Annotated in this window: 54 protein-coding genes, 5 tRNA genes and 1 pseudogene (2 of these 60 cut by a window edge); 14 read left to right on the top strand and 46 right to left on the bottom strand. The window is 55.4% G+C overall.

Annotated features, from left to right (window positions below; all coding sequences use genetic code 11):
* The 4 genes from hutU to hutI all read right to left on the bottom strand — a co-directional run.
* On the bottom strand, positions 1–570 hold the beginning of the coding sequence (hutU, locus tag V1603_RS09985) for a urocanate hydratase (RefSeq protein WP_395313853.1). The gene continues 1,119 nt to the left of window position 1, outside the view; 570 of the gene's 1,689 nt are visible here — the first part of the coding sequence; it begins with the start codon at positions 568–570; its stop codon lies beyond the left edge, outside the window.
* Between the two features lie 127 nt (positions 571–697).
* Complete coding sequence (locus V1603_RS09980; protein WP_116343358.1) at positions 698–1,432, bottom strand: histidine utilization repressor; 735 nt, start codon at positions 1,430–1,432, stop codon at positions 698–700.
* A gap of 19 nt (positions 1,433–1,451) precedes the next feature.
* Complete coding sequence (gene hutG, locus V1603_RS09975) at positions 1,452–2,390, bottom strand: formimidoylglutamase (RefSeq protein WP_395313852.1); 939 nt, start codon at positions 2,388–2,390, stop codon at positions 1,452–1,454.
* Complete coding sequence (gene hutI / locus V1603_RS09970; RefSeq protein ID WP_163330759.1) at positions 2,387–3,607, bottom strand: imidazolonepropionase; 1,221 nt, start codon at positions 3,605–3,607, stop codon at positions 2,387–2,389. Before hutI ends, hutG begins: the two co-directional genes overlap by 4 nt.
* A gap of 224 nt (positions 3,608–3,831) precedes the next feature.
* On the opposite strand from hutI, the gene V1603_RS09965 reads away from it, so the two are divergent.
* Positions 3,832–5,115, top strand: a complete 1,284-nt coding sequence (locus tag V1603_RS09965; RefSeq protein ID WP_116343355.1) for a putative acyl-CoA thioester hydrolase — start codon at positions 3,832–3,834, stop codon at positions 5,113–5,115.
* 52 nt (positions 5,116–5,167) lie between these two features.
* Here the strand turns inward: V1603_RS09965 and tisB are convergent, their stop codons facing one another.
* On the bottom strand, positions 5,168–5,257 hold the full coding sequence (tisB, locus tag V1603_RS09960; RefSeq protein ID WP_023332440.1) for a type I toxin-antitoxin system toxin TisB: 90 nt from the start codon (positions 5,255–5,257) through the stop codon (positions 5,168–5,170).
* Between the two features lie 442 nt (positions 5,258–5,699).
* Positions 5,700–6,695 (bottom strand): 6-phosphogluconolactonase, encoded by a 996-nt coding sequence (pgl, locus tag V1603_RS09955; protein WP_116343354.1) that lies wholly within the window; start codon positions 6,693–6,695, stop codon positions 5,700–5,702.
* 140 nt (positions 6,696–6,835) lie between these two features.
* On the opposite strand from pgl, the gene V1603_RS09950 reads away from it, so the two are divergent.
* On the top strand, positions 6,836–7,654 hold the full coding sequence (locus V1603_RS09950) for a pyridoxal phosphatase (RefSeq protein WP_232935967.1): 819 nt from the start codon (positions 6,836–6,838) through the stop codon (positions 7,652–7,654).
* Here V1603_RS09950 and modC read toward each other — a convergent pair whose 3' ends face one another.
* From modC to V1603_RS09930, 4 genes are all read right to left on the bottom strand, one after another.
* Positions 7,655–8,713: a molybdenum ABC transporter ATP-binding protein ModC gene (gene modC / locus V1603_RS09945; RefSeq protein ID WP_116343352.1), complete on the bottom strand. Its 1,059-nt coding sequence runs from the start codon at positions 8,711–8,713 to the stop codon at positions 7,655–7,657. It abuts the gene before it with no gap.
* Positions 8,714–8,715: 2 nt separating this feature from the next.
* Positions 8,716–9,405, bottom strand: coding sequence for a molybdate ABC transporter permease subunit (gene modB, locus V1603_RS09940; RefSeq protein ID WP_116343351.1), 690 nt, complete (start codon positions 9,403–9,405; stop codon positions 8,716–8,718).
* Positions 9,405–10,178 carry a molybdate ABC transporter substrate-binding protein gene (gene modA / locus V1603_RS09935; protein WP_116343350.1) on the bottom strand — a complete coding sequence of 258 codons (774 nt, stop codon included), beginning with the start codon at positions 10,176–10,178 and terminating at the stop codon, positions 9,405–9,407. Before modA ends, modB begins: the two co-directional genes overlap by 1 nt.
* Positions 10,179–10,355: 177 nt before the next feature.
* Positions 10,356–10,505, bottom strand: a complete 150-nt coding sequence (locus V1603_RS09930) for an AcrZ family multidrug efflux pump-associated protein (RefSeq protein WP_013097516.1) — start codon at positions 10,503–10,505, stop codon at positions 10,356–10,358.
* A gap of 127 nt (positions 10,506–10,632) precedes the next feature.
* Here V1603_RS09930 and modE point away from each other — a divergent pair, with 127 nt between their 5' ends.
* From modE to gpmA, 7 genes are all read left to right on the top strand, one after another.
* A complete protein-coding gene (gene modE, locus V1603_RS09925; protein ID WP_232935965.1) occupies positions 10,633–11,421 on the top strand; it encodes a molybdenum-dependent transcriptional regulator in 789 nt (262 codons plus the stop codon).
* 67 nt (positions 11,422–11,488) lie between these two features.
* Positions 11,489–12,961, top strand: coding sequence for a molybdate ABC transporter ATP-binding protein ModF (gene modF / locus V1603_RS09920; protein WP_395313851.1), 1,473 nt, complete (start codon positions 11,489–11,491; stop codon positions 12,959–12,961).
* A gap of 200 nt (positions 12,962–13,161) precedes the next feature.
* Positions 13,162–14,178, top strand: a complete 1,017-nt coding sequence (galE, locus tag V1603_RS09915) for a UDP-glucose 4-epimerase GalE (protein ID WP_041910754.1) — start codon at positions 13,162–13,164, stop codon at positions 14,176–14,178.
* Positions 14,179–14,187: 9 nt separating this feature from the next.
* Positions 14,188–15,234 carry a galactose-1-phosphate uridylyltransferase gene (gene galT, locus V1603_RS09910; RefSeq protein ID WP_163330754.1) on the top strand — a complete coding sequence of 349 codons (1,047 nt, stop codon included), beginning with the start codon at positions 14,188–14,190 and terminating at the stop codon, positions 15,232–15,234.
* A 3-nt stretch (positions 15,235–15,237) separates the two neighbouring features.
* Positions 15,238–16,386 (top strand): galactokinase, encoded by a 1,149-nt coding sequence (gene galK / locus V1603_RS09905; RefSeq protein ID WP_116343346.1) that lies wholly within the window; start codon positions 15,238–15,240, stop codon positions 16,384–16,386.
* Complete coding sequence (gene galM, locus V1603_RS09900) at positions 16,380–17,420, top strand: galactose-1-epimerase (RefSeq protein WP_395313850.1); 1,041 nt, start codon at positions 16,380–16,382, stop codon at positions 17,418–17,420. Before galK ends, galM begins: the two co-directional genes overlap by 7 nt.
* 206 nt (positions 17,421–17,626) lie before the next feature.
* Positions 17,627–18,379, top strand: coding sequence for a 2,3-diphosphoglycerate-dependent phosphoglycerate mutase (gene gpmA / locus V1603_RS09895; RefSeq protein ID WP_008501111.1), 753 nt, complete (start codon positions 17,627–17,629; stop codon positions 18,377–18,379).
* 61 nt (positions 18,380–18,440) lie between these two features.
* On the opposite strand, the gene aroG is transcribed toward gpmA, so the two are convergent.
* Complete coding sequence (gene aroG, locus V1603_RS09890; protein WP_116343344.1) at positions 18,441–19,493, bottom strand: 3-deoxy-7-phosphoheptulonate synthase AroG; 1,053 nt, start codon at positions 19,491–19,493, stop codon at positions 18,441–18,443.
* Between the two features lie 303 nt (positions 19,494–19,796).
* Here aroG and V1603_RS09885 point away from each other — a divergent pair, with 303 nt between their 5' ends.
* Positions 19,797–20,177: a protein YbgS gene (locus V1603_RS09885; protein ID WP_116343343.1), complete on the top strand. Its 381-nt coding sequence runs from the start codon at positions 19,797–19,799 to the stop codon at positions 20,175–20,177.
* Between the two features lie 105 nt (positions 20,178–20,282).
* The gene (zitB, locus tag V1603_RS09880) at positions 20,283–21,221 is read left to right on the top strand and encodes a CDF family zinc transporter ZitB (protein WP_163330750.1); all 939 of its coding nucleotides are present in this window, start codon (positions 20,283–20,285) and stop codon (positions 21,219–21,221) included.
* On the opposite strand, the gene pnuC is transcribed toward zitB, so the two are convergent.
* The 18 genes from pnuC to cydA form a co-directional block, all read right to left on the bottom strand.
* The gene (gene pnuC / locus V1603_RS09875) at positions 21,218–21,937 is read right to left on the bottom strand and encodes a nicotinamide riboside transporter PnuC (protein WP_116343341.1); all 720 of its coding nucleotides are present in this window, start codon (positions 21,935–21,937) and stop codon (positions 21,218–21,220) included. The genes zitB and pnuC overlap by 4 nt on opposite strands.
* Positions 21,938–21,960: 23 nt before the next feature.
* Positions 21,961–23,004 carry a quinolinate synthase NadA gene (nadA, locus tag V1603_RS09870; protein ID WP_395313849.1) on the bottom strand — a complete coding sequence of 348 codons (1,044 nt, stop codon included), beginning with the start codon at positions 23,002–23,004 and terminating at the stop codon, positions 21,961–21,963.
* Positions 23,005–23,195: 191 nt separating this feature from the next.
* Positions 23,196–23,271: transfer RNA gene (locus V1603_RS09865), tRNA-Lys, on the bottom strand.
* A 31-nt stretch (positions 23,272–23,302) separates the two neighbouring features.
* A tRNA-Lys gene (locus V1603_RS09860) sits at positions 23,303–23,378 on the bottom strand.
* A 41-nt stretch (positions 23,379–23,419) separates the two neighbouring features.
* Positions 23,420–23,495: transfer RNA gene (locus V1603_RS09855), tRNA-Lys, on the bottom strand.
* Between the two features lie 3 nt (positions 23,496–23,498).
* Positions 23,499–23,574, bottom strand: a tRNA-Val gene (locus V1603_RS09850).
* A 127-nt stretch (positions 23,575–23,701) separates the two neighbouring features.
* A tRNA-Lys gene (locus V1603_RS09845) sits at positions 23,702–23,777 on the bottom strand.
* A 161-nt stretch (positions 23,778–23,938) separates the two neighbouring features.
* Complete coding sequence (gene cpoB / locus V1603_RS09840) at positions 23,939–24,733, bottom strand: cell division protein CpoB (protein WP_116343917.1); 795 nt, start codon at positions 24,731–24,733, stop codon at positions 23,939–23,941.
* 9 nt (positions 24,734–24,742) lie between these two features.
* Positions 24,743–25,264: a peptidoglycan-associated lipoprotein Pal gene (gene pal, locus V1603_RS09835; protein ID WP_003858578.1), complete on the bottom strand. Its 522-nt coding sequence runs from the start codon at positions 25,262–25,264 to the stop codon at positions 24,743–24,745.
* Between the two features lie 35 nt (positions 25,265–25,299).
* A complete protein-coding gene (gene tolB / locus V1603_RS09830) occupies positions 25,300–26,592 on the bottom strand; it encodes a Tol-Pal system beta propeller repeat protein TolB (RefSeq protein WP_116343916.1) in 1,293 nt (430 codons plus the stop codon).
* A gap of 134 nt (positions 26,593–26,726) precedes the next feature.
* Positions 26,727–27,980: a cell envelope integrity protein TolA gene (gene tolA / locus V1603_RS09825; RefSeq protein WP_116343915.1), complete on the bottom strand. Its 1,254-nt coding sequence runs from the start codon at positions 27,978–27,980 to the stop codon at positions 26,727–26,729.
* Positions 27,981–28,008: 28 nt separating this feature from the next.
* Positions 28,009–28,437: a colicin uptake protein TolR gene (gene tolR, locus V1603_RS09820; protein ID WP_003858589.1), complete on the bottom strand. Its 429-nt coding sequence runs from the start codon at positions 28,435–28,437 to the stop codon at positions 28,009–28,011.
* Between the two features lie 3 nt (positions 28,438–28,440).
* Positions 28,441–29,133, bottom strand: coding sequence for a Tol-Pal system protein TolQ (gene tolQ, locus V1603_RS09815; RefSeq protein WP_008501101.1), 693 nt, complete (start codon positions 29,131–29,133; stop codon positions 28,441–28,443).
* The gene (ybgC, locus tag V1603_RS09810; protein ID WP_003858593.1) at positions 29,130–29,534 is read right to left on the bottom strand and encodes a tol-pal system-associated acyl-CoA thioesterase; all 405 of its coding nucleotides are present in this window, start codon (positions 29,532–29,534) and stop codon (positions 29,130–29,132) included. Before ybgC ends, tolQ begins: the two co-directional genes overlap by 4 nt.
* Before the next feature lie 148 nt (positions 29,535–29,682).
* Positions 29,683–29,973, bottom strand: a complete 291-nt coding sequence (ybgE, locus tag V1603_RS09805; protein ID WP_008501100.1) for a cyd operon protein YbgE — start codon at positions 29,971–29,973, stop codon at positions 29,683–29,685.
* Positions 29,973–30,086 (bottom strand): cytochrome bd-I oxidase subunit CydX, encoded by a 114-nt coding sequence (gene cydX / locus V1603_RS09800; protein WP_003858598.1) that lies wholly within the window; start codon positions 30,084–30,086, stop codon positions 29,973–29,975. The genes ybgE and cydX overlap by 1 nt, the downstream gene beginning before the upstream one ends.
* A 14-nt stretch (positions 30,087–30,100) precedes the next feature.
* Positions 30,101–31,240, bottom strand: a complete 1,140-nt coding sequence (cydB, locus tag V1603_RS09795; protein WP_028012386.1) for a cytochrome d ubiquinol oxidase subunit II — start codon at positions 31,238–31,240, stop codon at positions 30,101–30,103.
* A gap of 15 nt (positions 31,241–31,255) precedes the next feature.
* Positions 31,256–32,824 (bottom strand): cytochrome ubiquinol oxidase subunit I, encoded by a 1,569-nt coding sequence (cydA, locus tag V1603_RS09790; RefSeq protein WP_116343914.1) that lies wholly within the window; start codon positions 32,822–32,824, stop codon positions 31,256–31,258.
* 977 nt (positions 32,825–33,801) lie between these two features.
* Between cydA and V1603_RS09785 the strand changes: the two genes are divergently transcribed.
* A complete protein-coding gene (locus tag V1603_RS09785) occupies positions 33,802–34,818 on the top strand; it encodes a phosphatidylinositol-specific phospholipase C (RefSeq protein WP_395313848.1) in 1,017 nt (338 codons plus the stop codon).
* A 29-nt stretch (positions 34,819–34,847) separates the two neighbouring features.
* On the opposite strand, the pseudogene V1603_RS09780 reads toward V1603_RS09785, so the two are convergent.
* The 3 genes and pseudogenes from V1603_RS09780 to mngA all read right to left on the bottom strand — a co-directional run.
* Positions 34,848–35,055: pseudogene (locus tag V1603_RS09780) on the bottom strand (succinate--CoA ligase subunit alpha); the annotation flags it as partial.
* Between the two features lie 252 nt (positions 35,056–35,307).
* Entirely contained in the window at positions 35,308–37,938 is a 2,631-nt protein-coding gene (gene mngB / locus V1603_RS09775) for a mannosylglycerate hydrolase (protein ID WP_395313847.1), read from the bottom strand.
* Between the two features lie 24 nt (positions 37,939–37,962).
* Positions 37,963–39,879 carry a PTS 2-O-a-mannosyl-D-glycerate transporter subunit IIABC gene (gene mngA / locus V1603_RS09770; protein ID WP_395313846.1) on the bottom strand — a complete coding sequence of 639 codons (1,917 nt, stop codon included), beginning with the start codon at positions 39,877–39,879 and terminating at the stop codon, positions 37,963–37,965.
* 171 nt (positions 39,880–40,050) lie between these two features.
* Between mngA and V1603_RS09765 the strand changes: the two genes are divergently transcribed.
* The gene (locus V1603_RS09765; RefSeq protein ID WP_395313845.1) at positions 40,051–40,767 is read left to right on the top strand and encodes a GntR family transcriptional regulator; all 717 of its coding nucleotides are present in this window, start codon (positions 40,051–40,053) and stop codon (positions 40,765–40,767) included.
* An 83-nt stretch (positions 40,768–40,850) separates the two neighbouring features.
* Here V1603_RS09765 and sucD read toward each other — a convergent pair whose 3' ends face one another.
* The 8 genes from sucD to sdhC form a co-directional block, all read right to left on the bottom strand.
* The gene (gene sucD, locus V1603_RS09760; protein WP_008501094.1) at positions 40,851–41,720 is read right to left on the bottom strand and encodes a succinate--CoA ligase subunit alpha; all 870 of its coding nucleotides are present in this window, start codon (positions 41,718–41,720) and stop codon (positions 40,851–40,853) included.
* Positions 41,720–42,886, bottom strand: a complete 1,167-nt coding sequence (gene sucC / locus V1603_RS09755) for an ADP-forming succinate--CoA ligase subunit beta (protein ID WP_006809579.1) — start codon at positions 42,884–42,886, stop codon at positions 41,720–41,722. The genes sucD and sucC overlap by 1 nt, the downstream gene beginning before the upstream one ends.
* An 83-nt stretch (positions 42,887–42,969) precedes the next feature.
* A complete protein-coding gene (odhB, locus tag V1603_RS09750; RefSeq protein WP_008501093.1) occupies positions 42,970–44,190 on the bottom strand; it encodes a 2-oxoglutarate dehydrogenase complex dihydrolipoyllysine-residue succinyltransferase in 1,221 nt (406 codons plus the stop codon).
* 14 nt (positions 44,191–44,204) lie between these two features.
* Entirely contained in the window at positions 44,205–47,012 is a 2,808-nt protein-coding gene (gene sucA, locus V1603_RS09745; RefSeq protein WP_116343910.1) for a 2-oxoglutarate dehydrogenase E1 component, read from the bottom strand.
* Between the two features lie 224 nt (positions 47,013–47,236).
* Complete coding sequence (gene sdhB, locus V1603_RS09740; RefSeq protein ID WP_395313844.1) at positions 47,237–47,953, bottom strand: succinate dehydrogenase iron-sulfur subunit SdhB; 717 nt, start codon at positions 47,951–47,953, stop codon at positions 47,237–47,239.
* Between the two features lie 15 nt (positions 47,954–47,968).
* Positions 47,969–49,735 (bottom strand): succinate dehydrogenase flavoprotein subunit, encoded by a 1,767-nt coding sequence (sdhA, locus tag V1603_RS09735; protein WP_024908800.1) that lies wholly within the window; start codon positions 49,733–49,735, stop codon positions 47,969–47,971.
* Positions 49,735–50,082, bottom strand: coding sequence for a succinate dehydrogenase membrane anchor subunit (gene sdhD, locus V1603_RS09730; protein WP_008501088.1), 348 nt, complete (start codon positions 50,080–50,082; stop codon positions 49,735–49,737). Before sdhD ends, sdhA begins: the two co-directional genes overlap by 1 nt.
* On the bottom strand, positions 50,076–50,480 hold the full coding sequence (sdhC, locus tag V1603_RS09725; RefSeq protein ID WP_020684965.1) for a succinate dehydrogenase cytochrome b556 subunit: 405 nt from the start codon (positions 50,478–50,480) through the stop codon (positions 50,076–50,078). Before sdhC ends, sdhD begins: the two co-directional genes overlap by 7 nt.
* Positions 50,481–51,118: 638 nt before the next feature.
* Here sdhC and V1603_RS09720 point away from each other — a divergent pair.
* Entirely contained in the window at positions 51,119–52,402 is a 1,284-nt protein-coding gene (locus V1603_RS09720; protein WP_047347070.1) for a citrate synthase, read from the top strand.
* Between the two features lie 84 nt (positions 52,403–52,486).
* Here the strand turns inward: V1603_RS09720 and nei are convergent, their stop codons facing one another.
* The 6 genes in view from nei to phrB are tightly spaced (at most 19 nt apart) and all read right to left on the bottom strand, a layout consistent with a single transcriptional unit that may run on beyond the window.
* A complete protein-coding gene (gene nei, locus V1603_RS09715; RefSeq protein ID WP_320720478.1) occupies positions 52,487–53,278 on the bottom strand; it encodes an endonuclease VIII in 792 nt (263 codons plus the stop codon).
* A 19-nt stretch (positions 53,279–53,297) separates the two neighbouring features.
* Positions 53,298–54,038, bottom strand: a complete 741-nt coding sequence (gene pxpA, locus V1603_RS09710) for a 5-oxoprolinase subunit PxpA (protein WP_395313843.1) — start codon at positions 54,036–54,038, stop codon at positions 53,298–53,300.
* Positions 54,025–54,957, bottom strand: coding sequence for a 5-oxoprolinase subunit PxpC (gene pxpC, locus V1603_RS09705; protein ID WP_395313842.1), 933 nt, complete (start codon positions 54,955–54,957; stop codon positions 54,025–54,027). Before pxpC ends, pxpA begins: the two co-directional genes overlap by 14 nt.
* Positions 54,951–55,607: a 5-oxoprolinase subunit PxpB gene (gene pxpB / locus V1603_RS09700; protein ID WP_395313841.1), complete on the bottom strand. Its 657-nt coding sequence runs from the start codon at positions 55,605–55,607 to the stop codon at positions 54,951–54,953. The genes pxpC and pxpB overlap by 7 nt, the downstream gene beginning before the upstream one ends.
* Positions 55,608–55,621: 14 nt before the next feature.
* A complete protein-coding gene (locus V1603_RS09695) occupies positions 55,622–56,365 on the bottom strand; it encodes a type 2 GTP cyclohydrolase I (protein WP_395313975.1) in 744 nt (247 codons plus the stop codon).
* Positions 56,366–56,375: 10 nt separating this feature from the next.
* A protein-coding gene (gene phrB / locus V1603_RS09690; RefSeq protein WP_395313840.1) for a deoxyribodipyrimidine photo-lyase crosses the window boundary here: on the bottom strand, positions 56,376–57,554 show its 3' portion. The gene runs 234 nt beyond the window's last position; only the last 1,179 of its 1,413 coding nucleotides appear in the window; the start codon falls outside the window, past its right edge; the stop codon is at positions 56,376–56,378.

Genomic DNA, 57,554 nt, shown 5'->3' with positions numbered 1-57,554 from the left:
GGCGCCGGCAAGCGTGGCGGCCAGCGGCTGCGCGCCGCCCATGCCGCCGAGACCCGCGGTCAATACCCAGCGGCCTTTGAGCGAGCCGTTATAGTGCTGGCGACCGGCCTCCACGAAGGTTTCGTAGGTTCCCTGAACAATCCCCTGGCTGCCGATGTAGATCCAGCTACCGGCGGTCATCTGGCCATACATCGCCAGCCCTTTCGAATCCAGCTCGTTGAAGTGTTCCCAGGTGGCCCAGTGCGGCACCAGGTTAGAGTTGGCGATCAGCACACGCGGCGCGTTTTTATGGGTTTTGAACACGCCAACCGGCTTGCCGGACTGCACCAGCAGGGTTTCGTCGTGTTCGAGTTCGGTCAGGGATTGTACAATGGCGTCATAGCATTCCCAGTTGCGCGCGGCGCGGCCTATGCCGCCGTAGACCACCAGCTCGTGGGGATTTTCCGCCACCTCGGGATCGAGGTTGTTCATCAACATGCGCAGCGGGGCTTCGGTGAGCCAGCTTTTGGCGGTAAGCGTGGTGCCGCGCGCGGCGCGGACGTCCTGCTGACGGTATTTACCTGACGACATTGTGTGCTCCTCATAAGGGACAGATGATACATTTAGATATACTTGTATAGACAAGCACACACAAGATCGTATTTAACAAAAAAGATACAATTTTGTTATATTGCGTTAGCGATCACGCTTATAAAACTTATGACATAAAGTGGCCCTGTAGCCGGTAACGGTTACCCGGGAAGAGCAGCCGGGCATGCGACACGATGTGCGATGACGACCAGGTACGACGGCGGATCAGCAGGCACGGATCATGCTCTTTAATGCGCAGCCGTTCGCACTCCTGCGGCGTGGCGCGCACGGCCTCCACAATGTGCTCCCCTTCCGTCAGCGGAGCGACGAGCGAGAGATAGGCATGTGGCGTAGTTTGGGTGTAATCCTGATTGAGATAGTCCGGTATCCGCTCTGCGTTGACGCAGCGATCTTCAATCTGCACCGGAATGTCGTTTTCAAAATGCACCATCACGGAGTGGAAGATGCGGCTGCCTTCTTTGACGTTCAGCTCTGCGGCCTGCTCGACGCTGGCCTGGGTCTCTTCCAGCACCAGCACTTCGCACCGGTGATGATGATTACGTGCGGCAATTTCGTCCGCGATGCTGCGGATTTCAAACAGGGCAGATTGCCCTTTGGGTTCCGCCACGAAGGTGCCAACTCCCTGCAGGCGCACCAGAAGCCCTTCGTCGGTCAGCTCTCTCAGCGCCCGGTTGACGGTCATCCGGCTAAAACCGAACTGGGCCACCAGCTCGGCCTCCGACGGAATGCGGTCGTGCGGGCGCCAGACGCCGGTTGCGATTTTTTCGCTGATCGCCTGCTTCACCTTTTCATAGAAAGGCGCGGGAGGGCTCGGCTGCGGCAGGGGCGAGCGTGAAAACATCATGACTCCTTAAATAGTGTTATGCCCACCAGTGAGCAATTTGCCAGGCCAGACGGGCGGCGAGCTTTGCGCCCTGTCCGTCCCGATCGTACTGCGGGTTAAACTCTACCAGATCGGCGGCCTGCAGCTTACCGCTGCGGCAGATTTGTTCGATAACCGGCAGCAGATCCAGCGCCGGGACTCCTAACGCGGCCGGGGCGGAAACGGCAGGCATTTCGCTTGCGGGCAGAACGTCCAGATCGATCGTCAGGTAGACGCGATCGGCCTGCGCCAGCACCTTTTCCAGCGCCGGTAGGGCCTCGCGCCTGAAATGGAGATCCTCTACCAGCCTGACGTTCAGGCGTTCGGCCTCATCCCACAGTGCCTGGGTGTTCGCCGCGCGGCTGACGCCAAAGCAGGCGTAGCGAAACTCGCTCCCGCGTTCATCGCAGTAGTTAGCCAACTGACGAAACGGCGTACCGGACGTCGCCCGGTCGGCCTTGCGCAGGTCAAGATGCGCATCCAGATTTATCACCGTCACACGCTCTCCAGGGAACGCATCCAGAATCCCCCGACCATGCGCCCAGGCGGTTTCGTGCCCGCCGCCAAACACCAGCGTGCGCATCCCGGACTGCTGGCAGGCCGTGACGGCATCGCTTAACGCCTGCTGTGCCGCTTCCAGCTCATCGCCCTCAACGTACACCGAGCCCATATCCGCCAGCCGTTCGTGCCCCTGATGGCTTGCCATATTTGCCAGCGCTTTGCGCAGGATATCAGGAGCCTGTACGGCGCCAGGCCTGCCCTGATTGCGTTTAACCCCTGCATCACATTCAAAGCCTATCAGCGCAATGCCGGATGAAAGCGGCGTAAACTGCGCCTGATGGTGTATCGTCTGGAAAATGCGCGTTGCATTGCTGGCCTCGGCGCTGTCGTCGCGCCCCTGCCAGACGGTTTCGGCTACGGGCCGCCATAACCTCATACTGCCTCCCCACGGAAAACGCGTTGATAAAGCGGGTTGCGCCCCGGCTCGTAGACCATCTCCACCGGGTGGCGAGCATCCCAGACGATAAAATCAGCGACAAACCCCGCCCGCAGCTGCCCGTGGGTAGCACCGCGCCCCAGCGCCTGCGCCGCATGCCGCGTGACGCCAGCCCAGGCCTCTTCCGGTGTGAGGCCAAACTGGACGCAGGCCATATTCATCGCCAGGTGCAGGCTGGCAAACGGGCTGGTGCCGGGGTTATAGTCGGTGGCGACGGCCATCGGGACCCCCTGTTTTCTGAGCCGTTCAACCGGCGGACGCTGGCGCTCCTGAAGAAAATAGAACGCGCCGGGAAGCAATACCGCAACCGTGCCGCTTTCCGCCATCGCCTGAACGCCTGCGTCATCGAGATATTCGATATGATCGGCCGACAGCCCGTTATATTGGCTCACCAGCGCCGCGCCGCCCTGATTCGACAGCTGTTCAACATGTCCCTTCACCGGGATTCCGAGCGCGGTCGCGGCCTGGAAGAGGCGCTCGGTTTGCGACGGGGTAAAGCCGACGTTTTCACAAAACACGTCTACTGCTTCATATAACTCTTTTTGCCACAGCGTGGGCAGGATCTGCTCACAGACCAGCGTGAGGTACGCATCCGGATCCTGCCGGTATTCCGCTGGTACGGCGTGTGCGGCCAGCAGCGTTGCGCTGATATCGATCGGATTATTGAGGCTCAGCTGGCGGGCAACCTGCAGCATCTTCTCTTCGGCCTCGGCGTTGAGTCCGTATCCCGATTTGATTTCAACGGTCGTCACACCTTCATTCATCAGACGCTGGAGCCGTTGCTGCGCCAGTGTCAGCAGGGTTTCCGGTGAACTGCCGCGCGTTGCCGTCACGGTGGCGTTAATCCCGCCCCCCTGGGCGCTGATGGTTTGATAAGAGACGCCGTTCAGACGCTGCTCCCACTCCGCCGCGCGGTCACCGCCGAACACCAGGTGGGTATGGCAGTCAATCAGGCCTGGCGTGACCAGACGTCCCTCAAGATCGACGACGTGACGGTGTCCGGCAGGAATGTCAGATTCAGGGATCACGGCAAGGATAGTTTGACCGCGCACGACCAGGGCGTGCTGCTCTTTCAGGCCATAGGGCGCGGATGTGTCGGGAACCATTGTTGCCAGTCGCGCATTTCGCCATATTACATCGTCAGGATGAAGCTGCATGGGCATTCCACTTGTCATGGGTTGTATAGACATTTATTTGCATCCATCGTCTGCTGTCAACCGCCTTGAGGGAAAATGTTATTTATTTGTGATGACTTTCCCGTCACCTCATGGCAAAAAATGCAACTTTTACCCTTTTTATCTTCCCGTTTCGCTCAACTTAGTATAAAAAAGCAGGCTATTTCGTCTATCCCGTAAAGACTTGCATACCCAGGAGCTTCACCTTGAACATTTCCAGGATTTCCCGTCTGGCGTTAGCGCTCGCCTTTGGCGTGACATTATCCGCATGCAGTTCAACACCACCGGATCAGCGACCTTCTGAGCAGGTAGCGCCCGGTACCGCTTCCCGCCCGATTTTGTCCGCAGATGAAGCGAAGAACTTCGACCGTGCCCACTACTTCTCGGCAATGGATCCTAACGCCGCGCCGTGGACACCGTCTTCAATTAACCTGCCAAAACAGCCTGACTTCGTGGTTGGCCCGGCGGGTGCGCAGGGCGTTACGCACACCTCCATTCAGGCTGCGGTTGACGCGGCCATTACTAAACACAGCGCGTCTCGCCAGTACATCGCGATCCTGCCGGGTGAATATGAAGGCACCGTGTATGTTCCGGCGGCCCCGGGCAGCATTACGATTTACGGTCTGGGCGAAAAAGCGCTCGACGTAAAAATTGGCCTGGCGATTGATTCCGAAATTGACAACAACACCTGGCGTCACCTGGTGAACCCGGCCGGCAAATATATGCCGGGCAAACCGGCGTGGTATATGTTTGATAACTGCCAGAGCAAGCGTTCCGCCACCGTTGGCGTGATGTGCTCGGCGGTATTCTGGTCTCAAAATAACGGCCTGCAGCTGCAGAACCTGACCATCCAGAATACCCTGGGCGACAGCGTGGATGCCGGTAACCACCAGGCCGTTGCGCTGCGTAGCGATGGCGATAAGGTGCAGATTAACAACGTCAACATTCTGGGTCGTCAGAACACCTTCTTCGTGACCAACAGCGGCGTGCAGAACACCCTGCAGAATAACCGCCTGACCCGTACGCTGGTGACCAACAGCTACGTTGAAGGTGACGTGGATCTGGTGTCCGGTCGCGGCGCGGTAGTGTTTGATAATACCGATTTCCGCGTGGTGAACTCACGCACTCAGCAGGAAGGTTACGTGTTTGCGCCAGCAACTCAGTCTAACCTCTTCTACGGCTTCCTGGCCGTGAACAGCCGCTTCAACGCGGCCGGTGACGGCGTGGCGCAGCTGGGACGCTCCCTGGACGTGGACTCTGCCACTAACGGCCAGGTCGTGATCCGCGACAGCGTGATCAACGAAGGCTTTAACGTGGCGAAGCCGTGGGCTGATGCCGCTGTCTCCAAACGTCCGTTCTCCGGCAATACCGGTACGATGGATGATAAAGGGAACGTGCAGCGCAACCTGAACGACGCGAACTTCAACCGCATGTGGGAATACAACAACCGCGGTCTGGGCAGTAACGTGGTCGCTGAGCCGAAGCAGTAAGATAAGAGTAAAAGGGGGATGTTAATCCCCCTTTTTACTGCGACTGGATACGTCAGGCACCAAACTTAAGATACGCATCCAATAGTTGCATAATCGCAACCATGAGTTGCAGGAACAGAATTGCCCATTCCACACCGCTCATACGCCACTCCTTTGGTATAGAGCACTTCTCCTCTGATTTACCTTTCCGCTGCCTGTCACCAGAGGTGTGTTGGTTATGTTTTGACGTGCTCCGCAGTTTAGGCACTGTCGGCACCACCCGACAGCCAGGACTTGAAACGGATCCTGAATTGCGGAACTGCAACACATCAAACCAACGAACAGAATGATATCAGACCATTACTGTACATAAAAACAGTTAAATGGAGTTTAGGAATTTATAAAGAGAAAACAAATAAGTAACTGTTTATACTGAATATTAATATCCACCATCGTCTCATAATCTCTTTTTTTCGTTGATGATGAATTTACATCACCTTAAGCCAATATTATGATGGACGTGTTGGTTACGTTTTGATGTGCTCACCCGGCAACCACCGGGCATAAAAAACCTCGCATTCGCGAGGTTTTTTGTTTTTAGCGGCTTAGTGAGCGTTTACCACTACCCACATTGGCCCCTGGCCGACGGCGTACCGTCCTTTCTCTTCCAGCAGCCCCTGCTCGCCTTTGATTTCATACAGCGCGATGTGGTGGGATTTCTGCCCCGCCGCAATCAGGTATTTACCGCTGTGATCGATATTAAAGCCGCGCGGCTGGGTTTCCGTTGGCTGGAAACCTTCAATCGCCAGCACGCTGCCGTCTTCAGAGACGCTAAACACGGTAATCAGGCTGGAGGTACGGTCGCAGGCGTAAAGGTGGCGGCCATCCGGCGTGATATGAATATCCGCCGCCCAGCGGGTATCGGAGAAGTCAGACGGCATCATATCCAGCGTCTGCACGCACTCAATCTGACCGTTTGGATCTTTCAGTTCCCATACGTCCACAGAGCTGTTCAGTTCATTGACGACGTAGGCATATTGCTGGTTCGGGTGGAAGACCATATGGCGAGGACCTGCGCCCTCAACGGTGGTGACCTCAGCCGGATTCTGCGCCACCAGGTGACCATCGTCGCTCAGGGTGAACAGGCAGATACGATCCTGCTTCAGCGCAGGCACCCACAGCGTGCGGTTGTCCGGAGAGATATTCGCCGAGTGACAGCCTTCCAGCCCTTCCACCACATCCACGGTATCCGTCGGAATACCATCTTCAAGTCGCGTCACGCTGACGCAGCCCGCATTATAGGAGCCGCTGAAAACGAAGTTGCCTTTACGATCGGTCGAGATGTGAGTCGGGCTGCCCGGCAGTGGCGCTTCAGCGGTGTAGGTCAGCGCGCCGTCGTCAGGAGAGATGCGGTAGGCCAGCACGCGAAACTCCGGACGCACACCCACGTACAAGAAACGTTTATCCGGGCTGATGACCATCGGTTGCACCTGGCCCGGCACATCAACAACCTGAACCAGCGTGAGCGAACCTTCTGCATTCAAGCGCCAGACGTGGATCTGCTGACTTTCAGGACTGGCGGTATAAACGGTTTGTTTCATGAATACTCCTTTCCTCACTGCACGTGAAAGTGATTATTTTTAACGGTGAATGCTGAATTTTAGCCAGGAATTTTGCAGCGATTTACTCTCGGTGTAACATCCCCTGAGACCTAAAATTCAACATTAACCCGGAAGAACAAATGACCTCGCGTGTGATTGCACTGGATTTAGACGGAACATTACTTACCCCTCAGAAAACCCTGCTCCCCTCCTCCCTTGAAGCGCTTAAACGTGCGCAGGAAGTGGGGTATCAACTCCTTATCGTAACGGGTCGACATCACGTTGCCATTCACCCTTTTTATCAGGCACTGGCGCTAGATACACCTGCAATTTGTTGTAATGGCACTTATTTGTATGATTATCAGGCAAAAAAGGTTTTAGCCGCCGACCCGCTGCCGGTTCCGCAGGCGCTGCAACTGATTGATCTGCTGGATGAGCATGACGTACACGGTCTCATGTACGTAGATAACGCGATGGTGTACGAGCGCCCTACCGGCCACGTGGTGCGCACCAGCAACTGGGCATTGTCCCTGCCTGAAGCGCAGCGCCCGGTCTTTACCCAGGTTTCCTCCCTGCGCCAGGCGGCCCGGGATGTTGAGGCTATCTGGAAATTCGCCCTGACGGATGAAGACACCACCAAACTGAATACCTTCGCGAAGCACGTCGAGGAAACGCTGGGGCTGGAGTGCGAATGGTCCTGGCATGACCAGGTGGATATTGCCCGCAAGGGTAACAGCAAAGGCAAGCGCCTGACGCAGTATGTGGAATCAAAAGGCGGGTCGATGCAGGACGTGATCGCCTTCGGCGATAACTACAACGACATCAGCATGCTGGAAGCCGCCGGTACGGGCGTGGCGATGGGCAATGCCGACGACGCGGTGAAAGCGCGCGCCAACGTGGTGATTGGCGACAACACCACCGACAGCATCGCGCAGTACATTTATACCCACCTGCTGTAATCAGGCGGTGATTGAGACGCTCTTAATTTGCGCGTAAAGCCACAGGCCGGGCTTGATTGCTAACTCATCCCTGGCCCACGGGCTGATGCGCGCCCAGAGCGTCCTGCTGCCGACTTCAAGCTTCACCTCCACCTGCCCGTTATCATCAAAACACTCCGCCACTTTGGCGCGCAGAATATTGCGAATACTGGTTTGCAGCGGCGGCTGCAGCACCAGCGAGACGTCCGACGCCTGGATGCGAATTCGCAGCGCAGACTGTAACGGTTTATCGATCTTATTGACCCACAGATGCTGGTCACCCAGCGCCAGCGCGGTCATCGCGTAGTGCGGATGGTGTTCCAGAACGCTGACCTTCAGGATGCTGCTCTGCTGCTCTCTCGGTAACCAGGGGTGCATTACGCTGCTGCCCCACACCTCTTCCAGGTTGCCGAAGGCCTTCACGCTGCCCTCTTCCAGCACGAGCACTTTGTCGGCCAGATGAAGGATCTCATCCAGCGAATGGCTGACGTAGAGCATCGGAATATTAATTTCACGCGTCAGTCGCTGCAGATAAGGCAGAAGTTCGCGCTTGCGCGGTATATCGAGCGAGGCCAGCGGCTCGTCGAGCAGCAGCAGTTCGGGGGCGGTCAGCAACGCGCGGCCAATGGCCACCCGCTGTTTTTCTCCGCCGGAGAGTGAGGACGGCAGCCTGTCGAGCAGAGGCTCAATGCCTAAAAGCGTGACCAGCTTGTCAAACTGCCCGGCCATGCTTTTCGCCATGCCGTAGCGCAGGTTGCCGCGCACGCTGTAGTGCGGGAACAAGCGCGCGTCCTGGAAAACGTAGCCGATGCGGCGCTTGTCCGGTGAGAGGTAAACTTTGTTCTCCACGTCATTCAGGACGCGGTTATTCAGGACAATACGCCCTGACTGCGGGCGCGTCAGGCCGCTGATGGCGTTAATCAGAGACGTTTTTCCCGCTCCCGACACGCCGAAGACGGCGGTGATGCCGCTTGCAGGCAGCGTCTCGTTAAGCGTCAGGGTATGGTTTCCCAGCGTCTGGGTGAAATTCAATTCCAGCATCGTTATTTCCCCATCCGCTCGCGGCTCAGCCGCGCCAGCCATTCAGAAACCAGCAGCGAAACCAGGGCTAGTACGATTGAGATGATGCACAGCCGCGCTGCGGCACTCTCTCCCCCCGGCGTCTGAATCAGGGTGTACATGGCCGACGGAATGGTTCGCGTCTCACCGGGAATGTTCGACACAAACGTGATGGTCGCGCCGAACTCGCCCAGCGAGCGGGCGAAGGCCAGCACCGTCCCGACAATAATGCCCGGCAGCGTAAGCGGGAGCGTGATGGTGAAAAAGACGCGCCAGCGTCCGGCGCCCAGCGTGCGGGCCGCCTGTTCGAGCTTCATGTCCACGCCTTCCAGCGCGAGGCGGATTGCCCTCACCATCAGCGGGAATGACATCACCGCCGCCGCCAGCACCGCACCGCGCCAGCTAAAAGCGAATGTGAGTCCGAACCAGTCGTAGAGCCTTTCGCCGATAAAACCGCGTCGCCCCATCGAAATCAGCAGCAGGTAACCGACCACCACAGGCGGTAAAACCAGGGGGAGATGCAGCACGCTGTCGAGCAGCGCTTTGCCGGGAAACCGACAGCGAACCAGTAACCAGGCAAAGAAGATCCCAAAGGGCAAACTCAGCGCAACCGCCAGGGAAGAGACTTTAAGGCTCAGCAAAACAGCCTGCCATTCAGGATCGGTCAGTATCATCAGTGAGTCGTAAATCCATAACGTTTAAAGATTGCGGACGCCTCCGGCCCCTTCAGATAATCGCGGAAGGCCGTTACGGTCGCATTTTTATGTCCATCAACAATCGCGACAGGATATTCCACTTTCTTGTGGGAATCTTCCGGGAATGTTGCCACCACCTTCACGCCTTTGCTGGCAACGGCATCGGAGCCATACACTATGCCCAGCGGAGCTTCGTTGCGTTCCACCAGCGCCAGCGCGCCGCGCACGTCTTCCGCCGGGGCCAGCTTCGGCGACAATGTCTCCCATGCCCCCAGCGTTTGCAGCGCTTCTTTGGCATAGATCCCGGCCGGAACGTGCTCCGGATCGCCCACCGCCAGACGCCCACCGTTCAGCAGATTTATCCAGTTGGTCTCTTTATTGATGGTGATGTCCGCCTGCGCGCTGGCTTTTGGTGCCACGACAACCAGGCTATTCCCCAGCAGCGTTTCGCGGGTTGTTGCATCAATCGCTCTCTTCTCCGCCGCGTAATCCATCCACTTCTGGTCAGCCGAGATGAACAGATCCGCCGGTGCGCCCGCTTCTATCTGGCGCGCCAGCGTCGAAGAAGAGGCAAAAGAGGAGACCACCTCGACGTTTTTCTCTTTTTTATACGCCGCCGCGATATCCTGCAGCGCGTTGGTCAGTGACGCCGCCGCAAAGACCGTGATTTTACCCTCGTCCGCCAGCGCGTGTCCGGTAAGTGAAAGCGTCAGCGTTGCCCCTGCGAAAAGGCGTACCCATGAACGTGCCATCTGTAACTCCTGTGAGTAGCGTTATATACAAATTAATATAACGATATCTTCAGGGAGATCCCAGCGGTAAATCGTACCGCTCAAGGGGTAAGGCGGACGGATATCTTAATAATATCGGCGAAAATGAAAAAATCTTGAGAGCAAAACGCCCGGGCAAGCCGGGCGTTTTGTGGGAAATTAATGCTGCTTTTTCGCACGGTCTCTGTGACCGATATTCGAAAAGACGTTGAACACTTCACCCAGGCCGTAGATGGCACCGAGGATGATGGCCATCACTACTGGTACCATGATCACGGCGAATACCAGACTTTTCAACAACTCTAACATGGTTTTCTCCAGATTTTGTGAATGGGCTATTCTACCCTGAAAAGTAAGAAAAACATCCCCTTTTGTGCGGTGCCCTTTGCGCCCTGCACCATTTGGGTCACAATATTCTTTTTGCCAGGACACTGTTATGCAGGCCGAAATTCTTCTTACTCTCCGACTTCAGCAAAAGCTTTTCGCCGACCCCCGGCGTATTGCCCTGCTTAAACAGATAGAACAGACCGGCTCAATTAGCCAGGGAGCCAGGAATGCCGGGATTAGCTATAAAAGCGCCTGGGATGGCATCAATGAAATGAACACCCTGAGCGAACAACCGCTGGTGGACAGAGCCACAGGGGGCAAAGGCGGTGGCGGGGCTGTCGTCACACGTTACGGCCAGCGTCTGATTCAGCTCTACGATCTCCTGGGACAAATCCAGCAAAAAGCGTTCGATGTATTGAGTGACGACGATAACGTTCCGCTGGACAGCTTGCTGGCCGCCATTTCCCGCTTCTCGTTACAGACCAGCGCCCGCAACCAGTGGTTTGGTACGGTGACGGCGCGCGATAATCTCCAGGTACAGCAGCATATTGAGATCCTGCTTGCCGATGGCGTCACCCGTCTGAAAGCGGCGATAACGGCGCAGAGCGCAGAGCGCCTCGATCTGGACGAAGGTAAAGAGGTGCTGGTGTTGCTTAAAGCGCCCTGGGTCAACATCACGCGTGACCCGGACAAGGCAAAGGCCGCAGATAACCAGCTGCGCGGCGCCATCAGCCATATCGAACGCGGCAAAGAGCAGTGCGAGGTGCTGATGCCCCTGGCAGACGGACAAACCCTTTGCGCGACGGTCCCGCTCAGCGAGGCGGACGGTTTAGAAGAAGGTGCTATCGTCACCGCATATTTCAACGCAGACCGGGTGATTATCGCCACATTGTGCTGAGTGCATTGACAATCGTGCCGACAGTGCGTATCCCTGACAGCAGTTGCTGCAAAAAATGGGATACATCATGTCATCATTGCATATTTCGCAAGGTACGTTTCGTCTTAGCGATACCCGAACGCTGACGATTGCCGATCTGACAATACGCGCGGGTGAAAGCTGGGCGTTTGTCGGCACCAACGGCAGCGGTAAATCCGCGCTGGCCCGCGCGCTGGCCGGAGAGCTTCCCCTTCTCAAAGGCGAATACCAGAGCCATTTCAAACGCGTGACGCGCCTGTCCTTTGAACAGCTGCAAAAGCTGGTAAGCGACGAGTGGCAGCGCAATAACACCGATTTACTCAGTCCTGGTGAAGAAGACACCGGCCGCACGGCGGCGGAGATTATTCAGGATGAGGTGAAAGATCCCGCTCGCTGCCAGCATCTGGCGGAACAATTTGGCATCTCCGCTTTGCTGAACCGGCGGTTTAAATACCTCTCTACCGGCGAGACGCGGAAAACGCTTCTGTGTCAGGCGCTCATGGGCCAGCCGGAGCTGCTGATTCTGGATGAGCCCTTTGACGGGCTGGATGTTCACTCCCGCGGCCAGCTTGCCGCCCTGCTGGGCTCTCTGACTCAGGAAGGTTATACGATCGTACTGGTGCTGAACCGCTTTGATGAAATTCCTGATTTCGTGCAGAACGCGGGCGTGCTGGCAGACTGCAGCCTGATCGAAACCGGGGAAAAATCTGCGCTGCTCAAGCAGGCGCTCATTGCCCAGCTTGCGCACAGCGAAAAGCTGGCGGGAATTGCGCTGCCGGAGCCCGACGCGCCGGCAGCTCGCCACGGTCTCGATCCCCGGCAGCCGCTTATCGTTCTGCGCGACGGGGTGGTTTCCTATGATGACCGTCCGATCCTTAACCACCTCAGTTGGACGGTCAATCCTGGCGAGCACTGGCAGATTATCGGCCCTAACGGCGCGGGAAAATCAACGCTGCTGAGCCTGATCGTCGGCGATCACCCGCAGGGCTATAGCAACGATCTGACGCTTTTCGGGCGGCGTCGCGGCAGCGGCGAAACCATCTGGGATATCAAAAAGCACATCGGCTACGTCAGCAGCAGCCTGCATCTTGATTACCGGGTCAGTACCACGGTACGCAACGTGATCCTTTCCGGCTATTTTGATTCCATCGGCATTTATCAGGCGGTGTCGGACAAACAGCGCAAGCTGGCCCAGCAGTGGCTGGATATTCTGGGCATGGACAGCCGGGTCGCTGACGCGCCGTTTCATAGCCTGTCGTGGGGGCAGCAGCGCCTGGCACTGATCGTTCGCGCGCTGGTAAAACACCCTACGCTTCTGATCCTCGACGAACCGCTGCAGGGGCTGGATCCGCTCAACCGGCAGCTGATCCGCCGCTTTGTAGACGTGCTGATTAGCGAAGGTGAAACGCAGCTGCTGTTCGTTTCACACCATGCCGAAGATGCCCCTTCCTGCATTACCCACCGCCTGGAGTTTGTCGCGGACGGCGAGGGTTATCGCTACCTTCTCAGCAGCGTCGATTAACCGTGGAGGGCACCGCCCTCCTCTTTTCAGATAACTTGCATCAATACATCGCTATCTCTTTGATCTAGAATGCTCTGACTCATCGAAAAAGCGAGTGTGAAAACGAGTGTAAACGATTCCACTATTTTATCCCATGTCACACTTTTAGCGTCTCTGTTATGCTATGGTTATTACATACCATAAGCCCAATGGAGCGAATTATGCGAGTTCTGGTAACAGGTGGTAGCGGTTACATCGGAAGTCATACCTGTGTGCAGCTGCTGCAAAATGGTCACGATGTGATCATCCTCGACAACCTGTGCAATAGTAAGCGCAGCGTGCTGCCGGTAATTGAACGTCTTGGCGGTAAACAGCCAACTTTCGTAGAAGGCGACATCCGCAACGAAGCGCTGATGACCGAGATCCTTCACGACCACGCCATCGAAGCGGTGATCCACTTCGCGGGCCTGAAAGCAGTTGGTGAATCCGTTGCGAAACCGCTTGAGTATTACGACAACAACGTCAACGGTACCCTGCGTCTGATCTCCGCCATGCGCGCGGCGAACGTCAAAAACTTTATCTTTAGCTCCTCCGCCACCGTCTATGGCGATCAGCCAAAAATTCCTTACGTTGAGAGCTTCCCGACCGGTACGCCGCAAAGCCCGTACGGCAAAAGCAAGCTGATGGTGGAGCAGATCCTGACCGACCTGCAAAAAGCGCAGCCGGAGTGGAGCATCGCGCTGCTGCGCTACTTTAACCCGGTCGGTGCGCATCCGTCCGGCGATATGGGTGAAGATCCGCAGGGTATTCCGAACAACTTAATGCCGTACATCGCCCAGGTGGCGGTAGGCCGTCGCGAGTCGCTGGCCATTTTTGGTAATGACTATCCCACCGAAGACGGCACCGGCGTGCGCGACTATATCCACGTGATGGATCTGGCAGACGGCCATGTTGCAGCCATGCAGCAGCTGGCTGACAAACCGGGCGTGCATATTTATAACCTCGGCGCCGGGGTCGGCAGCAGCGTGCTGGACGTGGTTAACGCCTTCAGCAAAGCCTGCGGTAAGCCGGTGAACTACCACTTCGCTCCGCGTCGTGATGGCGACCTGCCTGCTTACTGGGCCGATGCCACCAAAGCCGATAAAGAGCTGAACTGGCGTGTCACCCGCACGCTTGATGAAATGGCACAGGATACCTGGCACTGGCAGTCACGCCACCCGCAAGGATATCCGGACTAAGGATCCGTCATGACTTCGTTTAATCCCGTCGATCATCCGCATCGTCGTTTTAACCCGTTAAGCGGGCAATGGATTTTGGTTTCCCCGCATCGCGCCAAGCGCCCCTGGCAGGGGGCGCAGGAGACGCCTGCAAAACAGACGCTGCCACAGCATGACCCGGACTGCTTCCTGTGTCCGGGCAATACGCGCGTCACCGGGGATAAAAACCCGGACTACAAGGGCACCTTCGTCTTCACCAACGATTTTGCCGCCCTGATGACTGACACGCCGGACGCCCCCGCAAGCCACGACCCGCTGATGCGCTGCGAAAGCGCGCGCGGTACCAGCCGCGTGATCTGCTTCTCGCCCGATCACAGCAAAACGCTGCCAGAGCTGAGCGTGGACGCGCTGAAAGAGGTGGTCAGCACCTGGCAGGCGCAAACCGCTGAGCTGGGGCAGAGCTATCCGTGGGTGCAGGTGTTCGAAAACAAAGGCGCGGCGATGGGCTGCTCTAACCCGCATCCACACGGCCAGATCTGGGCGAACAGCTTCCTGCCCAACGAAGCCGAGCGTGAAGATCGTCTGCAGAAAGCCTATTTCGCAGAAAACGGCTCACCCATGCTGGTGGACTACACTCAGCGTGAGCTGGCCGACGGCAGCCGTACCGTGGTGGAAACCGAGCACTGGCTGGCCGTCGTTCCCTACTGGGCCGCCTGGCCGTTTGAAACGCTGCTGCTGCCGAAAGCGCACGTTCAGCGCATTACCGATCTCAGCGACGCGCAGCGCGACGACCTGGCGCTGGCGCTGAAAAAACTGACAAGCCGTTACGACAACCTGTTCCAGTGCTCCTTCCCGTACTCCATGGGCTGGCACGGCGCACCGTTTAACGGGGAAGAGAATCAGCACTGGCAGTTGCACGCCCATTTCTACCCGCCGCTGCTGCGCTCTGCGACGGTGCGTAAATTTATGGTGGGCTATGAAATGCTGGCGGAAACCCAGCGTGACCTGACGGCGGAACAGGCGGCAGAACGCCTGCGCGCCGTTAGCGACGTCCACTATCGCGAATCAGGAGTCTAAAAAATGAGTCTGAAAGATAAAACACAATCCCTGTTTGCTGAGAAATTTGGCTACCCTGCCACCCACGTTATCCAGGCGCCCGGCCGCGTTAACCTGATCGGTGAACACACCGACTATAACGACGGCTTCGTGCTGCCGTGCGCCATCGATTACCAGACGGTCATCAGCTGTGCGAAGCGCGACGACCGCAAAGTCCGCGTCATTGCGGCAGATTACGGTAATGAGACGGACGAGTTTTCCCTCGATGCCCCGATTGTGACGCACGACAGCCAGCAGTGGTCTAACTACGTACGCGGCGTGGTGAAGCATCTGCAGAAGCGCAACAAGAACTTCGGCGGTGCCGATTTAGTCATCAGCGGCAACGTGCCTCAGGGTGCGGGCTTAAGTTCGTCGGCCTCGCTCGAAGTGGCCGTGGGAACCGTCTTCCAGCAGTTGTATCATCTGCCGCTGGACGGCGCGCAAATTGCGCTGAACGGCCAAGAAGCGGAAAACCAGTTCGTGGGCTGCAACTGCGGCATTATGGACCAGCTGATCTCTGCGCTGGGCAAAAAAGAGCACGCGCTGCTGATCGACTGCCGCTCGCTGGGCACCAAAGCCGTTCCGCTGCCAAAAGGCGCGGCCGTCGTGATTATCAACAGCAACTTTAAACGCACGCTGGTGGGCAGCGAATACAACACCCGCCGCGAACAGTGCGAAACCGGTGCGCGCTTCTTCCAGCAGCCTGCCCTGCGCGACGTGACGCTCAATGAATTTAACAAAGTGGCGCACGAACTGGATCCGGTTGTCGCCAGGCGCGTTCGTCACGTGCTGACGGAGAACGCCCGTACCGTTGAAGCCGCGTCCGCACTGGCGAAAGGTGACCTGAAACGCATGGGTGAACTGATGGCAGAATCTCACGCCTCCATGCGCGATGATTTTGAAATCACCGTGCCGCAGATCGACACCCTGGTGGACATTGTGAAAGCGGTCATTGGCGACAAAGGCGGCGTACGCATGACGGGCGGCGGTTTTGGCGGCTGCATCGTCGCGCTGGTGCCTGAAGAGCTAGTCCCTGCCGTCCAGGACGCCGTGGCGAAGCAGTACGAAGCGCAAACGGGCATCAAAGAAACGTTCTATGTATGTAAAGCATCACAAGGAGCCGGACAGTGCTAAACGAAACACCTACCCTCGCACCGGATGGTCTGCCGTATCGCCTGTTAACCCTGCGCAACAGCGCGGGGATGGTGGTTACGCTTATGGACTGGGGTGCGACCCTGCTATCAGCCCGCGTACCAATGCCGGATGACAGCGTGCGCGAAACCCTGCTCGGCTGCGCCTCGCCTGAGCAGTATGTCAATCAATCCGCCTATCTGGGCGCGTCCGTAGGGCGCTATGCCAACCGTATCGCGAAGAGCCGCTTTGAGCTCGACGGCGTCCAGTACGCCCTGCTTCCAAGCCAGGGTGAGAACCAGCTGCACGGCGGGCCGGACGGCTTTGACAAACGCCGCTGGAAGATTGTTCGTCAAAACGACGGGGAAGTGCTGTTCTCACTGGATTCGCTTGATGGCGATCAGGGCTTCCCGGGGAATCTTATCGCGTCCGCGCGCTTCACGCTGACCGACGACAACCGAATCGCCATTGAATACCGTGCGACGGTCGATAAGCCATGTCCGGTCAACCTGACTAACCATGCCTACTTCAATCTGGACGGCAACCAGTGCGACGTACGTAACCACAAGCTGCAGATCCTGGCTGACGCTTATCTGCCGGTTGACGAGATGGGCATTCCGTATCAGGGCCTTAAAGACGTGAGCGGGACCAGCTTTGATTTCCGCAGTGCTAAAGTTATCGCCCAGGATTTCCTGAGCGATGACGATCAGCGCAAGGTGAAAGGCTACGATCACGCGTTCCTGCTGCACGCCAAAGGTGATGTGAAGCAGCCTGCCGCGCAGGTCTGGTCTGCGGATGAGAAGCTGCAGATGACGGTGTACACCACCGCCCCTGCCCTGCAGTTCTACTCAGGCAACTATCTTGGCGGCACCACGGCGCGCGAACACGATGAGTACAGCGACTGGCAAGGGCTGGCGCTGGAGAGCGAATTCCTGCCGGACAGCCCCAATCATCCTGAATGGCCGCAGCCGGACTGCGTGCTGCGCCCGGGTGAAGAGTACGTGAGCGTCACAGAGTATCATTTCATTCCGCATTGATTTCCAGCCCTCCCATCGGAGGGCTTTTTTCTGCGCGTCTTGCTGAAAATAGCGCCGATCGCAGACAAAATCATAACCCTGGATTCACAAGCATCTTACACTCAGAGACTATTTTCGCTATGGTTAGGGTTAAGCGTTGCTGGTGGCACCGCCACGGCAATATAATGAGAATTGTTATCATTCTAAAAATGCTTGAGGAGTAAGAGATGGCTATTACTAAGCTGGTTCTGGTGCGTCACGGCGAAAGCCAGTGGAACAACGAAAACCGCTTTACCGGTTGGTACGACGTTGATCTGTCTGAGAAAGGCGTAAGCGAAGCAAAAGCAGCAGGTAAACTGCTGAAGGAAGAAGGCTTCAGCTTTGATTTTGCTTACACCTCTGTGCTGAAACGTGCCATCCATACCCTGTGGAACGTGCTGGACGAACTGGACCAGGCCTGGCTGCCGGTTGAGAAATCCTGGAAACTGAACGAGCGTCACTACGGTGCGCTGCAGGGCCTGAACAAAGCGGAAACCGCTGAGAAATACGGTGACGAGCAGGTTAAACAGTGGCGTCGCGGCTTCGCGGTCACCCCACCAGAGCTGACCAAGGATGACGAGCGCTATCCGGGCCACGACCCGCGCTACGCGAAACTGACCGACGCTGAGCTGCCAACCACCGAGAGCCTGGCGCTGACCATCGACCGCGTTGTGCCTTACTGGAACGAAACCATTCTGCCACGCCTGAAAAGCGGCGAGCGCGTGATCATTGCCGCTCACGGTAACTCCCTGCGCGCGCTGGTGAAATACCTGGACAACATGGGTGAAGACGAGATCCTCGAACTGAACATCCCAACTGGCGTGCCGCTGGTGTATGAGTTCGACGAAAACTTCAAGCCAATCAAACACTACTACCTGGGTAACGCGGACGAAATCGCAGCGAAAGCAGCGGCTGTCGCGAATCAGGGTAAAGCGAAGTAATTTTCGCCAGTCGTAAAAAAAGCGCGGAGCCTTCCGCGCTTTTTTATTTGTGCCTGAGAATTCAGCCGCGACGCGCTTTTACCGCATTCGCCAGCTGACGCAGGATGGCATCGGTATCGTCCCAGCCGATGCAGGCATCAGTCACGCTTTTGCCATACACCAGCGGCTCGCTACCTTCCAGGTTCTGGTTCCCTTCGACCAGATGACTTTCAATCATCACCCCAATTACCGCCTTCTCACCGTTGGCGATCTGCTGGCAGACATCTGCCCCCACTTCCATCTGCTTTTTGAACTGCTTGCTGGAGTTGGCGTGACTGAAGTCGATCATCACCTGCGCCGGCAGCCCGGCTTTTTCCAGCCCAGCCTTCACGTCTGCCACATGTTTTGCACTGTAGTTTGGCTCTTTGCCACCGCGCAGAATAATATGGCAGTCGCCGTTACCGCTGGTGTTAACGATGGCAGAGTGACCCCATTTGGTCACAGACAGGAAGCAGTGCGGCGCCCCCGCTGCGTTGATGGCGTCGATAGCCACCTTAATGGTACCGTCAGTGCCGTTTTTGAAACCCACCGGGCAAGAGAGACCGGAAGCCAGCTCGCGGTGGACCTGAGATTCAGTGGTGCGGGCACCAATCGCGCCCCAGCTCATCAGATCTGCCAGGTATTGTGGCGTGATCATATCCAGGAACTCGCCGGCAGCTGGCAGGCCGCTGTCGTTGATCTCCAGCAGCAGCTTGCGCGCAATGCGCAGGCCGTCGTTGATCTGGAAGCTGTTATCCATGTGCGGATCGTTAATCAGCCCTTTCCAGCCCACTGTCGTGCGCGGTTTTTCAAAATAGACGCGCATCACGATTTCAAGCTCGTCCTTCAGCTCTTCACGCAGGGCGAGCAGACGGGCCGCATACTCTTTCGCAGCGGCAGGATCGTGAATGGAGCACGGGCCAATCACCACCAGAAGACGATCGTCATTACCTTTCAGGATCTTGTGGATCGCTTTACGAGCATGAGAAACCGTGTTTGCGGCATTTTCAGTGGCGGGGAATTTCTCAAGGAGCGCTACAGGAGGTAATAACTCATTGATCTCTTTAATACGTAAATCGTCGTTCTGATAATTCATCTTCTTTCCAGCTCTGCCATATCTTTAGTAATGAAAGCAATCCTTTCAATCTATCTTGTCGACCAGGAAGTGTAAACACGGTTTTACACTTCACGCAGATAATTCCTGGAATTCGCCTAAAAATCGCCACAAAATAGCGAAAAATGAGATCTAACCTAAGCTTTTTAACTGTAACAACCATTTTTACACGCTTAAACGCGATTCCATACTGACGTAAGTCCGTAAGGCGGAATCTTTCGCCTCTAAAAAGATGCACTGTTGGAGAATGTTATCCAGCGTAACGACAAGAACAGGAGCACCATGATGAAAATGACAAAACTGACAACCCTCTTCCTGACTGCCACACTCACCCTTGCCAGCGGCAGCGCCCTGGCCGCAGAAACGGGTACTTCAGACAGCAACGGTGATGCCAATGCGGCAGCAGCAGCAGGCCAGGTTGCGCCTGATGCGAAACAGAATATCGCCCCGAACAATGTCGATAACAGCCAGATCAATACCGGGAACACCAATACCGGCGGCACCATGCTGCATCCGAACGGTGGTGCTTCCGACACCATGAATCATGACAATATGAGCTCGGATGAGGTTCATAAGAACTCGATGTGTAAGGACGGCAAATGTCCCGATCCGAACGACAAAGTGGGTAACGACGCCAATACCAAAACTGATGGCACAACCCAGTAATTCTTGATGCTTTAAATGCGAAAGGAGAGCCCTGGCTCTCCTTTCTTTTTGGAGTAACCTGTTAAAAACGCTACACTAAAATAATAACGAATCAGGAAAGCAGACATGGCGCACACCCACTCACACGCATCTTCTCCCGGAAATGACAACGCAAAACGACTCATGCTGGCCTTTGGCGTCACGGCCACGTTTATGGTTATTGAGGTCATTGGCGGCCTGGTTTCCGGCTCTCTGGCGCTGCTGGCTGATGCCGGACATATGCTGACCGATGCCGCCGCGCTGCTTTTCGCCCTGCTGGCGGTGCAGTTTGCTCGCCGCCCGCCCAACGCACGCCATACCTTCGGCTGGCTGAGGCTGACGACCCTCGCCGCGTTTGTTAACGCCATCGCACTGGTGGCGATCACCCTTCTTATCGTCTGGGAGGCCGTGCAGCGCTTCAGGCACCCTCAGCCGATCGCCGGGACAACAATGATGGTCATTGCCGTGGCGGGACTATTGGCGAATATCCTCGCGTTCTGGATTTTGCACCGCGGCAGCGGGGAAAAGAACCTCAACGTGCGCGCTGCGGCCCTGCACGTTCTGGGAGATTTACTCGGCTCGGTCGGAGCGATTGTCGCCGCGCTGGTGATCCTCAATACCGGCTGGACGCCCGTCGACCCGATTCTCTCCGTGCTGGTGTCTTGTCTGGTCTTGCGAAGCGCCTGGCGGCTGCTGAAGGAGAGCGTCAATGAACTTCTTGAAGGTGCACCGACATCCATAGACATTGACGAGCTGAAACGTAACCTGCGCCGCTCAGTTCCGGAAGTACGCAACGTGCATCACGTGCACGTTTGGCTGGTGGGGGAGAAGCCGGTCATGACGCTGCACGCCCAGGTGATCCCGCCTCATGATCACGACGCGCTGCTTGAACGCATCCAGCATTTTCTTGAACATCACTACGAAATTGGCCACGCCACCATCCAGATGGAGTATCAGCCCTGTAACGGGCCGGACTGCCACCTTAACGAGGCGCAACCCGACCATTCACATCATCATCACCATTAGCGGGAAAGCGCGTGAGAGCCTCGCTCACGCGCGCTGTTAATCCACATTCGGCTGCCGTTCAGGGCAATGAAGGTCAGCAGCAGATACTCCAGCGACATCGCATAGACGCCCTGCAGAGCAAAAATTACAACGCTGATGACGTTGATGATGACCCACAGCAGCCAGTTCTCAACGTATTTGCGCGTCATCAGGACCATCGCCGCAATCGACAGCACCATCATGCAAGAGTCCCAGAACGGGAAGGCATCCGGCTGAAGCTCCGGCATCGTCACGTTCAGGCCAATAGCGGACATGACCGAAACGGCAACGCGGGTCAGAAACGCAAACACCGGGTTGATATAGACGGTCATTAAACCAATGGCAACCACGCAGGCAACGAACCAGGCGATGGCTTTTGGCAGGGGCAGCCAGCGGATCTGCAGCTCAGCCTCCTGCTGGCTGTTTTGCCGGGACCAGGCGTACCAGCCGTAAATATTGGCGGCGAAGAAAAACAACTGCAAAAGCAGACTGGCATACAGCTGGATCTGGAAGAAGATAATCGCAAACAGCGTCACGTTAATCAGGCCGAACGCGTAGTTACCGATCTTCTCAAGGCTTGCCAGCCAGATACACAGCAAACCCGCCAGCGTGCCTACGGCTTCAATCCATGACAGGTCATAGCCACCTGCACCAATCGGTATATGAACCAGAATGTTCTGCGTGCTAAAAAAATCCATCTTTTCCCCAGGGCGTTTTTAAATTAAGTACGTAGTGTAGCCGCAAAATCCAGCATGCGGTTAAGCGGAATTAACGCACCTTCACGCAGGGCGGCGTCGACGTGGATTTCATGCGCCGCACCGCCCGTCTCGAGCCCTTCGGCAATCGCTTTCAGGCCGTTCATCGCCATCCACGGGCAATGCGCGCAGCTGCGGCACGTCGCGCCCTCCCCCGCCGTTGGCGCTTCCAGGAGCTCTTTCTCCGGCACGGCCTGCTGCATCTTATAGAAGATACCGCGATCGGTAGCCACAATGAGCTGCTTGTGCGGCAGCGTCCTGGCCGCGTTGATAAGCTGGCTGGTTGAGCCAACGGCATCGGCCATATCAACAATCGACTGTGGTGATTCTGGGTGAACAAGAATGGCGGCATCAGGATAAAGTGCCTTCATGCGCGCCAGCGCCTGGGTTTTGAATTCGTCGTGAACAATACACGCACCTTGCCAGCAGAGAACGTCAGCGCCCGTCTGCTTCTGGACATACTTTCCAAGATGGCGGTCAGGGGCCCAGATAATTTTCTCACCCAGGCTATCCAGATGCTCAATAAGCTCAACGGCGATGCTCGACGTGACCACCCAGTCTGCGCGCGCTTTTACCGCCGAGGAGGTGTTGGCGTAAACCACCACGGTTCGGTCAGGATGGGCATCGCAGAATGCGGTGAACTCATCAATCGGGCAGCCGAGATCGAGTGAACACTCCGCGTTAAGCGTCGGCATCAGAATGGTTTTTTCCGGGCTCAGGATCTTTGCCGTTTCGCCCATAAAACGCACGCCTGCAACCAGCAGCGTGGAAGCGGGATGTTTTGCCCCGAAGCGAGCCATCTCCAGTGAATCAGAAATACAGCCCCCGGTCTCTTCCGCCAGCTGCTGAATTTCCGGGTCGGTGTAGTAATGGGCCACCATCACCGCATCGCGCTCTTTGAGAAGCCGTTTGATCTTCTCGCGATAGAATTGTTTTTCATCCTGGCTCAGCGGAACAGGCTTTGGCGGAAACGGATAGATGGCGGCTTCAGGATCGAACATCACACTCATTATGGCTTCTCGTTTTACTGGCTTAACAATATTGCCTTTCTTTTGCATGACAAAGCAAAACGCGCGGCAATCGTGTTTTATATACTAAACAAGATAGCGAATCCGGAGTGAAAAGTCACCGGGAATAGATGAGCAGAGCATTTGTTGTAGCGCAGATAGCAAAAAGGCGCCTTTAGGGCGCCTTTCTACACTGGTGGGTCGTGCAGGATTCGAACCTGCGACCAATTGATTAAAAGTCAACTGCTCTACCAACTGAGCTAACGACCCCTTGCGGGATGTACTTCAAATTTATTCAGGCTGGTGGGTCGTGCAGGATTCGAACCTGCGACCAATTGATTAAAAGTCAACTGCTCTACCAACTGAGCTAACGACCCATTTGGGTGTTGCCTGAATTATCACTCGGAACCAATAAAATTGGTGGGTCGTGCAGGATTCGAACCTGCGACCAATTGATTAAAAGTCAACTGCTCTACCAACTGAGCTAACGACCCGAGTGGTGGGTGATGACGGGCTCGAACCGCCGACCCCCTCCGTGTAAAGGAGATGCTCTACCAACTGAGCTAATCACCCACTCTGTACTACCGGTAATGCGTTAAGTGGTGGGTCGTGCAGGATGACTCGGCTTCGCCTCGCCCTACGGGCCGTTGCTTACGCAACGTTATCCTTCACGGTTTACTACTACTTCCACCTGACTTAGTGGTGGGTCGTGCAGGATTCGAACCTGCGACCAATTGATTAAAAGTCAACTGCTCTACCAACTGAGCTAACGACCCACTTTTACGCTGTTTTCACGTTGTTTGATATCCCGTGGCAACGGCGGCATATATTACTGATTTAAGAATTCTGCGCAACAAAAATTTCGATGAAGATCACTTAACTGCTTACGAATCATGCTGCACGACCAGAAATAACGCGATTTCTGGTCATGCGATAATCATCCCATCGAATTCAGGCGTTTTTGCGCCTGCTTAGCACCTTCGGTGCCCGGGAATTTTGCGACCACCTGCTGATAAACCGCTTTGGCTTTCGCCGTGTCGCCTTTGTCCTGCATGATCACGCCAACTTTATACATCGCGTCTGGCGCTTTCGGCGATTTCGGGTAATTTTTCACCACTGAGGCAAAATAAAACGCCGCATCGTCCTTTTTACCCTTGTTGTAATTCAGCTGACCGAGCCAGTAATTGGCATTTGGCTGGTAGGTTGAATCAGGGTATTTCTTAACAAAGTTCTGAAACGCAGCAATCGCGTCGTCCTGACGAGACTGATCCTGCACCAGGGCAATGGCCGCATTGTAGTCCGTATTTGCGTCACCACTCTGTACAGGCGCCCCTGTTGAGGCTGAAGCATCAGCAGACGGTGCGGGTGCGGAGGTCGCTGCACCGCTCTGATCGCCTGCCGCTGGCTGTGCTGCTGCACCACCGCTGCTCAGGCTATCTATCTGCAACAAGATTTGCTTCTGACGTTCCACAACCTGGTTAAGCTGATACTGGCTTTCCTGAATCTGACCGCGGAGAGAGTCAATATCATTTTGGTTATCGGAAAGTTGCTGCTGGAGTTGGGTTAAAAGCTGACTGTGAGCGTTAGAAATACGCTCGAGCTGAGTGACCCGGTCTTCTACCGAGCCTGAGCCGACACTACTGATTGGTGCCTGAGCAAAAGCGGCCCAGGGGGCCGCTATTCCAACCAGTAACGACAGACTCAACAGATGATGTCTGAAGTTACTGCTCATGCAATTCTCTTAGTAAACCAGTACGGCACGACGGTTTTTGGAGTAAGCCGCTTCGTCGTGACCCAGTACTGCAGGTTTTTCTTTACCGTAAGAAACGATGGAGATCTGGTCAGCAGAAACGCCTTTACCCTGCAGGTACATCTTAACGGCGTTAGCACGACGTTCACCCAGGGAGATGTTGTACTCTGGAGTACCACGTTCGTCCGCGTGACCTTCTACGGTGACTTTGTAAGATGGGTTGCTACGCAGGAAGTTAGCGTGAGCATCCAGCATCGCAGCGAAGTCAGAACGGATGTCGTATTTATCCAGATCGAAGTAAACGATGTTGTTCTGCTGCAGCTGCTGCATCTGAAGACGCGCTTGCTCTTCAGAAGACATGTTGCCATTGCCGTTCGCGTCCATACCGGTACCGGCACCCATCATGCCTTCGCCGCTCTGGTCATTGCTGGCGTTCTTGTTAGAAGAACACGCTGCGATTGCCATTACAGGCAGAGCGATCATCAGCCCCTTCAGCACTTTGTTCAGTTGCATTTCTATGATTCCTTTAGTAATCAATTAATTATTATTTACAGATACGGCGACCAGGCAGGTGATTTTACCTGTCCATCAGTAGCCGGAATACGCGCTTTGAAACGCCCATCTGTAGAAACCAGATTCAGCACAGATCCCATCCCCTGAGAAGAGCTGTAGATTACCATAGTGCCGTTAGGTGCCAGACTTGGCGTTTCATCCAGGAACGTTGACGACAGAACTTGAACGCCACCCGCTACCAGATCTTGTTTGGCAATGTGCTGCTGCCCACCATTGGAGCTGACCATTACCATGAATTTACCGTCGCTGCTCACGTCTGCGTTCTGGTTCTGAGAACCTTCCCAGGTAATACGCTGCGGAGCGCCGCCGTTGATGTTCACTTTATAGATTTGTGGACGGCCGGCCTGGTCAGAGGTAAACGCCAGGTTTTGACTGTCCGGGAACCATGATGGTTCGGTGTTGTTGCTGCGACCATCGGTCACCTGACGGATCTGGCCGGAGCCAATGTCCATCACGTACAGGTTAAGGCTACCGGTTTTAGACAGCGCAAACGCCAGTTTAGACCCATCCGGAGAGAAGGAAGGCGCACCGTTGTGACGTGGGAACGACGCAACCTGACGAACCGCACCGTTAGCCAGCGTCTGGATAACCAGCGCAGAACGACCGCTCTCAAAGGTAACATACGCCAGTTTAGACCCGTCCGGAGACCAGGCTGGAGACATCAGCGGCTGTGAAGAGCGTTTCACCAGGAACTGGTTGTAACCGTCGTAGTCAGAGACGCGCAGCTCGTACGGGAACTGACCACCGTTGGTCTGCACCACATAAGCAATACGGGTACGGAACGCACCTTTAATGCCGGTCAGTTTTTCGAATACCGCATCGCTGGCCGCGTGTGCCGCGTATCGCAGGTACTGTTTCGTGACCTTGTAAGAGTTCTGTGCCAGAACGGTACCCGGCGCACCGCCGGTATCAACCAGCTGCCAGGCCACGTTGTATGAGCCGTCCGGGTTAGGGGTAACCTGACCCACAACCACCGCATCAATACCCAGCGCAGACCATGCAGCAGGCTGTACTTCCTGCGCACTACCCGGCTGCTGAGGCAAACGAGAACGATCTAACGGGTTGAATTTACCGCTGTTACGCAGGTCAGCCGCCACGATGCCGCCAGCATCTTCAGGTGCAGCGCCAGGACCGGCCCACTGGAACGGAACAACACCGATTGGGCGTGCCGAGTCCACCCCCTGGGTGATCTCGATACGTACTTCTGCGTGCAGGACTGCTGCCCACAGCATTAAAAAACCAAATGCTACACGTAATGCCTGCTTCATCATATCTCCCTTATCCGGGTAACCTTACCCACGATAATTTAGCAGAATGTTAACAAACTCAAATAGACAAAACTACCAGAACCCTGTGACTAAACCTGGTCTATTTTTCCCCGTTTGCACGGGGAAAATGTAACTTAAGGTTTGAAGTCCAGCGGTGCATTTTTGAAGACTTCGTAGACTGCCTGCGAAGGCGGTTTAGGCATCTTCGCCTGACGCGCTGCAGCCAGAGCCGCAGTACATAAAGCCGGGTCGCCACCTTCAGACTTAATGTCAAGCAGCATGCCGTCCGGAGCCAGTTTTATACGCAGCGTACACGTTTTACCGGTATAGGAAGACGCGTCATAGAACCGGCTTTCAATCGCCGATTTAATCTGCGCGGCATAGCCGTTGATTTCAGCCCCTGTCGCACCGTTACTCTTAGTGTTACCACTTCCGGTCGGCGCTGCGTTGTTTCCTTTCGCCCCACCGCCCGTTTTCGGTGCATTCTTACCGGAGCTTAAATCCCCCAGCAGATCGTCAACCCCTGCGGCAGCAGCGGCTTTTTCAGCGGCAGCAGCCTTTTTGGCAGCCGCTTTTTCAGCAGCAGCTTTCTTATCGGCAGCGGCCTTCTCAGCTGCAGCTTTTTTATCTGCAGCGGCTTTTTCCGCGGCGGCAGCTTTTTCTGCAGCAGCCTTCTCGGCAGCAGCAGCTTTCTTCGCAGCCTCGGCAGCCGCTTTCTTCTCAGCTTCCTGAGCGGCTTTTTTCGCGGCTTCGGCTTCAGCTTTCTTCTGAGCATCTGCAGCGGCTTTCTTCGCGGCCTCCGCTTCGGCTTTTTTCTGAGCATCCGCAGCGGCTTTCTTCGCCGCTTCCGCTTCAGCTTTTTTCTGAGCATCCGCAGCCGCTTTCTTCGCCGCTTCTGCCGCTAATTTCGCCTGGGCATCAGCCTGCGCTTTAGCATCTGCTGCGGCTTTGGCAGCCGCCTCTTCCGCCTGCTTTTGCTGTTCCTGCGCTTTCTTCGCGGCCTCTTCGGCTTGCTTCTGTTGTTCCGCCTGCGCTTTCGCTGCTTCCTGCGCCTGCAAACGTTCTTTCTCAAGCTGCTTCAAACGCTCCTGCTCGGCGGCCTGCTTTTCACGCAGCTCTTCCGCCTGCTGTTGCGCCTGTTTTTCACGCTGCTCTTCAGCCCGTTTGGCACTCGCCTTCTGCTGTTGTTCGCGATTATAGTTCTGCACTACCGCACCGGGATCCACCATTACGGCGTCAATGGAAGATCCTCCACCGCCGCCTGCTGATGCATCAATATGCTCGTCGAACGAACTCCAGATCAGCGCTGCAAAAAGAATAACGTGCAGCACTGCGGAGACGATTATCGCTCGCTTAAGCTTGTCGTTCTGTTCGGTTGCCTTTGACACTATCGGTTCCCAAAAACTACGCGGATGATCAAATAGGTTGAGTCATTAAGCCAACTGACTTAACACCCGCACTATGTAGCAAGTTCAGCGCTTTAATAATTTCATCGTAGGGTACGTCTTTCGCGCCACCGATTAAGAAGACCGTTTTCGGATTTGACTCGAGGCGACGCTGCGCCTCAGCAATCACCTGCTCGGGTGGAAGCTGATCCATGCGATCTTTTTCTACCACCACGCTGTACTGCCCTACGCCGGAAACTTCAATGATGACCGGAGGATCGTCATTGGTGCTCACCGCCTGTGATTCTGTCGCATCCGGAAGATCCACCTCCACGCTCTGGGTAATGATTGGCGCTGTTGCCATGAAGATCAGCAGCAGTACCAACAGGACGTCCAGCAGTGGAACGATATTGATTTCGGACTTGAGCTCGCGACGACCTCGTCCACGCGATCTGGCCATGGTTTACCCCTTGTTGCTCTCGGTGCTGGTAAACGCCTGACGGTGCAGAATCGCGGTGAACTCTTCCATAAAGTTGTCGTAGTTCAGTTCCAGTTTGTTCACGCGCTGGTTCAGACGGTTGTAAGCCATAACCGCCGGGATAGCCGCAAACAGACCGATAGCGGTCGCAATCAGTGCTTCAGCGATACCCGGTGCAACCATCTGCAACGTCGCCTGCTTCACCGCACCAAGTGCGATAAAGGCGTGCATGATCCCCCACACGGTACCAAACAGACCGATATACGGGCTGATGGAGCCGACAGTGCCGAGGAAAGGAATGTGCGTTTCAAGGTTTTCCAGCTCACGGTTCATAGAGATACGCATCGCACGCGAGGCGCCTTCCACGACCGCTTCCGGCGCATGATTGTTTGCACGATGCAGACGAGCAAACTCTTTGAATCCGCTATAGAAAATTTGTTCGGAGCCGGTCAGGTTTTCACGGCGTCCCTGGCTCTCCTGATACAGACGAGAAAGCTCAATACCCGACCAGAACTTATCTTCAAACGCTTCCGCTTCACGGCCAGCAGCATTGAGGATACGCGTTCTCTGGATGATGATGGCCCAGGATGCGATTGAAAAACCAATCAAAATCAACATGATAAGTTTAACCAGAAGGCTTGCCTTCAGGAACAAATCAAGGATATTCATGTCAGTCACTGCTTAAACTCCGCGACAATAGACTTAGGAAGCGCACGAGGCTTCATTATGGTTGGATCAACACAAACAATCAGTACTTCAGCTGAGTTCAGTACGGTGTTCTCTGCGTTGACTATCCGCTGCGTGAATACCAGTGAGGTCCCGCGCATTGATGTAATTTCAGTTTGGACTTCGAGCATATCGTCGAGTCTGGCAGGCGCAAAATACTCAAGCGTCATCTTGCGTACCACGAAGGCAACTCGCTCAGCCAACAGCACCTGTTGACTAAAGTGATGATGGCGCAGCATCTCTGTGCGTGCCCGTTCATAAAAAGCAACGTAGCTGGCGTGGTAAACCACACCACCGGCATCGGTATCTTCGTAATAGACACGAACCGGCCATCGAAACAGCGTTGTATTCACTTTACATCCTGGTAATGCAATAAAAGTTAATGCTTTTAAACTTCGCTACTATACGCGCGGGAAAGATGGTTTGGAATGGGAGAAAGTAAACGGAGAGTAAATTTTTATGGGCTCGGGTAAGCCCATAACGTTATAGGACGTTTCTTATTCAGAAGAAGAAGAAAATCAATCCGGCGAGAAGGACCAGATCGGCAATGAGCGGGCAGAAAATGCCCTGCCAGTGAACCGCTTTTGGACGAAAGCCCACGCCGTGGATCACCCCGGCACACACCGCCCACATGATGAGGAAGCCGTGCCAGATCTCAAGCTCGCTGGTCTTTGCCGCAAAGCGCGACGGGTCCCAGAAGATACAGCCTGCCAGCAGTAATGCCATCACTAAAGAAAGCGCCCGTAACGGGCGCTTATCCATTACCGCGTAAAGTTTCGCGATAATATTCATCAGTGTTTTTCTTCACCCGCTTTGGTCGCTTCTACGTGCTCAAGCGCCAGGGCAGTAATGACACCAAAAGCACAGGCAAGAAGCGTCCCTAAAATCCATGCGAAATACCACATATTCAGCTCCTTACTTAGTACATAGAGTGGGTGTTGCTTTCGATATGTTCTTTAGTGATACGACCGAACATTTTCCAGTAACACCAGATGGTGTAAGCCAGAACAATCGGAACGAACACGCAAGCAACGTAAGTCATTAAGTTCAGCGTCATATGGCTGGAGGTTGCATCCCACATGGTCAGGCTAGCATTCAGCATGGTGCTGGACGGCATGACGAATGGGAACATGGCAATACCCGCCGTCAGGATGATGCACGCCAGCGTCAGTGAAGAGAACACGAACGCCAGAGCACCTTTCTCCAGACGAGACGTCAGCACGGTCAGCAGCGGCAGCAGTACACCCAGAGCCGGGATCGCCCACAGCGCAGGGGTATTGTTGAAGTTCACCAGCCAGGCACCAGCCTGACGCGCCACTTCTTTGGTCAGCGGGTTAGACGGTGCCGAGTGGTTAATCGCGGACGTCACCACGTAACCATCAATGCCGTAGACCACCCACACGCCTGCCAGAGCAAAGCAGACCAGCGTCACCAGTGCCGCAACCTGAGCAGTAGCACGAGAGCGCAGGTGCAGTTCTCCGACAGTACGCATCTGCAGGTAGGTTGCGCCCTGAGTGATGATCATCGCCACGCTCACCACACCGGCCAGCAGACCAAACGGATTCAGCAGCTGGAAGAAGTTACCGGTGTAGTAAAGACGCATGTATTCGTCGAGGTGGAACGGTACGCCCTGCAGCAGGTTACCGAACGCCACGCCAATCACCAACGGTGGAACGAAGCTACCGATGAAGATGCCCCAGTCCCACATGTTGCGCCAGCGGGTGTCTTCAATCTTGGAACGGTAGTCGAAACCGACCGGACGGAAGAATAAAGAGGCCAGCACCAGAATCATCGCCACGTAGAAGCCGGAGAACGCAGCCGCGTAGACCATCGGCCAGGCAGCGAACAGCGCGCCGCCTGCGGTGATCAGCCACACCTGGTTACCGTCCCAGTGAGGGGCGATGGAGTTAATCATGATTCGACGCTCGGTGTCATTGCGACCGAGGAAACGGGTGAGCATCCCCACCCCCATGTCGAAACCATCCGTGACGGCGAAACCGATCAGCAGAACGCCAACCAGCAGCCACCAGATAAAACGCAATACTTCATAATCGATCATTTGATGACTCCTGTCTTAGCGTGCCGGCTGAGTAGTCACAGTGGACTGCTCGTAGTGATAGCGACCGGTTTTCAGGCTGCTTGGGCCAAGGCGCGCGAACTTGAACATCAGGAACAGTTCAGCCACCAGGAACAGGGTGTACAGACCACAGATCAGCAGCATGGAGAAGATCAGATCGCCTGCCGTCAGGGAGGAGTTCGCTACCGCCGTTGGCAGCACCTCACCAATCGCCCATGGCTGACGGCCGTATTCTGCTACAAACCAGCCGGACTCAATCGCGATCCACGGCAGTGGAATACCGTACAGCGCGGTACGCAGCAGCCATTTTTTCTCGCCGATGCGGTTGCGAATCACGGACCAGAAGGACGCCGCAATGATCAGCAGCATGATGATGCCGCAGCCCACCATGATGCGGAATGCGAAGTACAGTGGCGCAACGCGAGGAATCGAGTCTTTGGTCGCCATCTGAATTTGTGCTTCCGTCGCATCAGAAACGTTCGGGGTATAGCGTTTCAGCAGCAGACCGTAACCCAGATCTTTCTTCACGTTGTTGAACTGGTCGCGAACAGCCTGGTCGGTAGAACCGGCACGCAGCTGTTCCAGCAGCGAGTAGGCCTTCATACCGTTACGGATACGCTCTTCGTGCTGAACCATCAGCTCTTTCAGACCCGTTACCTGCTTATCGACAGAACGGGTTGCAATGATACCCAGCGCGTAAGGGATCTGAATGGCGAAGCGGTTTTCCTGCGCGTCCTGATCGGGAATACCGAACAGCGTAAAGGCAGCAGGCGCCGGCTGGGTTTCCCATTCGGCTTCGATAGCGGCCAGTTTGGTTTTCTGCACGTCACCCATTTCGTAACCGGATTCATCACCCAGAACGATAACGGAGAGGATTGCAGCCATACCGAAGCTTGCAGCGATAGCAAAGGAGCGCTTGGCAAACGCGAAGTCACGACCGCGCAGCATATAGTAGGAGCTGATACCCAGCACGAACATCGCGCCGCACACGTAGCCAGATGCCACAGTGTGAACGAATTTAACCTGAGCGACCGGGTTCAGGACCAGCTCGGCAAAGCTGACCATCTCCATGCGCATGGTTTCGAAGTTGAAGTCAGACGCGATCGGGTTCTGCATCCAGCCGTTCGCCACCAGGATCCACAGCGCGGACAGGTTCGAACCTAATGCCACCAGCCAGGTTACGGCCATGTGCTGGACTTTACCCAGACGGTCCCAACCGAAGAAGAACAGACCTACAAAGGTGGATTCGAGGAAGAAGGCCATCAGACCTTCAATGGCCAACGGCGCACCGAAGATATCCCCTACATAGTGGGAATAGTAAGACCAGTTAGTCCCGAACTGGAACTCCATGGTCAAACCGGTTGCCACGCCCAGCGCAAAGTTGATACCAAACAACTTGCCCCAGAACTTGGTCATATCTTTATAAATCTGTTTGCCGGAGAGGACGTAAACCGTTTCCATGATGGCCAGCAGGAACGCCATACCGAGCGTCAGTGGCACAAACAGGAAGTGGTACATCGCGGTCAAGGCAAACTGTAAGCGCGACAGTTCGACTACGTCTAACATTATGACTCCTTGCTCATCGCATGAAGACTCCGAGAGTGAACCCCATCAGAGAGAGATCCACACGCATGCCCCAATACAAATTATTCGCATCCTGGTCGTCGTTATTACCCTGGAGAAGGATAAAAACGATGACGATAGGTTACAAATAGGTTAATAAAAAACTCAAATTGATCCCGCAAATATAATACGCTGCAAAACCCTTACAATAAACAGGTTTTTATTGAATCACATTTACGTTTTTCGACGACGATCAACTTATAGCAAAATCACCACATTTCGGCCATTTTGATCGGGAACAATTTAGCGCTTTTCTACTCATTTTTCCAAGAATTAAACATTGATTTAAATCAAAAAAGGCCGGTAATGTTAACAAAGTTTAAGCATGGTGATTTTGGTGAAAACCATGTTAAATACATGTATGCACAAAAGTTGTACAGGTTATCAAAGATGATGCAAATTTAGTTAAAAGTGATTTACCTTAACTACGCGCTCAATATCACCTCATCGCACCCTCTACATTAAAAAACCATCCTGTCGCCCCTCGCACAGATCCCCCTCCCCTCGCGGCCCCCTGTTCACGATCTGTAAACCAGCCAAAGAGGAACATTTTTTCCGTGTTTCACTACCCTTGCTGCGAATCGTCTGCTTCCTTCAAGCAATGGGGCAGAAAGGGGCTGATGCTATTATTAGCATCAAAAAAAATTGCGGCAAAAAAGCGTGCCGGGCAGCTGAGGGAATTATTTATCCTTCGAATGATTGCGGTGTAATTAGCAGCTTGAGAATAAAAACAACACTACATCAATTAATTTAAATTATATATTTGCACAAATTAACCACAAAACCACGCTTTTCTTCGATTAATAAAAAAACAAAATCATATATTAAGAATTTATTTAGGCCAGCTTATCTTGTGAGAGCATTTTATTACTGAAATAATTATTTTTTAAATTTTTACCCACTCAAAGAGTTATTACCATATGAAATATCTACCTCTGCTCGGTGCTTTATTAATAAGCACGACCGCATTTGCGCATAATGACGATGCCTATAGTCACGATGCGGCAATTATGGATTATACCCAGACCGACTGGATGGCCCGCCTCCCTGGCAACCTTACCCTTTCACGATTGAGTATCCCAGGCACGCATGATTCAGGCTCACGCTACGGTGGAGATGCCATCGCCAACCAGGTCATGACCATTCCTCAGCAGCTTAACGCGGGGATCCGCTATCTGGATATTCGGGTGCGGCACATCGATGATGCTTTTGCTATTCATCACGGCGTGAAATATCAAAATCTTAACTTTGATGACGTAATGAAGTCGGTGACGGCCTTCCTGCAACAGCATCGCGGCGAAACCGTGGTGATGCGACTTCGCGAAGAGTATTCCCCGTCGAATAACACCCGAAGCATCAGCGAAACGATGGATAGCTATATTTCGACGTATCAAAATACGTTCCTGTCCGATTATGGTTACCTTCACGACCCTACGCTTAATCAGGTTCGCGGAAAAGTCTTTATTATTTGGGACAATTTTGAAAGCACCGGCAGTACCCCCGTTGCATCCCGCCGTTTAAATAGTATCGAAATGCAGGATGCCTGGTCCGTAAGTTCAAACTGGGATCTCTACGGTAAATGGGAAAAGGTTAAAAAGTTTATTAATGATAATCAAAATTACGGTGATATCTCGATTAACTATCTGAGCGCGGCGGGGGGATCTTTTCCCTATTTTGTTGCCAGCGGCCACTCCAGCGCAGGCACATCGGCACCGCGCCTCTCAACGGGCCTGACCACGCCGGGATGGAAATATAAGTACCCTGATTTCCCACGGGTTAGCTGTTTTATCCGCATCTGTACGATCGCGTTTGAAGGCACCAACACGCTGACCCGCAACTATCTAAACAATAATTATGTTGAGCGCACAGGGATCATCGCCGCCGATTTCCCGGGCAAAGGGTTAATTCGCGCCATCATCAATAAAAACGACTTCTAAAAAAAGGCCGCTTTTCAGCGGCCAACCATGTCGAAACGGACATATTTTATGATGTCGATGAAGTTAGAGCCAGGGATCGGGTCACAGCCGATGCCCACACAGGTGGACTGGCCGATGAATGTGGTCCGGCATGATGCCGATTTTGCATTCGCCAGGGGTGATAACGCTTGGGCAGTTCGGGCCGATCATGTGCACGCCTGCTTCATCCTGCTTCACCTTCACGGTCAGCATATCCAGGATGCGATTGGTTATCGAAGACGAAAAAAATATAAACAGAAGTGATTTTAATTAACGCGAGAGAAAAACGCCCTGCCGAAGCGAGACAAGCAATAAGCGTAGTCGGGCCAGTTTATTTTTCCATTCTGTTTTTGCAACCCTTAGAAATTACATTTGATTTACTTTTATTATCCCGGAAGTTAACACCGAAGCGTGACTATTTAATGATAAAAGGCCGCAAACTCTGCGGCCTTTTGATCGTGTCAGCGTTTTTCAGGCAAGAAGAATGCTGAAGGTTCGTGACTGTCCCGGTCTGAACGCCCCGACGATGCCCTCTTCTTCACGATTGTCTATTATCCGTTCATTCATGTCCGTTTCGCAGCACCGTTTCACGGTCGGATCCACGGATAACGTCGCGTCACATGCGCTGGACTCAGAAGGGTTGAACAGACGAAGAATGAGCTCGTCTCGATCTTCAGCCTTTTTGAGCGTACTGAGCACGCATCCCGTTGGCGAAAGCGCCAGCAGACTGTAACTTTCCGGCGTGGTAAACGACGAGCGATTGAGCTTCATCGCGTCCCAGGGAATTTTGTTATAGCACTGCACCGGTGTTAACCACGATTTAGCCTGCTGCGCGACGCCCGCGTTTTCCGGCGTTCCACTGAAGCTGAAGAGGCTAAAGCGACAGCTTAACGAACCGCGCACCTGGGAGTCAGGAACAGGCATTTTGATTCCTGAAGGTCTACCGGGGCGCAACAGCAAATCTTCTTTGCCGAGTAACCCCACGCCGCGAAGCAGGGTCAGGGCAAAGGCTTTTTTATCCTCGCCTACTACTTCAAACTCGCGTAGTCCTTCGGTGAACAGCGCAAGCCCGTTTCGTTTTTCCTGCAGGACGGCATAGTTGAGTAAGTTCCAGACCGGAACCGGCGCTTCTTTCCACCCCTCCTCCTGCCAGTTTTCCATCGCCGCGTCCTGCACCGGACGAGTGAGAGTGCCAAACTGCGTATCCGCTAACACGCCCTGGGTTGTAAACGGCGTTGGGATCAGCACGCGAACGCGGTGGTCGTCAGCCTGATTATCCAGACGCACTGCCACATCAATACGTCTGCTGTGGTGGCTAAGCGTGATTTCAAACTCAGCGCCGAGAGACCCGTTTCGCTGACCCGCCGCGCGTTCGGCCAGATTAGATGGTACCGCGATCTGATGGCGAATCACCGCCCTGCTCTGCCAGCCTTCGTGTATAACCTCGACCTGATGCTCGCCCTGTGCAGAAGTGAGTCTCCACTCTTCCCGCGAAGGCGAGTAGTCGTACTCATCGCCATCATCCGAACTCTCTTCGATTTCCAGCACGCGGTCATAAATCAGCCCGGTTTCTTTGTCGCGCAGGCGCAGCGTACCGTCGTTATTTATATCAATCTGCCAGAAGGCGTTTTCGAGCAAGGATTCGGTGTTTTTCACCGGCGAGAGCACCTTCCCGGCCACGTTTGGTTCGATAAACAGCGTACGGTAGCCCATCGACGGCAGTATCTGGCTGAGCTGAATATCAAACTCCATAAACGGTTCGTAATTGCCGTAATGGACAATCTGCCGGTCAATGAGACCAGGGTCGAGCTCGCGCGCGCTGCGAATGAAATACGGGATCTCGTTGCCTTTATCATCCCGCAGACGGAACTGGCTGGCGCGCAGTCGAATCGTGGTGTTCATCACCTCTTCACGCGGCCAGGGCATCAGGTTGAACATCACCAGCTTGTCGGCGTCGCTTTGCGGCATGTTGTCGACAATCTTGCGCATATAGAAACGCACCAGGTTGTCCGCCATGTCCTCAGCCAGCTCAAAGCGGGAGACAATCTCGCGGTGCACCGTGTCGCTGCAGCAGCAGCCGATGCTGTCGTGAGCGTGGTTTTTGAGGATCTCTTTCCACATCTTCTCCAGCAGGCCGTGGTGGTAATCGAAGCCCAGCGTCCAGGCAAGCGTCGCCAGCGGTTCGAGAATATTGACAATTTTATTCTCGATACGCGCATGGGCGATTTTAATATCCATGCGCGTGGAGCCGATTGTCCGGTGAACGCGCATATATTTCCCGTCGATAAACTCCCCTTTCAGGGTCGCCAGCTCATCGCGGCGCGCCTCGATATGGTCAAACACCTCCTCAAAACGGCTCATCACAAATTGACGCTGGGGATAGATTTCACGCAGCTTATCCATCACCGCAAAAATGTTCTGCTGCAGCGGCATTTGATCGTGGCCGTTGGGCAGTAAAATCTCTTTGGTGACGGAGGCCTTTTCCAGAACGTCGAAATAGCTATCGAGCCGTTTTCGCAGCCCGGCTTCGTCCTCCGGTAAGTACTTACCAATCGCGTAGCCCAGCGGCAGCACCTGAGCCGTAACTTCGCTGCCGTCCTGGCTCTGCCAGAGAAACTCGGTTTTATCGGTCCCGTGTCGTTCAGAACAGCCGCGCCAGAACATGGTGCGGGTAATGCCAAATCCGTTATAGATATGCGGAAGCTGGCCGGACATACCAAACGAATCCGGCAGATAACCTATCTTCATCGGCTCGCCGAACGCCATACAGTCCCGGATACCGTACATCAGGTTGCGGACAATCGACTCGCCGCTGACAATAGTGGTATCGGTCTGGGTATACCAGGGGCCAATAATGAGCTTTCCGCGCTCGACTAGCGCCTTCACGCGTGCCCGGTTTTCGGGCACGACGGCAAAATAATCCTCCAGCACCGCCGTCTGGCCATCGAGGACGTAATATTTATATTCATCGTCCTGCTCCAGACGGGTCAGGATCTCTTCCATATTATTGACCAGAAGAATACGTGACTCTTCAGTGGTGAAGTACCACTCACGGTCCCAGTGCATATGCGGCGTGATATGAACGCGAGATACAGCTTTCATCTTCGTTTCCTGTTTTGTGAGTTTTTACGGTATGGCGTCTTCAATGACGTATTTGCCCTTTTTAACCGCCTGACGTCGCCAGAGCAGCAGAATAAAGGTGGAGATAGCGGTACCCACCAGCGCCGCGCCAAACCAGCCCGCCGCCGCAACCACACCGCTCAACCCGGCATCGTGAAGTAAAAAGAGAGAGAAAATACCGGCCCCCGGCGTGGACAGCCCGATCCCCATCGAGCCGACAATCGCGCCTGTTACCATGGAGCCGAGCACAAATGAGCCAATGACGCGAAGCGGATCTTCAATCGCCATTGGGATCGCCCCTTCGGTAATGCCCGCCAGGCCGAGCAGCCACGTTGATTTACCGGTTTCAATTTCAAACGGTTTAAAAAACTTCGGCGCCAGCATCGTTGACGCCGTCACGGTAAAGGCCGACACCATTTTGACGGAGGCAAAGATCGCATAGGGACCGTATACCCCGTTAGCCATCGCTCCCAGACAGAACGCGTAAGAGGCTTTGTTGACCGGGCCACCCAAATCGAATGAGCACATAAAGCCGAGGATCGCCCCCAGAAGCAGCGCATTCGCACCGGATAAACCGTTAAGCCAGGCGGTGAGCGTAGTATTAAGCCAGGCCACCGGCTCACCGATCACAAACAGCATCAGGCTGCCCGCACCCAGTACGCCAATAACCGGATAGAGATAAAAGGTTAAAAAACCGTTGAAGCGGCTACTCAGGCGAATGTGATTTTTCACCCAGCGCATCAGGTAACCCGCGATCAGCCCTCCGACGATAGCGCCCAGAAAACCGGAACCGATCATATTGGCTGCAAGCCCGGCCGCAAAGCCCGGCGTCAGCGCGGGTTTATCCGCCAGCGAGTAAGCTGTATAGGCCGCCAGAACGGGTACCATCAGAATGCCGAGCATGCCGCCGCCAAGCTTGCGGTACATCCACAGCCACGAGTTTTCCTGGTCGAACAGGTGCTGCAGGCCCAGAATTTGTGCCAGCAGTACCGACACGGCCAGCACCGTCCCGCCGGCGACGATCAGCGGCACCGCAAAGGAGATACCGCTAAGAAGCGCCTGCTTGAGTTCAGTTTTAACGCTCTTTTTCGTTTCGGGATCGCCATGCACTTGACGTGCATCGGTTGAGGGCTGGAGTGCCAGCGCGCGTTCAATGAGTGCTTCAGCATGGCGCAGAGGTTCCGCAACGGGCACTGAAATGGCGGGGATCCCCTGAAAACGTTCGCTCTCCTTGATCGCCACCTCCGCCGCAAAGATGCAGGCTTTGGCCTCCTGCAGCTGCTGCGCGGTGATGCGTCCCTCAATGCCGTTCGCCCCCTGCTTTTCGACCACCACGTTGACGCCCAGTTTGCGTCCCGCTTTTTCCAGATACTCCGCAGCCATGTAGGTATGGGCGATTCCAGCCGGACAGGCGGTAACGCAGACGATTGTCGGGGCATTTACCGCGACATCGGCCTCTTCCGCATCAGGAGCAGCTTCCAGCGCAGCAAGAACTTCTTCCGCCGTGGAGGCCGCCATCACCCGTGCCCTGAGATCGTCATCCGCCAGGCGAGACGTTAGCTCCGTTAGCACCTGAATATGCGTCGAACCGGCTTGTGCAGGCGGAATAGCGAGCAGAAAAATCAGCTCAACCTTTTCCGGTCCGTCAACGCCTTCCCACTCCAGCGGTTCGCTCAGGGTTGCCACGGCAAAAGCCGCTTCCTTCACGGCTGCTGATTTACCGTGAGGTACGGCCAGTCCTTCTCCCAGCGCCGTCGGGCCAAGCGATTCACGCTGGAAAACTGCCGCCAGAAAGGCATCGGCGTCCGCTATTTTGCCCAGCGTCACCAGCCGCGCTGCAAGCTGACGGATTGCCTCATCACGGCCAGTAAACTGCGCCTGAACGCAGACAGCACGCGGATCGGTCAGAGTCGTCAGGTTCATAAAGATCCTCACCTATAAAAAGTTATTGTCTGGGAAGGATTCTGGCAGACTTAATAATACATTTATGTGATCATTTTCACTAACCGTCAAATTTGTATTTTAGTTGTATTATTTACAAATTATTAGTTGAATGCATAATGCCCTAAAAAGGTATTAAGCAGGCGCGATGAAATGGGCAATAAACCAATGTACCGGCAGATAGCCGATGCGTTCCGCGAGAAAATTAATGCCGGGGAATTAAAACCCGGGGACGCACTCCCGACGGAGTCCAGCCTTCAGGAGGCTTTTAGCGTCAGCCGTGTCACCGTACGGCAGGCTCTGAAGCTGCTCGCCGATGAGCAGATCGTCGAAAGCATTCAGGGCAGCGGCTCGTATGTAAAAGAGGAGCGGGTTAACTACGATATTTACCAGCTCACCGGATTTTACGAAAAGCTGGCGGACCGAAACGTCGATACGCACAGCGACGTCAGGGTCTTCGAAGTGGTGAAAGCCGATGATATGCTCGCGGCACGGCTGGCGATCAACCCGGACGATAAAGTCTGGCACGTCAAACGAGTCCGCTTTATCAAACAAAAACCGGTGAATCTGGAAGAAACGTGGATGCCGCTGCCGATGTTCCCCGACCTCACCTGGGAAGTGATGGAGAATTCGAAATACCACTACGTTGAGCAGATCAAGAAGCTGGTTATCGATCGCAGCGAGCAGGAGCTGGTGCCGATCATGCCGTCAGAAGAGGCGATTGCCGCGCTGGCGCTCGATCCGGCAAAGCCGATCCTGGAAAAAGTCTCCCGCGGGTTTCTGAAGGACGGACGGGTATTTGAATACAGCCGCAACGTGTTCAATACCGACGATTACAAGTTCACGCTTGTCGCCAAACGCAGGCAATAAAAAAGGCCGCTTTACAGCGGCCAACCATGTCGAAACGGACATTTTTATACTTCAACGCCCTCCTTTCGGGGAGCAGAGAGGACTTACTTAATGATGGATTTCAGTGCTTCGCCGATATCCGCCAGGCTGCGAACGGTCTTCACGCCTGCGGCTTCCAGCGCTGCGAATTTCTCATCAGCCGTACCTTTACCACCGGCGATGATCGCACCTGCGTGACCCATACGCTTGCCTTTCGGCGCGGTCACACCCGCGATGTAGCCCACAACTGGCTTGGTCACGTGTTCTTTGATGTAAGCAGCCGCTTCTTCTTCCGCGCTTCCGCCGATCTCACCGATCATCACGATCGCTTCAGTCTGCGGATCTTCCTGGAACAGCTTCAGGATATCGATGAAGTTAGAGCCCGGGATCGGGTCACCGCCGATGCCCACGCAGGTGGACTGGCCGAAGCCGTAATCGGTGGTCTGCTTAACTGCTTCATAGGTCAGGGTACCGGAACGGGACACGATGCCCACTTTGCCCGGCTTGTGAATGTGGCCCGGCATGATGCCGATTTTGCATTCGCCCGGGGTGATAACGCCAGGGCAGTTCGGGCCGATCATGCGCACGCCTGCTTCGTCCAGCTTCACCTTCACGGTCAGCATATCCAGCGTCGGGATGCCTTCGGTGATGGTGATGATCAGTTTAATGCCTGCGTCGATCGCTTCCAGAATGGAGTCTTTGCAGAACGGAGCCGGAACGTAGATCACGGTCGCGGTTGCGCCCGTCGCTTCTACCGCTTCACGCACGGTGTTGAACACAGGCAGGCCCAGGTGGGTGGTACCGCCTTTACCTGGCGTTACGCCGCCAACCATCTGCGTACCATAGGCAATCGCCTGTTCGGAGTGGAAAGTCCCCTGGCTACCGGTGAAGCCCTGGCAGATAACCTTGGTATCTTTATTAATTAAAACGGACATTATTTCCCCTCCACTGCGGCAACAACCTGCTGAGCTGCATCCGTCAGACTTTTCGCTGCAATAATATTCAGGCCGCTGTCAGCCAGTTTTTTCGCGCCGAGTTCAGCGTTGTTACCTTCCAGACGCACAACAACCGGAACATTAACACCCACTTCTTCTACCGCACCGATGATACCGTCTGCGATCAGGTCGCAACGGACGATACCGCCGAAGATGTTCACCAGAACAGCCTTCACGTTGTCGTCGGAGAGAATGATTTTAAACGCTTCGGTTACGCGCTCTTTGGTTGCGCCACCGCCCACGTCGAGGAAGTTTGCTGGCTCACCGCCGTGCAGCTTAACGATATCCATGGTGCCCATTGCCAGGCCCGCACCGTTAACCATGCAGCCGATGTTACCATCCAGCGCTACGTAGTTCAGTTCCCACTGTGCCGCCTGCGCTTCACGTGGATCTTCCTGAGACTGATCGCGCATTTCGCGCAGATCCGGCTGGCGGAACAGCGCGTTGCCGTCAGCGCCCAGCTTGCCGTCGAGGCAGATCAGATCGCCCTGGGTGGTGATCACCAGCGGGTTGATCTCGATCAGCGCCAGGTCGCGCTCCAGGAAGATGGTCGCCAGACCCATGAAGATCTTGGTGAACTGCTGAACCAGCTTGCCTTCCAGGCCCAGTTTGAACGCCAGCTCGCGCCCCTGGTAAGGCATTGGGCCCGCCAGCGGATCGATAGCCACTTTGTGGATCAGGTGAGGCGTTTCTTCCGCCACTTTTTCGATTTCCACGCCGCCTTCGGTAGACGCCATGAACACCACGCGACGGGAGCTACGGTCAACAACCGCGCCCAGGTACAGCTCTTTCGCGATATCGGTTGCCGCTTCAACCAGGATCTGGTTGACCGGCTGGCCGTTTGCATCTGTCTGGTAGGTCACCAGACGCTTGCCGAGCCAATGTTCAGCAAACGCACGAATCTCTTCTTTGCTCTTTACAACCTTCACACCGCCCGCTTTACCACGGCCACCAGCGTGAACCTGACATTTAACTACCCACGGGCCGGAACCGATTTTAGATGCGGCTTCTTCTGCTTCACGCGGGGTAGTACAGGCATAACCCACCGGAGCCGGTAAGCCATACCGGGCAAACAGCTGTTTGGCCTGATATTCATGTAAGTTCATGTGTTCTATCCATCCTTCAGGTAATCGTTAGGTCGTGCTTTTATTGGCCCGGCAGCCATACGCCGCCGGGCAAGACTGCAAAACTAGACGTCCAGCAGCAGGCGCGTTGGATCTTCCAGCAGCTCTTTAATCGCCACCAGGAAGCCTACGGACTCGCGGCCGTCGATCAGGCGGTGATCGTAAGAGAGCGCCAGGTACATCATCGGCAGGATCTCAACCTTACCGTCTACCGCCATAGGACGATCTTTAATGGCGTGCATACCCAGGATCGCGCTCTGCGGCGGGTTAATGATCGGGGTAGACATCAGCGAGCCGAATACGCCGCCGTTGGTAATGGTGAAGTTACCGCCGGTCAGGTCGTCTACGGTCAGCTTGCCGTCGCGGCCTTTAACAGCCAGCTCTTTAATGTTTTTCTCGATATCAGCCATACCCAGGGTATCCACATCACGCAGAACCGGCGTTACCAGGCCACGTGGAGTAGAAACCGCCATGCTGACGTCGAAATAGTTGTGGTAAACCACGTCATCGCCATCGATAGACGCGTTCACTTCCGGATAGCGTTTCAGCGCTTCAACCACCGCCTTCACGTAGAAGGACATAAAGCCCAGACGGATACCGTGACGTTTTTCAAAGGCGTCACCGTACTGCTTACGCAGGTCCATGATTGGCTTCATGTTCACTTCGTTGAAGGTGGTCAGCATCGCGGTGGAGTTTTTCGCTTCCAGCAGACGCTCGGCCACGCGCTTGCGCAGGCGGGTCATTGGCACGCGTTTTTCGCTGCGTGCGCCCAGAGCAGGCTGAGCTGCTGGTGCTGCCGCAGGGGCTTTCGCTTCTGCCTGAGCTGGCGCTTTCGCCAGGTGCTTGTCGATATCTTCGCGCGTCAGACGACCGCCCACACCGGTGCCTTTAATGGCTGCCGGGTCAAGGCTGTGTTCCGCCAGCAGGCGACGGATCGCCGGGCTGAGGGCATCGTTAGACTGTTCTTCCAGAGAAGCCTGCTGGCGCTGAGCCGGCGTAGAGGCTTTCTCTTCAGACTTGGCGCTGGACTCTTTGCCCGCGCTGTTGCCTTCACGCAGGCGACCCAGGATCTGACGAGAGGTGACGGTGGTACCTTCATCTTCCAGCACCGCGTCCAGAACACCATCCGCCGAAGCCGGTACTTCCAGTACCACTTTGTCAGTTTCGATTTCTACCAGCACTTCATCGCGCTTAACGGCATCGCCTGGTTTTTTGTGCCAGGTAGCGACGGTCGCATCTGCTACGGATTCAGGCAGGTCGGGAACAAGAATATCTACGCTACTCATTATGTATCCTTTAATTAATCGACGTTCAGCGCGTCATTGACCAGATCTTGTTGCTGCTTCTGGTGAACGGACATATACCCTACCGCCGGAGAGGCGGAGGCCGGGCGACCTGCATAGCGCAGGGCTGACCCAAATGGAATCACTTCACGGAAATGATGCTGGCTGCAATACCATGCGCCCTGGTTGAGCGGCTCTTCCTGGCACCAGACAAAATCATGTACGTGAGCGTACTGTTTCAGCACTTCCTGCATCGCCTGATGCGGGAACGGATAAAGCTGTTCGATACGCACGATGGCGACATCTTTCTGATCGTTCTTACGGCGCTGTTCCAGCAGGTCGTAATAAACCTTACCAGAACACATCACCACGCGCTTCACGGCCTGCGGATCCAGCTCGTCAATTTCACCGATGGCCGGCAGGAAGGTGCCGTTCGCCAGCTCATCCAGGCTGGACACCGCCAGCGGATGACGCAGCAGGGATTTCGGCGACATCACCACCAGTGGACGACGCATACCGCGCAGCGCCTGACGACGCAGCATGTGGTAGACCTGAGCCGGGGTGGACGGCACGCAGACCTGCATGTTCTGCTCGGCGCAAAGCTGCAGATAACGTTCCAGACGCGCGGAGGAGTGCTCCGGACCCTGACCTTCATAACCGTGCGGCAGCAGCATCACCAGGCCACACATACGGCCCCATTTCTGCTCGCCGGAGGAGATGAACTGGTCGATAACCACCTGCGCACCGTTGGCGAAGTCACCGAACTGCGCTTCCCAGATGGTCAGGGTGCGCGGTTCTGCCGTGGCGTAACCGTACTCGAAAGCCAGTACCGCTTCTTCAGACAGCACGGAGTCCCAGACCTTGAACTGGCCCTGACCGTTGTGCACGTGCTGCAGCGGGGTGTAGGTTGAACCGTTAGACTGGTTGTGAACCACCGCATGACGGTGGAAGAAGGTGCCGCGACCCGCATCTTCACCGGACAGACGAACAGGAATGCCTTCGTCAACCAGCGTCGCGTAAGCCAGCGTTTCCGCGCCGCCCCAGTCAAACAGCTTCTCGCCTGCCGCCATGGACTGACGGTCAGCGTAAATTTTCGCCACGCGAGACTGCATCTCGATAGCGTCCGGCACGGTGCTGATGCGTTTAGCCAGCTCCTGCAGGCGCTTCATCTCCACCTTGTTCGGGTAGCTCTCATCCCACTCGTGGTTGAGGTACGGAGACCAGGTAAAGGAGTGCATGTTCATCGGGCGCAGCTCTTTCACTACGCATTCACCCGCGTCCAGCGCGTCGCGGTAGAGGTTGACCATTTCGGTCGCATCTTCCAGCGTCGCCACTTTGTCGCTTTCCAGCTTGTCAGCATAGATTTTGCGCGGGGTCGGGTGTTTTTTGATTTTCTGGTACATCAGCGGCTGGGTTGCACTTGGCTCATCCGCTTCGTTGTGGCCGTGACGGCGGTAGCAGAAGAGGTCAATGAACACATCGCGTTTGAAGGTATTACGGAAGTCCAGCGCCAGGCGGGTAACGAAAGCAACGGCTTCCGGGTCATCCGCGTTAACGTGGAAGATGGGTGCCTGTACCATCTTACCGATGTCGGTGCAGTATGGGGTAGAACGCGCATCCAGCGGGTTAGAGGTAGTAAAGCCCACCTGGTTGTTGATCACGATGCGAACGGTACCGCCCACTTCGTAGCCACGCGCTTTCGACATGTTCAGGGTTTCCTGAACCACGCCCTGCCCTGTTACCGCCGCATCGCCGTGGATGGTGATTGGCAGCACTTTATTGCTGCTCGGCTCGTCCAGACGATCCAGACGCGCACGTACGGAACCGATAACCACCGGGCTGACGATTTCCAGGTGCGACGGGTTAAACGCCAGCGCCAGGTGAACCAGACCGCCTTCGGTTTCGATATCCGACGAGAAGCCCATGTGATACTTCACGTCGCCGGTGCCGAGGTGTTCTTTATGTTTGCCCGCGAATTCGTCGAACAGGTCCTGGGGTTTTTTACCCAGCACGTTGACCAGCACGTTCAGACGACCGCGGTGCGCCATGCCGAGCACCACTTCACGGGTGCCGCTCTTGCCTGCGTGGCGAATCAGCTCTTTCAGCATCGGCACCAGCGCGTCGCCGCCTTCCAGCGAGAAGCGTTTTGCGCCCGGGAACTTCGCGCCCAGATAGCGCTCAAGCCCTTCCGCTGCGGTCAGTTCACTCAGGAAGCGTTTTTTCTCGTCAGCCGAGAAGGTCGCGTGGCCCGCTACGGATTCGATGCGCTGCTGGATCCAGCGTTTCTCTTCGGTAGAGGTAATGTGCATATATTCCGCGCCGATGGAGCCGCAGTAGGTTTGCTTGAGCGCGTCAATCAGATCGCCCAGCTTCATCGTGTCTTTGCCGATGGCAAAGGAACCTACGTTAAAGCTTTCCTGGAAATCGGCCTCGGTCAGATCGTGATACGCCGGATCGAGATCGGCCACACGGTCTTGTTTCCACAGTCCCAGCGGATCGAGATTCGCATGCTGGTGACCGCGGAAGCGATAAGCGTTGATAAGCTGCAGGACTTTAACCTGCTTCGCATTGGTGTCAGGGTCGGAAATCGCAGAAGAGTAACGTGAGGCATCCTTCGCCAGACGACGGAAATAATCACGTGTTTTGGAATGGAATTGATCCGGTTTGACCCCTGTACCAGGCAACTGCTGGAACATGGAACGCCAGTTTGCGTCCACTGAGTCAGGATCGGTTAAGAAGTCTTCATAGAGCTGTTCTATCCAGCTCTGGTTTGCACCAGAGAGGTAAGAAGAGTCCAGCCAGGCTTTCATTGCGCCGTTCTGCATCGTGATCCCTTAAGCATTTTTATGCTTACTTTCGCCGTAGAAACTACCACGCACACCACGTGTACGTGCCGGGGTTCACCTGCGAGCTCTTTTCATTTGGCCCGCGAAGGAACCTTTAGAAACTGTCTAGACTTCAGGGCAGTTTTTAAAGGTTTCTGCAATCTGTTCCCTCTCCCTTAGGGAGAGGGTTAGGGTGAGGGGGAACAGCGCTCCCCTCTCACTACTTACGCACTGCGCTGCAGCAGCATCGACTTAATATGGCCGATGGCGCGCGTCGGGTTCAGCCCCTTCGGACACACACTGACGCAGTTCATGATGCTATGGCAGCGGAATACGCTGAAAGCGTCACTCAGTCCTTCCAGACGGCTATCGGTTTCGGTGTCGCGGCTATCGATCAGGAAGCGATAGGCAGCCAGCAGACCGGCCGGGCCGATAAACTTGTCCGGGTTCCACCAGAACGACGGGCAGGACGTTGAACAACATGCACAAAGAATACACTCGTACAACCCATCGAGTTTTTCACGCTGCTCAGGAGACTGTAAGTGCTCGCGAGCGGGTGGATTTTGCCCATTATTCAATAAGTAAGGTTTAATCTTCTCATATTGTGCATAGAATTGCCCCATGTCTACCACCAAATCACGCACGACCGGCAGGCCTGGCAGAGGACGGATAACAATTTTCTGACCAGGACGCTGCAACGCTGAAATTGGCGTGATGCAGGCCAGGCCATTTTTGCCGTTCATGTTCACCCCGTCAGAGCCACAAACCCCTTCACGGCAGGAGCGGCGGAACGACAGCGTAGGATCTTTTTCTTTCAGCTGGATTAACGCATCCAGCAGCATCATGTCACGGCCTTCTTCCGCTTCCAGGGTGTAATCCTGCATGTGCGGAGCATCATCAACATCCGGGTTATAACGATAAACTGAGAATTCGAGTTTCATTATCCTGTCTCCGCATTAGTAAGTACGAATCTTCGGCGGGAACGCCGGACGCAGTTTCGGTTCCATATTGACGCTACGACGCGTCATGGTTTCCGACTCTGGCAGATACAGGGAATGGCACAGCCAGTTTTCGTCATCACGCTCCGGGAAGTCGAAGCGGCTATGCGCGCCACGGCTTTCGGTACGGAAGTTTGCCGACATCGCCGTCGCGAACGCGGTTTCCATCAGGTTATCCAGCTCCAGGCACTCAACGCGCTGGGTGTTGAACTCGCTGGAGGTGTCGTCCAGACGGGCATTTTTCAGACGCTCGCGGATCGCTTTCAGTTGCTCAAGACCTTTGGCCATCGCGTCGCCTTCGCGGAATACCGAGAAGTTATGCTGCATGCACTCCTGCAGCGCTTTACGGATTTCAACCGGATCTTCGCCGTTACGGTTACCGTTCCAGCGGTTGAGGCGCTCAAGAGAGGCATCGATTTCGTCGTCGGTTGCGTCACGCAGCGCGCCCTGCTCGGCAATGGATTCCTGCAGATGCAGACCCACCGCACGACCAAACACTACCAGGTCCAGCAGCGAGTTGCCGCCCAGACGGTTTGCGCCGTGTACGGACACGCAGGCAATTTCGCCTACGGCGAACAGGCCAGGGATAACCACGTCTTCGCCCTGCTCGTTCACGGTAAGCGCCTGACCGGTCACTTTGGTCGGAATACCGCCCATCATGTAGTGGCAGGTTGGGATAACCGGAATCGGCTCTTTCACCGGGTCGACGTGGGCGAAGGTGCGGGACAGTTCCAGGATGCCCGGCAGACGGGATTCCAGAACCTCTTTACCCAGATGGTCGAGCTTCAGCTTCGCGTGTGGACCCCATGGGCCGTCACAGCCGCGGCCTTCACGGATTTCGATCATGATGGAACGGGCCACCACGTCACGACCCGCCAGGTCTTTCGCATTCGGGGCATAACGCTCCATGAAGCGCTCGCCGTGTTTGTTCAGCAGGTAGCCACCTTCACCACGGCAGCCTTCTGTTACCAGCACGCCCGCACCGGCGATACCGGTTGGGTGGAACTGCCACATCTCCATATCCTGCACCGGCACGCCGGCGCGGATAGCCATACCGACACCGTCACCGGTGTTGATATGGGCGTTGGTGGTGGACTGGTAAATACGGCCTGCGCCGCCGGTCGCCAGCACGGTAGCGCGGGCTTTGAAGTAAACCACTTCACCAGTTTCGATGCACAGTGCGGTACAGCCGACGATCGCGCCATCGGCGTTTTTCACCAGATCCAGCGCATACCACTCGGAGAAGATGGTGGTGTGGTTTTTCAGGTTCTGCTGATACAGGGTGTGCAGCAGCGCGTGGCCGGTACGGTCAGCCGCCGCCGCGGTACGTGCCGCCTGCTCGCCGCCGAAGTTTTTCGACTGACCGCCAAACGGACGCTGATAGATGGTGCCATTTTCCAGACGGGAGAACGGCAGCCCCATGTGATCCAGCTCCAGAATCGCTTCCGGGCCGGTTTTACACATATATTCGATGGCATCCTGGTCGCCGATATAGTCGGAACCTTTAACCGTGTCGTACATGTGCCATTCCCAGTTATCTTCGTGGGAGTTACCCAGCGCAACGGTGATACCGCCCTGCGCAGACACAGTGTGGGAACGGGTCGGGAACACTTTAGAGAGCAGCGCACAGGTCTGGCCGCTCTGGGAAATTTGTAGTGCGGCACGCATACCTGCGCCACCGGCACCAATTACAACAGCATCAAATTCTCTGACTGGCAGTTTCATTACACACCCCACACCACAACGAATCCATAAATAACGTAAACCACCAGTGCAACAACAATGGCCAGCTGCAGCGGGAGGCGAATCGCCAGCGGTTTAACGTAATCGGTCAACACCTGCCACATGCCAATCCAGGCATGAATAAGGATGGAGAACAGGGCCAGCAGGGTGAACACTTTGGTGAAGGCGGATCCGAAGAACCCACTCCAGATTTCCCACGTCAGCGTGCCGCTGGTCGCGAAGAAACCGATCATATAGATGATGTAAAGGGTGAGAACGATAGCGGTAGCACGGACCAGAATGAAGTCATGTACGCCGTTGCGTCCTAATGCGGAGGCGTTGCTTACCATACGAGAACTCCTGCGAGAAGTGAAAGCACGACAGTAATCACAAATGAAATGTTTGCGGAGCGTTTCCCGGCTTCGAAGGTCTCTTCGAGATAGCCAAAGTCCATCAGCATATGGCGAACACCCACGACGACGTGGTATGCCAGCGCGGTCAGAATGCCCCACATGATGAATTTCACGAAGAAGCTGTTCATGATGGCCGAAGCCTGGAGGAATCCTTCAGGGGAAGAGAGGCTGGTGCCCAGTAACCACAGCAAAATACCGACCGCCACAAACGTAATCACACCAGAAACACGGTGCAGAATGGACGCTATTGCTGTTACGGGGAACCGGATCGTTTTCAGATCCAGATTGACAGGTCTTTGTTTTTTCACATTTCTTATCATGAATAACGCCCACATGCTGTTCTTATTGTTTCCTTCCTCCGGACTGCGATGCGGGTCAAGCAGCGTTCCTTTTCTATAACTGCGCGTCATGCAAAACATTGCTTCCAGATGCTAAAACGACACGTTACAACGCTGGGTGGCTCGGGATTGCAGGGTGTTCCGGAGACCTGGCGGCAGTATAGGCCGTTCACAAAATCATTACAATTAACCTACATACAGTTTGTTGGGTTTTCTCTGGAACAGTGATCAGGGTCACGATAACAACATCTTTTTAATTTTTAATCATCTGATTTGACAAATGTTAAACAATATTGTTACAAACGTCATCAGAAAAGGCATATAATGCGCAAAAGTTATGAGGTCTCTCTTTCACCTGACAAATAGTTATGTAACAGTGTGATGGTATTGACCGAAGTTATCAGGACAGTTATTAGTGATATACAGGTTTGAATAATTCGGACTGCAAAAACGCTGATTTGCTGTTGTTTCACTGATATTTCATTCGTTTACCTGCAAGGCGCCATAGCTCTGTACCCTGGTTACTCCTCGTGAGCTGAGCGGTAAGCCAAATAACAATCTGGTAACGGTGATTAACAGCTGAATGCAAATCCGGTAAAAGCAGTCTTAAGCATAAGGCGCTAAGGAGACCGTAAATGGCTGATACAAAGGCAAAACTCACCCTAAATGGTGATGATGCTATTGAACTGGATGTGCTAAAAGGCACGCTCGGTCAGGATGTTATTGATATCCGTACGCTGGGTTCCAAAGGAGTTTTTACCTTTGACCCTGGATTTACCTCTACCGCATCTTGCGAATCCAAAATCACCTACATTGACGGTGACGAAGGTATCCTGCTCCATCGCGGCTTCCCCATCGATCAGTTAGCCACCGAATCCAACTACCTGGAAGTGTGCTACATCCTGCTGAACGGCGAAAAGCCGACGCAGGCGCAATACGATGAATTCAAAACCACCGTAACCCGTCACACCATGATCCATGAGCAGATTACCCGTCTGTTCCATGCGTTCCGTCGTGACTCTCACCCGATGGCGGTGATGTGCGGTATTACCGGTGCGCTGGCGGCGTTCTACCACGATTCTCTTGACGTGAATAACCCGCGTCACCGTGATATCGCGGCGTTCCGTCTGCTGTCCAAAATGCCTACCATGGCGGCGATGTGTTACAAATACTCCATCGGCCAGCCGTTTGTGTACCCACGTAACGACCTCTCCTACGCCGGTAACTTCCTGCGCATGATGTTCTCCACGCCGTGCGAAGAGTACGAAGTGAACCCGGTGCTGGAACGCGCAATGGACCGTATTCTGATCCTGCACGCTGACCACGAACAGAACGCCTCTACCTCTACCGTCCGTACCGCAGGCTCTTCAGGCGCGAACCCGTTCGCCTGTATCGCTGCGGGCATCGCCTCCCTGTGGGGACCGGCGCACGGCGGCGCGAACGAAGCGGCGCTGAAAATGCTGGAAGAGATCAGCACCGTTGAGCATATTCCTGAGTTCGTGCGTCGTGCGAAAGACAAGAATGACTCCTTCCGCCTGATGGGCTTCGGTCACCGTGTTTACAAAAACTACGACCCGCGCGCCACCGTCATGCGTGAGACCTGCCACGAAGTGCTGAAAGAACTGGGTACCAAAGATGATCTGCTGGAAGTGGCGATGGAGCTGGAACACATCGCGCTGAACGACCCGTACTTCATCGAGAAGAAACTCTACCCGAACGTCGATTTCTACTCTGGCATTATTCTGAAAGCGATGGGCATTCCGTCTTCCATGTTCACCGTGATCTTCGCCATGGCGCGTACCGTGGGCTGGATTGCGCACTGGAACGAAATGCACAGCGAAGGCATGAAAATTGCTCGTCCTCGTCAGCTGTATACCGGCTACGAGCAGCGTGATTTTAAGTCTGATATTAAGCGCTAATAAACACGCCCGGCGGCGCTTCGCTTGCCGGGCCTATAAGTGCGAAATGTAGGCCGGGTAAGGCGTAGCCGCCACCCGGCTTTTTTACGTCTGGCACCGAGGACACCAGTAAAACGGTCGTGAAGAGAGCGTGGTCTTCTCAATTATCCCGCCACACCGCTCGCACTTCTTACCCGCCCGATGAAACACCTTGAACCGGAACAGCGCCCCGTGATGCTTGTTCTCATCCACCACGCCGCGCGTGTTGTAAGACAGCCGCGGAATATCCAGCAGCGCCTGCGACAGCGCCTCCAGCTGTTCATCGCTCAGCTGCGAGGCTTTGTGCTGCGGCGCCAGCCCCACTTCCCAGAGGATCTCCACCCGCAGGTAGTTACCTAATCCGGCCAGGAATGCCTGATCGAGCAACAGCCCGGAAAACTGACGGTTGCGGAATTTTGGTGATAACAGACGTGCCTTCACGTCGCTCGCCGTCAGGCGCATGTCCAGCACGTCCGGCCCGACGCGCTGAAGAAATGGATGCGTGAGCAGCTGCTCCGGCGTTAACATTTCGATATCTGACGCGCTGTACAGCAGGATCGCCTTATCCGCCGTTTGCAGCCTGACGCGCAGCACGCGGGTGGTTTGCGGCTGTTCACCCGACTCCACCACGCGCCAGACGCCGTAAAGCTGGTTATGGCTATATAACGTCAGGTTATGGGAAAAATGCGTGAGCAACGCTTTGCCGCGCGTTTCAATGTGGGTCACCGTCTGCCCCACCAGCTCTGATTCAAACGGTTTTAGCTGAGGAAAAGCAAACCAGACATCGGTCAGGGGTTTGCCCTTTATCGCCGCCTCCAGGCTATCCGCCGCGCGGCGGATCTCCGGACCTTCTGGCATTTTTGTATCCTTATCGTCATTATTCGGCGCTGACGAGGATGCCCTCTTCAGAGAACGCTGCCCGCAGGCGGCGCGCGAACTGGAGCGCATGCTCACCGTCGCCGTGTAAACACACCGTATCGGCCTGAACAATTGCCGAAGTTCCATCCACGGAGGTAACCCGCCCGGCGCGCACCATCTCCAGCGTCTGCGCCAGCGCTTTGCCTTCATCAGTAATCAGCGCACCGGCCTGCGTGCGCGGAACCAGGCTGCCGTCCGGCATGTATCCCCGATCGGCAAAGACTTCCTGCCGCGTCGTCAGCCCCAGCCGCTCTCCGGCGCGAATAAGCTCGCTGCCCGCCAGGCCCACCAAAATCAGCTGCGGATTGCAGTCCCGCACCGCGCGGGCAATGGCGTCCGCCAGAGCAGCATCTTTCGCCGCCTGATTGTAGAGCATACCGTGCGGTTTCACGTGGCGCAGCACGCCGTGCTCAGCGCGCACCATCGCCTCCAGCGCACCGATCTGGTAGAGCATTTGCGCGTAGATCGTCTCAGGGGGCAGATCCATCGCCGTGCGGCCAAAGTTCTCCCGGTCAGGGAAGCTCGGGTGAGCGCCAATCGCCACGCCGTTTTTAATGGCATTACGCACGCTCTCCAGCATGGTTTGCGCATCCCCCGCGTGAAAGCCGCAGGCGATATTGACCGAGGAGACCAGGGTCATCAGTTCCGCATCGGCGCTGCTGCCCTCCCCCAGATCGGCGTTTAAATCAATCTTTACCATCAAGCCTCCACGCCAGCTGTTCGAGATAACGCTGCTGATCCTGCCGCGCTTTCAGCGCCTCCTCCAGCGAACACTGTACGAAATGAATCGGCTGGCCGAGAGGAATTTGCGCCAGATGGTAGCGATCCGCGTCGATAATGCAGGCAATGCGCGGGTAACCGCCGGTGGTTTGCGCATCATTCATCAGCACGATGGGCTGCCCGTTGCCCGGCACCTGAATCACGCCCGGCAGCAAGCCGTGGGAAAGCAGCTCCCGGTCCGTCGTGCGGGTCAGCGGCTGCCCCTGCAGACGGTAGCCCATGCGGTTACTCTGCGGGCTGATCTTCCACGGCGCGCGCCAGAACGACTCTTTAGAAGCCTCATCAAACTCCTGATATTCCGGTCCCGGCAAGGCACGGATCACGTTCCCCCACAGCAGCTGTTTTACGCCCTGCGTGGTGGAGAAATGGCGCGCTGATGGCTTAATCGCCAGGCGATCCCCGTCGCGCAGCAGGCGCCCTTCATGTCCACCGATGCCCGCTTTTTGATCGGTACTGGATGACCCCAATACCTCCGGCACGTCAATGCCCCCCGCCACCGCAAGATAGCTACGCACACCGTGGAGCGGACGTTTGAGCGTCAAGCGCTGCCCGGCCTTCGCCCACAGGCGCCAGCCGGTCCACACCGCTTTGCCGTCCAGCGTCGCGTCGCAGCCCGCGCCGGTTAAGGCGAACCAGGTCTCCTGACCAAACTCAATCACACACTGACCCAGAGTAATTTCTAGCGCCGCCGTACTGCCCGGGTTGCCGACCAGCAGGTTGGCAATCTCCAGCGATGGGCGGTCAAGCGCGCCGCAGTAGCTCACGCCGGACTGGCGCATGCCAAAGCGCCCGGCATCCTGAACGGAGGTGTAAAGCCCCGCGCGAATAAGCGTTAACATACCCCCTCCTTCTGCGGGATAAAGCGCAGGGTATCACCCGGTTGCAGGAGGATCGGCGCATCCTGCCCCGGTTCAAATAGCGGCATGGAGGTGTGCCCGATAAGCTGCCAGCCGCCCGGTGAGGTAAGCGGATAAATTCCGGTTTGTTCACCGCCAATCGCCACCGTTCCCGCGGGAACGCTCAGGCGCGGTTCGGCCCGACGCGGGGTATGCAGCTGGGGAGATAGTCCACCCAGATACGGAAAGCCCGGCTGAAAACCCAGAAACCAGACGACGTACTCCACCGAGCTGTGCAGTTCAACAACCTGCTTTTCCGTGAGCCCACAGTGTTCGGCTACTACGCGCAGATCGGGGCCGCCCTTACCGCCATAAACAACCGGGATCTCAATCGTCCTCGATTCCGGCTCCAGCGCTTCGCTCTCCTCCCACCAGCGCTGCAGGCGCTCAATCGCATCCAGCGCCCCCGTGTGCGGGTTACGCAACACCACCGTAATATTATTCATACCCGGAATGGCCTCAACGACGCCCGGCATGTCGGGCAGACGCTGTGCCAGCCGCCAGATACGCTTCTGCGTGGCGAGCGTAACCGGCGGTTCAAGCTCCAGAACGACTGCGGTTTCACCCAGAAGATAACAACGCGCTCGCTGCACTTAACTACCTCTCATCAGGCCGGATTAGGAATATCAATAAAAGTCACATCAAGATCGGTATTTTCCGTCAGCCACTCGCTGAGGGCGCGAATACCGCCGCGCTCGGTAGCGTGGTGGCCTGCCGCGTAAAAATGCAGCCCCTGCTCGCGCGCAGAGTGAACCGTCTGCTCGGAGACTTCGCCGGTAATAAACGCATCGACACCAAAGCGCGCGGCGCTGTCGATAAAGCCCTGACCGCCGCCGGTACACCAGGCCACACGCTTCACCTTATCCGGCCCGGTATCGCCGCACCACAGCGGACGACGCCCCAGGCGCGCCTCGATCCAGGAAGCCAGCTCCAGGCCCGGTACCGGCATCGACAGTTCACCCCACGGCACCAGCGGTTCGATTTCCCCCATCACGGTAATACCCAGCAGTTGCGCCAGCTGCACGTTATTCCCCAGTTCCGGATGTGCATCCAGCGGCAGATGGTAACCGTACAGGTTGATGTCATTCGCCAGCAGCGTTTTGAGGCGATTCCGCTTCATGCCGCGAATAATCGGCGATTCGTTTTTCCAGAAGTAGCCGTGATGGACAATCACCGCATCGGCGTCCTGACGCACCGTCTCATCCAGCAGCGCCTGGCTTGCCGTCACGCCGGTGATGATTTTCTGCACCGTTTCGCGCCCTTCCACCTGCAGGCCATTCGGGCCGTAGTCGCTGAAGGAGGCGGTATTAAGCTTTTCGTTAATCAGGCGTTCCAGTTCACTGTTTTTCATCATCATTCTCTCAAACTTTTCGTGCGGCCTCGTACGCCGCCAGCGTGGCGACGCGCGCCTGTTTATGGTCAACGATCGGGCGGGGATAATCGAGTTTTACGCCCTGTTTATCCGCCCATGCCCACGGGTCGTGGATCGCTTTTGCAGGAACGTTCCTGAGCGCGGGCAACCAGCGGCGAATAAAGTCGCCGTTAGCATCAAATTTTTGTCCCTGGGTAGTCGGATTAAAAATCCTGAAATAGGGAGCCGCATCGGTGCCGGTAGAGGCCGCCCACTGCCAGCCGCCGTTATTCGCCGCCAGGTCACCGTCAATCAGCTGAGAAATAAAATAGCGCTCCCCGACGCGCCAGTCGATAAGCAGATCTTTCACCAGGAAGCTGGCGGTAATCATTCGCAGACGGTTGTGCATCCATCCGGTTTCATTTAGCTGGCGCATGGCGGCATCAACAATCGGAAAGCCCGTCTCCCCTTTTTGCCAGGCCTGTAAAAGCGCCTCATCGTGCTGCCATTTGACGTTATCGGTCCAGGGAATGAACGGACGATGCTTACAGAGATCGGGATGATACGTCATCAGATGGCGATAGAATTCGCGCCAGATAAGTTCGTTTAGCCACACCGAACCCGCCCCACCCTCCAGCGCCTGCGGCTGCTCGGCCAGAAGACGATGCAAACACTGGCGAGGAGAGAGCGCGCCCAGAGCCAGGCTTGCCGATAAACGGCTTGTCCCTTCAATTGCCGGGAAATCCCTGCGCGCGTCGTACTCTCCCGCACCCTGTTTGCAAAACTGGCGCAGCTTCGCAATAGCGGCCTTCTCGTTGGCAGGAAACAGTAGTTCATCAAATGCCTGTTGGGGATAGCTAAACGTTAATTCAGGCAGATTGGTTATAGCCTCCCCTCTGACGGCGGGCGCGGGTACGCACTCCGGCAGCGCCTCTTTCAGGCGTTTAACAAAAGCATTTTTAAACGGCGTAAACACTTTATACATTTCGTGACCGCCGGTCATCACGCTGCCCGGTGCCAGCATCACGCTGTCATCAAATCCCTCACAAACCACCTCTCCGAGCATTTTATCCAGCTGGCGGTCCCGCTGCTGTTCGTTCAGTTCGTACTGGTAGTTATAAAAAAGATGCGTAACGCCGTTCTCCTGACATATCTCCTGCAGCATATGAAGCTGCGCGGTAAAATCGCT

Origin of the sequence: Enterobacter sp. ECC-219, assembly GCF_043966805.1 — a bacterium.
Taxonomy (GTDB): domain Bacteria; phylum Pseudomonadota; class Gammaproteobacteria; order Enterobacterales; family Enterobacteriaceae; genus Enterobacter; species Enterobacter cloacae_N.
This window is presented reverse-complemented; position numbering and strand designations above follow the sequence as displayed.

Coding starts and splice junctions, on each gene's coding strand:
- sucA (WP_116343910.1), bottom strand. CDS start 47,012: ATGCAGAACGGCGCAATGAAAGCCTGGCTGGACTCTTCTTACCTCTCT.
- sdhC (WP_020684965.1), bottom strand. CDS start 50,480: ATGTGGGCGTTATTCATGATAAGAAATGTGAAAAAACAAAGACCTGTC.
- pnuC (WP_116343341.1), bottom strand. CDS start 21,937: ATGGATTTTTTTAGCACGCAGAACATTCTGGTTCATATACCGATTGGT.
- cydA (WP_116343914.1), bottom strand. CDS start 32,824: ATGTTAGACGTAGTCGAACTGTCGCGCTTACAGTTTGCCTTGACCGCG.
- tolB (WP_116343916.1), bottom strand. CDS start 26,592: ATGAAGCAGGCATTACGTGTAGCATTTGGTTTTTTAATGCTGTGGGCA.
- zitB (WP_163330750.1), top strand. CDS start 20,283: ATGGCGCACACCCACTCACACGCATCTTCTCCCGGAAATGACAACGCA.
- nei (WP_320720478.1), bottom strand. CDS start 53,278: ATGCCAGAAGGTCCGGAGATCCGCCGCGCGGCGGATAGCCTGGAGGCG.
- mngB (WP_395313847.1), bottom strand. CDS start 37,938: ATGAAAGCTGTATCTCGCGTTCATATCACGCCGCATATGCACTGGGAC.
- V1603_RS09930 (WP_013097516.1), bottom strand. CDS start 10,505: ATGTTAGAGTTGTTGAAAAGTCTGGTATTCGCCGTGATCATGGTACCA.
- hutG (WP_395313852.1), bottom strand. CDS start 2,390: ATGAGGTTATGGCGGCCCGTAGCCGAAACCGTCTGGCAGGGGCGCGAC.
- hutI (WP_163330759.1), bottom strand. CDS start 3,607: ATGCAGCTTCATCCTGACGATGTAATATGGCGAAATGCGCGACTGGCA.
- sucD (WP_008501094.1), bottom strand. CDS start 41,720: ATGTCCGTTTTAATTAATAAAGATACCAAGGTTATCTGCCAGGGCTTC.
- mngA (WP_395313846.1), bottom strand. CDS start 39,879: ATGAACCTGACGACTCTGACCGATCCGCGTGCTGTCTGCGTTCAGGCG.
- modA (WP_116343350.1), bottom strand. CDS start 10,178: ATGGCACGTTCATGGGTACGCCTTTTCGCAGGGGCAACGCTGACGCTT.
- nadA (WP_395313849.1), bottom strand. CDS start 23,004: ATGAGTGTGATGTTCGATCCTGAAGCCGCCATCTATCCGTTTCCGCCA.
- tisB (WP_023332440.1), bottom strand. CDS start 5,257: ATGAGCGGTGTGGAATGGGCAATTCTGTTCCTGCAACTCATGGTTGCG.
- V1603_RS09885 (WP_116343343.1), top strand. CDS start 19,797: ATGAAAATGACAAAACTGACAACCCTCTTCCTGACTGCCACACTCACC.
- pal (WP_003858578.1), bottom strand. CDS start 25,264: ATGCAACTGAACAAAGTGCTGAAGGGGCTGATGATCGCTCTGCCTGTA.
- pxpA (WP_395313843.1), bottom strand. CDS start 54,038: ATGGTAAAGATTGATTTAAACGCCGATCTGGGGGAGGGCAGCAGCGCC.
- V1603_RS09720 (WP_047347070.1), top strand. CDS start 51,119: ATGGCTGATACAAAGGCAAAACTCACCCTAAATGGTGATGATGCTATT.
- V1603_RS09950 (WP_232935967.1), top strand. CDS start 6,836: ATGACCTCGCGTGTGATTGCACTGGATTTAGACGGAACATTACTTACC.
- modF (WP_395313851.1), top strand. CDS start 11,489: ATGTCATCATTGCATATTTCGCAAGGTACGTTTCGTCTTAGCGATACC.
- sdhA (WP_024908800.1), bottom strand. CDS start 49,735: ATGAAACTGCCAGTCAGAGAATTTGATGCTGTTGTAATTGGTGCCGGT.
- tolR (WP_003858589.1), bottom strand. CDS start 28,437: ATGGCCAGATCGCGTGGACGAGGTCGTCGCGAGCTCAAGTCCGAAATC.
- pgl (WP_116343354.1), bottom strand. CDS start 6,695: ATGAAACAAACCGTTTATACCGCCAGTCCTGAAAGTCAGCAGATCCAC.
- V1603_RS09695 (WP_395313975.1), bottom strand. CDS start 56,365: ATGAAAAACAGTGAACTGGAACGCCTGATTAACGAAAAGCTTAATACC.
- galK (WP_116343346.1), top strand. CDS start 15,238: ATGAGTCTGAAAGATAAAACACAATCCCTGTTTGCTGAGAAATTTGGC.
- sdhD (WP_008501088.1), bottom strand. CDS start 50,082: ATGGTAAGCAACGCCTCCGCATTAGGACGCAACGGCGTACATGACTTC.
- modC (WP_116343352.1), bottom strand. CDS start 8,713: ATGCTGGAATTGAATTTCACCCAGACGCTGGGAAACCATACCCTGACG.
- odhB (WP_008501093.1), bottom strand. CDS start 44,190: ATGAGTAGCGTAGATATTCTTGTTCCCGACCTGCCTGAATCCGTAGCA.
- cpoB (WP_116343917.1), bottom strand. CDS start 24,733: ATGAGCAGTAACTTCAGACATCATCTGTTGAGTCTGTCGTTACTGGTT.
- aroG (WP_116343344.1), bottom strand. CDS start 19,493: ATGAATTATCAGAACGACGATTTACGTATTAAAGAGATCAATGAGTTA.
- pxpC (WP_395313842.1), bottom strand. CDS start 54,957: ATGTTAACGCTTATTCGCGCGGGGCTTTACACCTCCGTTCAGGATGCC.
- galT (WP_163330754.1), top strand. CDS start 14,188: ATGACTTCGTTTAATCCCGTCGATCATCCGCATCGTCGTTTTAACCCG.
- sucC (WP_006809579.1), bottom strand. CDS start 42,886: ATGAACTTACATGAATATCAGGCCAAACAGCTGTTTGCCCGGTATGGC.
- cydB (WP_028012386.1), bottom strand. CDS start 31,240: ATGATCGATTATGAAGTATTGCGTTTTATCTGGTGGCTGCTGGTTGGC.
- V1603_RS09785 (WP_395313848.1), top strand. CDS start 33,802: ATGAAATATCTACCTCTGCTCGGTGCTTTATTAATAAGCACGACCGCA.
- cydX (WP_003858598.1), bottom strand. CDS start 30,086: ATGTGGTATTTCGCATGGATTTTAGGGACGCTTCTTGCCTGTGCTTTT.
- modB (WP_116343351.1), bottom strand. CDS start 9,405: ATGATACTGACCGATCCTGAATGGCAGGCTGTTTTGCTGAGCCTTAAA.
- V1603_RS09765 (WP_395313845.1), top strand. CDS start 40,051: ATGGGCAATAAACCAATGTACCGGCAGATAGCCGATGCGTTCCGCGAG.
- ybgE (WP_008501100.1), bottom strand. CDS start 29,973: ATGAATATTATCGCGAAACTTTACGCGGTAATGGATAAGCGCCCGTTA.
- galE (WP_041910754.1), top strand. CDS start 13,162: ATGCGAGTTCTGGTAACAGGTGGTAGCGGTTACATCGGAAGTCATACC.
- sdhB (WP_395313844.1), bottom strand. CDS start 47,953: ATGAAACTCGAATTCTCAGTTTATCGTTATAACCCGGATGTTGATGAT.
- V1603_RS09980 (WP_116343358.1), bottom strand. CDS start 1,432: ATGTTTTCACGCTCGCCCCTGCCGCAGCCGAGCCCTCCCGCGCCTTTC.
- gpmA (WP_008501111.1), top strand. CDS start 17,627: ATGGCTATTACTAAGCTGGTTCTGGTGCGTCACGGCGAAAGCCAGTGG.
- modE (WP_232935965.1), top strand. CDS start 10,633: ATGCAGGCCGAAATTCTTCTTACTCTCCGACTTCAGCAAAAGCTTTTC.